At 41.4% G+C, this 40,541-nt stretch carries 38 protein-coding genes and 1 pseudogene (1 of these 39 cut by a window edge); 25 read left to right on the forward strand and 14 right to left on the reverse strand.

The features are described 5' to 3' along the window. Both RMY63_RS04705 and RMY63_RS04710 read left to right on the forward strand, forming a co-directional pair. On the forward strand, positions 1-113 hold the 3' end of the coding sequence (locus tag RMY63_RS04705; RefSeq protein ID WP_322727581.1) for a hypothetical protein. 634 nt of this gene lie to the left of the window's left edge; only the last 113 of its 747 coding nucleotides appear in the window; the start codon falls outside the window, past its left edge; its stop codon occupies positions 111-113. 6 nt (positions 114-119) lie between these two features. Then, the gene (locus RMY63_RS04710; protein ID WP_322727582.1) at positions 120-2,861 is read left to right on the forward strand and encodes a protein kinase domain-containing protein; all 2,742 of its coding nucleotides are present in this window, start codon (positions 120-122) and stop codon (positions 2,859-2,861) included. 103 nt (positions 2,862-2,964) lie between these two features. Here RMY63_RS04710 and RMY63_RS04715 read toward each other — a convergent pair whose 3' ends face one another. Beyond that, positions 2,965-4,320: a GAF domain-containing sensor histidine kinase gene (locus RMY63_RS04715; protein ID WP_322727583.1), complete on the reverse strand. Its 1,356-nt coding sequence runs from the start codon at positions 4,318-4,320 to the stop codon at positions 2,965-2,967. Positions 4,321-4,606: 286 nt separating this feature from the next. On the opposite strand from RMY63_RS04715, the gene RMY63_RS04720 reads away from it, so the two are divergent. Beyond that, entirely contained in the window at positions 4,607-4,924 is a 318-nt protein-coding gene (locus RMY63_RS04720; RefSeq protein WP_041566316.1) for a DUF3155 domain-containing protein, read from the forward strand. A gap of 452 nt (positions 4,925-5,376) precedes the next feature. On the opposite strand, the gene RMY63_RS04725 is transcribed toward RMY63_RS04720, so the two are convergent. Beyond that, positions 5,377-5,907, reverse strand: coding sequence for a cofactor assembly of complex C subunit B (locus tag RMY63_RS04725; protein WP_322727584.1), 531 nt, complete (start codon positions 5,905-5,907; stop codon positions 5,377-5,379). 52 nt (positions 5,908-5,959) lie between these two features. Then, positions 5,960-6,307: a PadR family transcriptional regulator gene (locus tag RMY63_RS04730; RefSeq protein WP_322727585.1), complete on the reverse strand. Its 348-nt coding sequence runs from the start codon at positions 6,305-6,307 to the stop codon at positions 5,960-5,962. Positions 6,308-6,961: 654 nt separating this feature from the next. Between RMY63_RS04730 and RMY63_RS04735 the strand changes: the two genes are divergently transcribed. The 6 genes from RMY63_RS04735 (at position 6,962) to rpsN (ending at position 12,123) form a co-directional block, all read left to right on the forward strand. Continuing rightward, positions 6,962-7,540: a DUF3611 family protein gene (locus RMY63_RS04735; RefSeq protein ID WP_322727586.1), complete on the forward strand. Its 579-nt coding sequence runs from the start codon at positions 6,962-6,964 to the stop codon at positions 7,538-7,540. 516 nt (positions 7,541-8,056) lie between these two features. Then, positions 8,057-8,257, forward strand: coding sequence for a hypothetical protein (locus tag RMY63_RS04740; RefSeq protein WP_099100211.1), 201 nt, complete (start codon positions 8,057-8,059; stop codon positions 8,255-8,257). Positions 8,258-8,505: 248 nt separating this feature from the next. Beyond that, positions 8,506-9,786, forward strand: coding sequence for a serine--tRNA ligase (serS, locus tag RMY63_RS04745; protein ID WP_322727587.1), 1,281 nt, complete (start codon positions 8,506-8,508; stop codon positions 9,784-9,786). 162 nt (positions 9,787-9,948) lie between these two features. After that, a complete protein-coding gene (gene rseP / locus RMY63_RS04750; protein WP_322727588.1) occupies positions 9,949-11,049 on the forward strand; it encodes an RIP metalloprotease RseP in 1,101 nt (366 codons plus the stop codon). Positions 11,050-11,072: 23 nt separating this feature from the next. Beyond that, on the forward strand, positions 11,073-11,744 hold the full coding sequence (nth, locus tag RMY63_RS04755) for an endonuclease III (protein ID WP_322727589.1): 672 nt from the start codon (positions 11,073-11,075) through the stop codon (positions 11,742-11,744). Between the two features lie 76 nt (positions 11,745-11,820). After that, positions 11,821-12,123, forward strand: coding sequence for a 30S ribosomal protein S14 (gene rpsN / locus RMY63_RS04760; RefSeq protein ID WP_322727590.1), 303 nt, complete (start codon positions 11,821-11,823; stop codon positions 12,121-12,123). A 146-nt stretch (positions 12,124-12,269) separates the two neighbouring features. On the opposite strand, the gene RMY63_RS04765 is transcribed toward rpsN, so the two are convergent. Then, positions 12,270-12,599, reverse strand: coding sequence for a hypothetical protein (locus RMY63_RS04765; protein WP_196518776.1), 330 nt, complete (start codon positions 12,597-12,599; stop codon positions 12,270-12,272). 102 nt (positions 12,600-12,701) lie between these two features. Between RMY63_RS04765 and aat the strand changes: the two genes are divergently transcribed. Then, complete coding sequence (gene aat, locus RMY63_RS04770; protein WP_322727591.1) at positions 12,702-13,277, forward strand: leucyl/phenylalanyl-tRNA--protein transferase; 576 nt, start codon at positions 12,702-12,704, stop codon at positions 13,275-13,277. A gap of 76 nt (positions 13,278-13,353) precedes the next feature. Here the strand turns inward: aat and RMY63_RS04775 are convergent, their stop codons facing one another. The 3 genes from RMY63_RS04775 to RMY63_RS04785 are packed head-to-tail and all read right to left on the reverse strand — an operon-like array spanning position 13,354 to position 18,364. Continuing rightward, complete coding sequence (locus tag RMY63_RS04775; RefSeq protein ID WP_322727592.1) at positions 13,354-14,721, reverse strand: diguanylate cyclase domain-containing protein; 1,368 nt, start codon at positions 14,719-14,721, stop codon at positions 13,354-13,356. Continuing rightward, entirely contained in the window at positions 14,711-17,374 is a 2,664-nt protein-coding gene (locus RMY63_RS04780; RefSeq protein WP_322727593.1) for a hybrid sensor histidine kinase/response regulator, read from the reverse strand. The genes RMY63_RS04775 and RMY63_RS04780 overlap by 11 nt, the downstream gene beginning before the upstream one ends. 9 nt (positions 17,375-17,383) lie before the next feature. Next, positions 17,384-18,364 (reverse strand): ABC transporter substrate-binding protein, encoded by a 981-nt coding sequence (locus tag RMY63_RS04785; protein ID WP_322727594.1) that lies wholly within the window; start codon positions 18,362-18,364, stop codon positions 17,384-17,386. A gap of 415 nt (positions 18,365-18,779) precedes the next feature. On the opposite strand from RMY63_RS04785, the pseudogene RMY63_RS04790 reads away from it, so the two are divergent. The 4 genes and pseudogenes from RMY63_RS04790 to RMY63_RS04805 all read left to right on the forward strand — a co-directional run. Further along, positions 18,780-18,878: pseudogene (locus tag RMY63_RS04790) on the forward strand (DNA-binding response regulator); the annotation flags it as partial. 121 nt (positions 18,879-18,999) lie between these two features. After that, the gene (locus RMY63_RS04795; protein WP_322727595.1) at positions 19,000-19,530 is read left to right on the forward strand and encodes a hypothetical protein; all 531 of its coding nucleotides are present in this window, start codon (positions 19,000-19,002) and stop codon (positions 19,528-19,530) included. Positions 19,531-19,734: 204 nt separating this feature from the next. Then, positions 19,735-20,049, forward strand: a complete 315-nt coding sequence (locus RMY63_RS04800) for a hypothetical protein (protein WP_322727596.1) — start codon at positions 19,735-19,737, stop codon at positions 20,047-20,049. Beyond that, entirely contained in the window at positions 20,039-20,407 is a 369-nt protein-coding gene (locus RMY63_RS04805; protein WP_322727597.1) for a pentapeptide repeat-containing protein, read from the forward strand. The genes RMY63_RS04800 and RMY63_RS04805 overlap by 11 nt, the downstream gene beginning before the upstream one ends. Before the next feature lie 151 nt (positions 20,408-20,558). Here RMY63_RS04805 and RMY63_RS04810 read toward each other — a convergent pair whose 3' ends face one another. Then, positions 20,559-21,545 carry a LysR substrate-binding domain-containing protein gene (locus RMY63_RS04810; RefSeq protein ID WP_322727598.1) on the reverse strand — a complete coding sequence of 329 codons (987 nt, stop codon included), beginning with the start codon at positions 21,543-21,545 and terminating at the stop codon, positions 20,559-20,561. A 225-nt stretch (positions 21,546-21,770) separates the two neighbouring features. On the opposite strand from RMY63_RS04810, the gene RMY63_RS04815 reads away from it, so the two are divergent. The 3 genes from RMY63_RS04815 to RMY63_RS04825 all read left to right on the forward strand — a co-directional run bounded on the left by RMY63_RS04815 (position 21,771) and on the right by RMY63_RS04825 (position 24,020). Further along, complete coding sequence (locus tag RMY63_RS04815) at positions 21,771-22,481, forward strand: cadmium resistance transporter (protein ID WP_322727599.1); 711 nt, start codon at positions 21,771-21,773, stop codon at positions 22,479-22,481. A gap of 60 nt (positions 22,482-22,541) precedes the next feature. Next, positions 22,542-23,198, forward strand: coding sequence for a hypothetical protein (locus tag RMY63_RS04820; RefSeq protein ID WP_322727627.1), 657 nt, complete (start codon positions 22,542-22,544; stop codon positions 23,196-23,198). Between the two features lie 123 nt (positions 23,199-23,321). Next, positions 23,322-24,020 carry a DUF202 domain-containing protein gene (locus tag RMY63_RS04825; protein ID WP_322727600.1) on the forward strand — a complete coding sequence of 233 codons (699 nt, stop codon included), beginning with the start codon at positions 23,322-23,324 and terminating at the stop codon, positions 24,018-24,020. 8 nt (positions 24,021-24,028) lie between these two features. On the opposite strand, the gene RMY63_RS04830 is transcribed toward RMY63_RS04825, so the two are convergent. The 3 genes from RMY63_RS04830 to RMY63_RS04840 are packed head-to-tail and all read right to left on the reverse strand — an operon-like array spanning position 24,029 to position 25,645. Continuing rightward, positions 24,029-24,751, reverse strand: a complete 723-nt coding sequence (locus RMY63_RS04830) for a class I SAM-dependent methyltransferase (protein WP_322727601.1) — start codon at positions 24,749-24,751, stop codon at positions 24,029-24,031. A 20-nt stretch (positions 24,752-24,771) separates the two neighbouring features. Then, on the reverse strand, positions 24,772-24,927 hold the full coding sequence (locus tag RMY63_RS04835; RefSeq protein ID WP_322727602.1) for a hypothetical protein: 156 nt from the start codon (positions 24,925-24,927) through the stop codon (positions 24,772-24,774). Positions 24,928-24,940: 13 nt separating this feature from the next. Beyond that, positions 24,941-25,645: a mobilization protein gene (locus RMY63_RS04840; protein WP_322727603.1), complete on the reverse strand. Its 705-nt coding sequence runs from the start codon at positions 25,643-25,645 to the stop codon at positions 24,941-24,943. 371 nt (positions 25,646-26,016) lie between these two features. On the opposite strand from RMY63_RS04840, the gene RMY63_RS04845 reads away from it, so the two are divergent. Then, complete coding sequence (locus RMY63_RS04845) at positions 26,017-26,343, forward strand: hypothetical protein (protein WP_322727604.1); 327 nt, start codon at positions 26,017-26,019, stop codon at positions 26,341-26,343. A gap of 57 nt (positions 26,344-26,400) precedes the next feature. Next, positions 26,401-27,879 carry a CHAT domain-containing protein gene (locus RMY63_RS04850; protein WP_322727605.1) on the forward strand — a complete coding sequence of 493 codons (1,479 nt, stop codon included), beginning with the start codon at positions 26,401-26,403 and terminating at the stop codon, positions 27,877-27,879. Between the two features lie 423 nt (positions 27,880-28,302). On the opposite strand, the gene RMY63_RS04855 is transcribed toward RMY63_RS04850, so the two are convergent. The 3 genes from RMY63_RS04855 to RMY63_RS04865 form a co-directional block, all read right to left on the reverse strand. Next, positions 28,303-29,019: a pirin family protein gene (locus RMY63_RS04855; protein WP_322727606.1), complete on the reverse strand. Its 717-nt coding sequence runs from the start codon at positions 29,017-29,019 to the stop codon at positions 28,303-28,305. Between the two features lie 796 nt (positions 29,020-29,815). Further along, complete coding sequence (dps, locus tag RMY63_RS04860) at positions 29,816-30,388, reverse strand: DNA starvation/stationary phase protection protein Dps (RefSeq protein ID WP_322727607.1); 573 nt, start codon at positions 30,386-30,388, stop codon at positions 29,816-29,818. 114 nt (positions 30,389-30,502) lie between these two features. Then, a complete protein-coding gene (locus RMY63_RS04865) occupies positions 30,503-31,552 on the reverse strand; it encodes an aldo/keto reductase (RefSeq protein ID WP_322727608.1) in 1,050 nt (349 codons plus the stop codon). Positions 31,553-31,787: 235 nt separating this feature from the next. On the opposite strand from RMY63_RS04865, the gene RMY63_RS04870 reads away from it, so the two are divergent. The 6 genes from RMY63_RS04870 (at position 31,788) to RMY63_RS04895 (ending at position 40,373) form a co-directional block, all read left to right on the forward strand. After that, entirely contained in the window at positions 31,788-32,393 is a 606-nt protein-coding gene (locus RMY63_RS04870; RefSeq protein ID WP_322727609.1) for a Uma2 family endonuclease, read from the forward strand. Between the two features lie 126 nt (positions 32,394-32,519). Next, the gene (locus RMY63_RS04875; RefSeq protein ID WP_322727610.1) at positions 32,520-32,924 is read left to right on the forward strand and encodes a thiol-disulfide oxidoreductase DCC family protein; all 405 of its coding nucleotides are present in this window, start codon (positions 32,520-32,522) and stop codon (positions 32,922-32,924) included. A 297-nt stretch (positions 32,925-33,221) separates the two neighbouring features. Continuing rightward, entirely contained in the window at positions 33,222-35,069 is a 1,848-nt protein-coding gene (treZ, locus tag RMY63_RS04880; RefSeq protein ID WP_322727611.1) for a malto-oligosyltrehalose trehalohydrolase, read from the forward strand. Between the two features lie 256 nt (positions 35,070-35,325). After that, positions 35,326-35,493 carry a hypothetical protein gene (locus RMY63_RS04885; RefSeq protein ID WP_322727612.1) on the forward strand — a complete coding sequence of 56 codons (168 nt, stop codon included), beginning with the start codon at positions 35,326-35,328 and terminating at the stop codon, positions 35,491-35,493. Positions 35,494-35,667: 174 nt separating this feature from the next. Continuing rightward, positions 35,668-38,484, forward strand: a complete 2,817-nt coding sequence (gene treY / locus RMY63_RS04890) for a malto-oligosyltrehalose synthase (protein ID WP_322727613.1) — start codon at positions 35,668-35,670, stop codon at positions 38,482-38,484. Between the two features lie 353 nt (positions 38,485-38,837). Then, positions 38,838-40,373: a trehalase family glycosidase gene (locus RMY63_RS04895; protein ID WP_322727614.1), complete on the forward strand. Its 1,536-nt coding sequence runs from the start codon at positions 38,838-38,840 to the stop codon at positions 40,371-40,373. Positions 40,374-40,541 lie beyond the last annotated feature (168 nt).

Below are 40,541 nucleotides of genomic sequence, written 5' to 3' on the forward strand. Positions count from 1 at the left end.
CTGAGTTAGTATTATCATTAGAAAAAAACATAGTGAAAAAAACAATTTTAATTGAATATAAACCCAAAACCTCTCGTAAAGAATATTTTCTCTTTATTTTAGCTCAGGAGTAAATTTCTATGTTCTTAGAAAAAGAAGATAATCTACAACAAGAAGATGAAAATTATTCGTTTAAAACCTTAGGGGGTAACAGCCAAACTTTTTATTTGACACTGGATGAAAAAGGGCAGCCTATTAAACTTGGTGACGGCACTTTTGGCATAGTATTTGCAGTCCATAATAGTAATATAGAAGACAAATTCGCTGTTAAACTTCTTTACGATCATAAGATCGATCAGTCACGTTTTGACAATGAAATTAAATCAACACAAGAAATTACACGAGCCAAGGGAGAAAGAAAGATTTTTGGTGTTATCAGGACAGTCGGTTGGACTGATTTGTTTCAACAATCAAATGTATATAATACACTAAAGGTATTTTTTGAGAAATCAAGAATCTCAAACTATGCTTTAGTAACTGAGAGGTATGATGCAACACTGAAAGACATTTTGGAAAGAGACGGTACACAAAATACAGAAGAGGAAAAATCTGAATACACTACTGCTGGTAACCTTACAGGATATGACATTCTTAGACAGATGAGCTTTGAAGATCGTATAGCTAATATACTTCCATATTTGAAAGATATTGCTCAAGGTCTTGTAACTCTTCATAAAGCTAATCTGTTACACCTCGATATGAAACCTGCAAATATTTTCGTAAACGAAGAGGGGTCTGAGGTTAAGGCTGTGATTGGCGATCTTGGTTTTCTCTTACCAAAAAGAGATCCAATAACTTCATCTTTGCCAATAGCTAATGCAGATTTACCTCTGGGAACACGTCACTACCGTTCGCCCGAACAAAAAGACTATTTTGATATTTGTGATGCAGACATTCAAGTAGATAGCGAAAACCAAAAAGTTGAGCTGATTAGTACCGATCCTAAACTTCGTGATTCAATTATTGGAGATAAAGATTTTGTAGTTTTTAGTAAGAATCAAGAAGAGTATGAAATTGATTCAATTTATATTGATAAAAACTTACCAATACGTATTGTTCTTCATGTAAATGATGAGGCTATTAAAAATATCAATAACGATCATAAAACACAGATTCTATTGTACAAACGGCAAGGCATACAAACCGATCTATTTGGTTTGGGAGCTATTTTATTTGATCTACTTACTTGTGGAGAATCGCCAGAGCGTTTTTATGATAATATTCGAGTAATTTATGACAAAAAGGAGAAAAAAGTTGATGAAATAATGGAAGACTATGAAAAGGTTTTTAGTCTTCAATCTAGTGAACCAAGTTTAGTTCAGGTATTTGAGCCTTTTAAACTTCATAAAGATTCAACAACTTATGCTCCTCGCGAAATTGTTGAGATTATTCTAAAGTGCATACTTTACAAAGCAGGAAATACTTTTTATACCCTGAGCAATGACAGTTCTGATCTAATAGCTGTGCAGCTTGTGCTTGATAAAATACTGGAGTTGGAGGTGAGTAGACGTTTCGACTTTAGAAGAACAAATAATAGTCTTTATCGCCGCAATTGGGAAAAGGAAAATAATTCATCTACTACAAGTTTTTTAGAAGCACTCAAAGAACTACAGAACTTGGATAAGGATAAATTACCTGCTCGTTTGGTAAGAGGATTTTGGTATTTGGATAAAATATGTGAGTTAGTTAATCGCTCCCTGCAATCTTTATCCTCGCAGAATTCATTCTCATTTAGTGAGTTACATCCTAGCAATTTGATTATTAGAGAGACAAATCGTGAACCAGAAAACCTGAATATCAGATTTCAGGCATACAAGACGGAAGAGTCTTATCACAAAGATTTAAGAGGTGACTCTGTATATACAAAAATTACTCGCGATCTGGGAAATCCTTTTGTTCCAAACTATTTAGCGTTTCTGCGTCGGAAAATTAAAATTAAAGAATTAGAAAATAAAGAATATGAATATGAATTTTTAGATTCATCTTATTATAGAAATAATATTGAAAAGGGAGATTGGGTTATATTAAAGCCTCAAAATAATACTACAAACATCTTGTTGCAAGTTGAATCTTCTCAAGGCTTTAATTTAACTTTTAAACCCATCTCGTTTAAAGAAGATAATAAAGATGAAGATGAAGTATTGAGAATGATCAACAATATTACTAATAGTGAAATAGTCAGAGAAATTGTCTACTACCAAAATATAGATCCTTGTGTTTATTATTTAAATATGATCGCAATTTATATATACAATATATTTTTTGTAGGCATTAAAAATAATACTTCCAATAAACCAGGAATAAATGATATAGTTAATAGTCTTTTGACTATGAATAATTCTCTTAATAATAAGAAAATAAAGATCAGAGAAGCATATAGTGAACAAAGAACTAATGAACAAAAAAAGAGTTTTTTTACTAAGATTGATTGGAGCAAGCAGCCAAAAAATGTAAAAACGTCTAAAATTCAAGAAATTCTTGATAGAATTGCTTCTATCTATCTAAAACTGACTGTTAAAGAAAGTGATAATTCCTATTATAATCGTAAAGGAAATAAGCAGCGAATTAATTTACTTCTTGAGGACATTGAGAAACTCAAGCATAATATTACTGATTTTCTCAATAGCCATGACGGCGAAATTGTTCTTCTTAGATCGTATCCTAGTGATGAGGTGCTTGAAGAAATACCAACACTGTCTAAATTAATAAATAATAGCCAGATAGGTGTATCTCTAGAGTTTGATAAGCTAACTTCTTCGCTGGTAGAAGTACAGTCAGGTAATAGTACAAAACGCTTGGATGAAATGCTAACTATAATGTGAATAAATACTTAGCTATTTGATTGTTAAAAATCATAAATTTTAGGTGATGATTTCGAGCAGCGTTCAAGGTGAAGGTAAAACGGGATAACCCCTTCTCAATAGACTAATTCTCAACTTCCGGTAACCAAATAATAAATGTGGTTCCTGGTCTATCAGGTGAAGTTAATTTAGAGTTGATTGCAGGGCTGAAAATCTCGATTTCGCCCTGCATTTGCTCTATTAATTGTTTAGCGATCGCTAACCCCAAACCTGTACCGGGGATTTCTGTTTGCGCTTGTACACCTCGATAATGGCGTTCTCCAAGATGTTCTAAATCTTGAGGTGGAATGCCAGGCCCGTTATCACTAATGACTATTCCCTGAAAATGAGCTTTTTCTTGCCCAGCCTGAATCAAAATTTTACCACCACTGGGAGTATATTTCAAAGCATTATCAATAATATTAGTCAATACCTCTCGCAATGCTTTGACATTGGCACGTACTAAGGATGAATTCTGTTGAATTTCAGTTATTAGTTTTAGCTTTCGCTCTTGGGCGATCGCTTTGGCTGATATTAATAATGGTTCTAATATATCTGCTAGGGAGCAGTCAACTGCTTTATCTCCCGTTCCCGGTAATAATAACGGCGGTTTAGCGGATTTTTGGATAGTTGCTTCTACAAATACTCCATCTTCCGGTAGATGTAGTGGTGCTAAATCTGCCTCTGTCAAGTCAATTACTTGCTCAAACTGTTGTAGTAATTCTTTAAGGCGATCGCTTTCTCTGACAATACTATTTGCCACATCTCGGTTAGCATCTGCTGGTCGTAGTCGCTTCAATAACAGTTTGCCAAAAGTCCGCAATGCTGTTAATGGGTTACGAAACTGATGCAACAGGTTATCTAGCAAATCCCGTTGTTTTTCTTGGATAATTTGTTGTTCATGCAACTGTTGCTCAAACCATGCTCGGCGCTGATCTAAAATACAAGCGATCGCTAATGTTTGGGCTATCCGTTGAATCTGACTTTGCTCGTGTTCATTCCATACCCGGTCTTTCCTACCTGTCACTAGTAACCCCATCATCACACCCTCATAAATCAAAGGTAAAACAATTTGGTTGCCACTAAGTAGGTATTCTTCTTTGAAATCGGGTTGAGACGCATCTGGTATCTCAGACTCCCGTGACGAAGTTGGAGATTCTGAACCTGCTGTCAATAACCTTCTCTGATGATTGGGTAATATAAACGCATTTCCAACTTGAAGTTGCTTGTATGCCGTCGCTTCAATAGTTTCCTCACCTTGGGGTAATAATGCTGTTTCCGGGTAAATCACCATAGGAATCAGTTTGGCATCGCCAGAAGGAGTATCTACCAATTCTTGTGTTAGGTATACAATACTTAAAGTTGCTCCTAGCCCTTGGGTTAGTAGCGCTATTTGCTCTCGACACAGAGCAAGAAAATCGGAACTGGCAGACATTAACATTTTTTAGCTTTTGCTCAAGATTATAGATTTTGAGGCATGATGTAAGAGAGGATACTTAATTTTTACCTCAGTTATTTCATAAAGCTTAACTAAAATTTTCTTAGAGATGGTTTGTACTAGGGGATTATATTCTTAGGTAATTTTATTTTCTCTATCTTCCAAAAATATTAACTTTCTTATATTAAAACGTTAAAAACTATTGATATTCTGAACTAGAACCTATATAATGACGACGGATTTTGTAGCTATCACTACAATCTATAGCTTGAAAGAGGAGGACAATAGGTTGGCAAGGAGACGCAAAAGAAAAAGTCGTCGTCGTCAGGAAGGACGGCGCATTCTGGAACATGTGCCTCAATATAGCATCGAAAGTGGCGAAGAAAAACCTGTGACAGCAGCGAGAAGGTTCATTCAAGCTGAAGGGATATTGCCACCAGCATTGCTACTCGTAAAGCGAAACGAACACACCACAGACCGTTATTTTTGGGCAGAAAAGGGACTGTTTGGTGCTCAATACGTAGAGGAAAACCATTTCTTGTTTCCTAGTTTGAGGGTGTTAGAACCTTCGCCAGGTCAAGAACCTCTTGCTTTAGCTAGTCGGTGAACCCATAGATGGTCATCTTGAGCGTTGAATGTGGCTCCTGACTACTATCTAACTGGCAAAATTGCTAAGTTTATGCAAAATTTAATTTTTTTTTAGTTTGTAGCTGATTTGCCAGTAAATCTAATCCAGGTAGTTGGAAAGTGAACCTGTTTCAAACCACGCTAGATTGCATGGGTTGATACTACTTTGATGATGCAGAAGGGAGTGCGTATAGAGCCAAGTGCGTCTAAAAGTGCTAGTGAAGTTGTGCTCTGATGCCGTAGATGGTTAAGTAAGCTCTGTCAATGAATTTGAGTTAATGAATTTAAATTTTTTCCCCATGACCAAAGTCGTGGGGAAAACTGACAAAGCAGCAGTCTTGATTTTCTCCTTCCTACTTTCCATAGCCTAAAGAGTAGGTCAGGTCAGAAGTCTGCATATCATAGTTAAGAGATGGTCGCAAAAATCAACAATTATTTCCCAGGCTTGAGCTGTAGAGTCCTCTGCAACTCGCTGAGTTCATCTCGATGGGCGACTACAGTGACTTTACTTGAGGAGGTTTGTTCGCTCTGAGTTGTTTCTACTTTGAGCGACACCTTCTCAAGTCTTCCAGATTTTTTCCAATAAAATAGACCACTTAAAGGCGACAGCAGTACCATCGCCAGAACAAGGGTACTGAGGCTAGGAAAAAGCAGGGATACAACCAGAGATAGACAAATAATCCCAGTAGCTGCCAGTAAAGTTAGAAATATAGCTAAGAACCAGCTGGGACGAACATTACCTTCAAAAGTTACCTGATTTTGTTCTCGGTCTACCACTGCCACTTGGTAAGACCGCGATCGAAAATACTCTTTTAATTGAGACATTAAAACAGCTTCATCTTGCTCAGATACTAGTTGGGCCATCTCTGTACGGTCTTTAGTCGAGGCACGAATAAAGAAAAACAGCCCAACCGATAACAACAAGGTTAGCAGGAACGTAGATGGCAGAATAGCAGTATCCATAACTAATTGTTAGTGTTTGACTGGAGGAGACTTATTCATTATCAATTATTTGTTACTTTTTCCTCCCGTTGATGTAGTCTTGCCAAAGAAAAGCTAAATCCTGAGCTTGAACTTGCCATTCGGGAGAAACTTGGTACATCCGCCTGGGGCGTCCACGTCCTTCGAGTTTCTTCCAATATCCAGTGATTGCCCTTTGGTCTTCCAGAAATTTGATTGCACTATAAAGTACGGTATCTGAAAGCCGATAGACGGGATACTTAGTTTCTAATTGCTCGATCAACTCGGTTCCGTAGGATTCACCTTGTAATAAAACAGACAGTATGTAACAAACTGCTAGTTCCTGACAAAGGTAAGTTGGCGGAGGATTCTCAAAAAATTGATATATATCCTCAAGTTTCATGGTTAGTGAATGGCTAAAAAAATGCCTTAGGGTAAGGTCTACAATCCTCGTAGTCAGTATATAGTGCTACTCTTAGATGAGTAATATATAAAGCTACTTAAGCTAAATTTCCAAAGCGAAAACACCAAATGATTGCCCACGCCTTTGAAGTTGTGGAACTAGTTTGTGAGTTTCAGGGTATAGGATAGTATTCTCCTACCCAAGCTAAATCAGGTATGGTGAGGAGGGAACAGACAGTGGGGAAGTCACTGTTTTGGTGTTAAGCGATGCCGAGTTTATTAGAACTGCTTAAGCAATAAGATGCCATCGAAGAAATTTTACAGGTAAAATGCTATTTTGTCTGTAAAACTTAATAAACACTTTGTTTTACAGTGATTTTCCCAATGCAAATTCTAAAATCTTAAGCTATGGGATATATCTGGGATCAAGCTGCTGCGTCAGTATACACACTTAAGCAGTAAACATTTCTGATTTCCTCGATCGCAGAATTTCTTGTCTTATTTGGCAAGTGTGATAGTAAATTTATCAAAGAAGGCTCTAAAGACTAGGAGAAAGAAGACAAAAGAGGGGAGACGTAGGGAAAGAACTCTCCCGTGTCCCATTGTCCCCTCGTCTTCGCGTCCTTTAATCAAGCACCCAGCACATTGGCTCGCTATGTCACAAACTCCCGATGCCCCATCATCTTCCTCTTCTCTTAGGGCAATTGCCCAAACTTTTCGCCTTACAGGTTGGATTAGCTTCTGGATTCAGCTAGTATTAGGCGTTGTTTCTAGCATAATTGTGCTGCTGTTCGCCATCTTTAATCAAAGAACTGGCAGTCCTAGTAATAATCCTGGGACTGGTTTTGGCGTATTTTTAGCAATTTGTGGACTGGTTGTTTTAGGTGGGGGGATTTATTTAGCTTACCGTTACACTAGGATTGGCAAGCAATTGGAATCCTCCAATCCCAGCAACCGGCCTCGGAAAAGCGAGACTGTGCAAGTATTACGCTTAGGGGTGTGGGTGAATTTAGGAGGAACGCTGGTGACTCTTTTAGGGGCGCAAGCGATCGTTGGAACACTGGTAGCACGATCCATATCTCCGCAAGCGATAACTACCCAATTTTTTGACCCTACCCGGATTATTAGCGGTCTAGATATGCTTGTAGTACAGGCAAACACCAACACTGTCTCAGCCCACTTTGCAGGGCTGGTGGCGTCACTTTGGTTACTCAACCGCATTAACCGACCTTAGAAAAGGGAGTCGGAAGAAAAGTTCAGTAGTGCTGAGTGCTGTTAGCGGAAGCGGGGCGTTTAGCCCGTGCTGAGTACAACTCCTAAGCGTTGCGGGGGGATTGAAACAAGGACATATTGTCTTGAAAAATCGCTCCACTTGGGGCTTTGCCCAAGACCGCGTTTTTCGCTTTTTTTCAGCATGAGTGTCCCCCTTAAAAAATATTTTTATTTTTTCACAAATAAATTTAGGGGCTTTAGACCCTATATGCCTAGTCTGTTGATTTTACTTTTGACTCTAAGCCGAGTTACTCAGCACTGTTTTGGTAATAGTCAAAAATCAGCAATTCTTTTGACTTCTTTTCTCCTCTTTTTCAGAGGTAGTATGGCAATAATTCAAATATGTTGATTTTACTTTTCCGAAATTATCAAAATACAGTGTGAAGACTAATACCAGTTACTTATATTAGCACCCATCTAAAGAGTGATATTAGAAGCGTTATTAGGGTGAATTAATTTTTATTGGAGGTCTTACACTATGAAAAAACTAGAGATATGGAAGTTTGGTATACAAGTAATTTTTAGCACATTGATGATTGGATTATGTAGTTCCCTAATCTTTATGGAACGCGATAATAGCCAAAACCAGGCAGTCTACTGGAGTGGTTTATCAGGTGTACTTGCCTACTGGCTACCCTCACCTGCAAACACTCAAGAGTCCAGAAAATCGGAAGATTAATACCAATAGGACTTACGCAAAACATAACGAAAGTAGCGGTAATTCATGAATTACCGCTACGCAATAATCAGGTTTTCAGCCACATCTTGCGTAAGTCCTGACCACATTTTGGATTTGAAATTTTTCTAGCCCTGGCTAGATTGGCAGGACAAAATTTTTATGGTTGCTTTTATGCTCATAGCAAGCCAAAATCAGTATATGCTGATGTGTTGGCAGGTAGATAATAGGCTAAAAACTGAGAAAAATCTGTGCTGGATATCAAGCAAATACGGGAAAATCCCCAATTAGTTCAAGAACGATTGAATAGTCGTAGTGGTAAATACGACATCGAGCCGATATTACTGTTAGATCGGCAACAACGGGAACTTGAGGGGACGCGTAGTCAACTCCAAGCCCGTAGCAACGAAATTGGTAAAATTGTCGGTCAGAAGATAAAATCTGGGATCAATCCTCAAGACCCAGAAATTCAAGCTTTGCGGGATGAAGGTAACTCTGTCAAAGCTACTTTGAGTCAACTGGAACCCCAAGAAAAAGACCTCAAAGCTGAAATTACTCAACTTGTGTTGGCACTTCCCAACTTGCCAAGCGACTCTACACCCTTTGGAAAGAATGAGGAAGATAACGTAGAAGTGCGCCGTTGGGGTGATGAGTACATTCCCCAAAATCCGAATATTCTCCCTCACTGGGAAATTGGCGAAAAGCTGGGTATTCTCAATGTTGAACGAGCTGTAAAAGTTGCTCAAAGTCGCTTTGTGACATTGATAGGTGCTGGTGCGGCATTGGAAAGGGCATTAATTCAATTTATGCTGACTTTCCATACTCAAGCTGGGTATGTGGAAGTCAGTCCGCCGCTGTTAGTTAATACCGAGTCATTGACGGCGACCGGTCAATTGCCCAAGTTTGCTGAAGAAAGCTTTAAATGTGCTGATGATGACTTATGGCTGATTCCTACAGCTGAAGTTCCAGTTACAAATCTCTACCGGGGTGAAATTCTCGCTGCTGAAGATTTGCCTATTTACCACTGCGCTTTTACTCCCTGTTTTCGCCGCGAAGCTGGTAGCTATGGGCGCGATATGCGGGGATTAATTCGCCTGCATCAATTTAACAAGGTGGAAATGGTGAAGTTTGTCGAACCCAGTACCTCTTTTGATGAATTGGAGAAGTTGGTAGGGAATGCAGAAGCAATTTTACAGGCGTTGCAGTTGCCTTACCGAGTAGTAAATTTAAGTACTGGAGATTTGGGATTTGCCTCTAGCAAAACTTATGATTTAGAGGTTTGGTTGCCTTCTTCTGGCAAATACCGCGAAATTTCTAGCTGTTCCAATACTATAGATTTCCAAGCGCGACGGGCTGATATTCGTTTCAAAGAGGCGGGGAAGAAAGGAACTCAGTTCGTACATACCCTGAATGGTTCGGGTTTGGCTGTGGGACGGACGATGGCAGCAATTTTGGAGAATTATCAACAATCTGATGGGACGGTGAGAATACCAGAAGCGCTGCAACCTTATTTTGGACGTGAAGTATTGTAATTAGTCATTTGTCATTTGTCTTTTACCAATGCCCAATGCCCCATGCCCAATGACGCCACTTGCTCCACTTGGGGAGACCCCAAGACCGCAGTGGCTCCCCAATACCCAATGCCCAATTAGAATGGAGATAACTATAGCTTAATATCTTCACTAATTTACTCTATGTCAGTTTTAGCAGCGATCGCAGTCTTGGCTGTTTTAATCTTGGTACACGAGTTGGGACATTTTGTTGCAGCACGTTCTCAAGGCATTCTCGTTAACCGTTTTTCTTTGGGTTTTGGCCCAGTTCTTTTTAAGTACCAAGGTTCACAAACCGAATATGCTGTCCGCGCCTTTCCCTTGGGCGGCTTTGTGGGCTTTCCTGATGATGACCCCGATAGCGATATTCCACCCAATGACCCGAATCTGCTGCGTAACCGTCCAGTTTTAGACCGGGCGATTGTCATCAGTGCCGGAGTAATCGCCAATTTAATATTTGCTTACTTGGTGTTGGCTTTGCAATTGGGTATTGTTGGCATTCCCAAGGAATTAACCTATCAAGCTGGTGTCCTTGTACAGCCTGTTAATCAAGAATCTGTTGCCTACCAAGCAGGAATTCGGGAAGGAGATATTATTCTGGCTGTTAACGGTCAAGAACTCCCGGCTTCTGATAAATCAACTCCTTTGCTGACTAAAGAAATTCAAACTCATCCCAATCAGCAAATCGAACTGAAAATTCTGCGTGAAAATCAACAACAAACCCTGAAATTAACACCAAAACTAGGAGCCGATGGCAAAGGTGTAGTTGGTGTGGCACTCAGTCCAAATGCTACAGCAGTTTATCGTCGTCCTAATAGTCCTTTTGAAATTTTCGGCATTGCTGCTAACAGATTTCAACAATTATTTGTAGGGACACTTAGCGGTTTTGGGCAGTTAATTACCAACTTTCAACAAACTGCTGGACAAGTCTCTGGGCCAGTTAATATTGTCAAAATAGGTGCAAAATTAGCTGAGGACAATAGCGCAAACTTGTTGTCTTTTGCGGCAATTATCAGCATTAACTTGGCTATTATCAATATTTTGCCTTTACCAGCTTTGGATGGCGGACAACTGGCTTTTCTACTAATTGAAGGTTTACGCGGTAAGCCTGTACCCGCACGGATTCAAGAAAGTGTAATGCAAACCGGTTTGGTGTTACTCTTAGGGTTAGGAATTTTTTTGATAGTCAAAGAAACCACCCAATTAACTAGCCAATTGGAATGGGTACAAAAATTATTTCAGTGAAAATAGGGAGTGGGGAGTAGGGAGTGGGGAATAGGGAAAAGAAACTTTTACTTTTAAAGCAACGGGCGATAGAAATTTTAGCTCGGCTGAAGCGTCTTTATCCAGATGCTACTTGCTCTTTGAACTACTCAACGCCAGTACAATTGTTGGTGGCAACGATTCTCTCTGCTCAATGTACTGATGAGCGAGTGAATAAGGTGACACCAGCTTTATTTGCTCGGTTTCCTGATGCTGAAAGTTTAGCGATCGCTGATTTGGTAGAATTAGAAAGCTTGGTGCGTTCAACAGGGTTTTATCGCAATAAAGCCAAGAACATTCAAGCCGCCTGTCGGATGATTGTTAGCGAATTTGACTCTGTTGTGCCCAACCGAATGGAGCAATTATTAAAGCTTCCAGGTGTGGCGCGGAAGACAGCAAATGTAGTCTTGGCTCATGGTTATGGCATTAATGTTGGGGTGACGGTAGATACTCACGTCAAGCGCCTTAGCGAACGTTTGGGTTTAACTGAAGCAAAAGACCCCGTTCGGATTGAGCAAGATTTAATGAGTTTATTGCCTCAGCCGGATTGGGAAAATTGGTCAATTCGGCTAATTTATCACGGTCGTGCTATTTGTAAAGCCCGCTCTCCCGTCTGCGTTGCTTGTGAACTTGCCGATTTATGTCCGGCTGCAAATAAGCCAGTAGTTGTAGGATAAGCGACACAAGTAACCCCAGAATTGATGGAGAGACTGTAGAATGGAAAACGGTGTCTTAAAATAAGTTAGAGAATATATGGCAAAAAAGAGCTTGATTGAGCGCGAGAAAAAGCGCACCAAGTTGATCGAAAAGTATGCTGACAAGCGGGAAACTCTTTTGGAAGAGTTCAGAAGTGCAGCATCTCCTTTGGATAAGCTAGAAATCCACCGGAAGATTCAACAGCTACCCCGGAATAGTGCGCCCACCCGCCACCGCAATCGTTGCTGGTTGACTGGTCGTTCTAGAGGTGTTTACCGCGATTTTGGGTTGTCTCGGAACGTGCTGAGAGAATGGGCGCATGAAGGTCTTTTACCTGGAGTTGTTAAGTCTAGTTGGTAAAAAGTTATGAGTGATGAGTTATGAGTGATGAGTTATTAATTGAGACAAACCTAACTCCTAACTATTATTTAGTAAAAAGTTATGAGTGATGAGTTACTAATTGAGACAAACCTAACTTCTAACTCTTAACTCCTAACTCCTAACTATTATTGACCACAACACTTATCAATTCCCAGACTTTCTAAGAGTAGATCGCTGACGGCGTTGGCGATCGCAAACTCTCCATAAAAGCTATTGGAAAAATCATAGGACTGCATCTCTGTGACAATGGCAATTACCAGAGAACCAAGGTCGTTTTCTCCTTCCATCCGTTGACGCACAAAAATCTGTGCGGCTCGTTGGGCAATATTTTGGTTGACTGCTTCGGGGATAAATTCTGTATCTAGCCACCGTTGTAAGCCTTCTCGTAACCATTCACCTTCGAGCAGGGGGTTTTCAGGGGGTGGTAGGGTGATGGGTGGAATTGGTTGAGTCATTTTTTTTAACACAGAGGGACGTGGGGGGAAACGCAGAGGAACGCTGAGGTTGATTTTTTAGCATCAAATTGCGTTTCTAAGAGTGTTTTTTTATATTTATTTATGCAATATGATATCGCGGCTATTATTGAGGGCTATGCACAAGGCTATTTTCTCATGGCTGATGATAGCGATCGCTTGAGTTGGTACGGAAGTCGCGATCGGACTTTGATTCCTTTGGATGAGAGGTTTCGCTATCCCAAGTCTTTACAGCGGGTTCTGAATCAAGAGCGGTTTACTGTGGCGATTAATCGAGACTTTCAGGCTGTGGTGGCTGGCTGTGCTGACAGAGAGACAACCTGGATTTCACCGGAATTAAAAAAGATTTACTGGCTGCTTTACCAGAAGGGTTACGCTTATAGTTTTGAAACTTGGCAAGGTGACGAATTAGCCGGGGGAATTTTAGGGATTGTGATTGGTGGGGCTTTTATTGGCGAGTCGATGTTTTACCGCATTCCCGAAGGTTCAAAGGTGGCGATGGTAAAGTTGGTAGAAAGATTGCGTCAAAGGCAATTTGTGTTTTTTGATGGCCAAATGATGAATCCCCATTTGGAAAGATTTGGTGCTTATCGGGTTGGGGATGAAGAATATCAATCTTTACTTCAGCAAGCGTTGCAACGTACTTATAACTTAGTGTAATTTTGCCAGAAAAGCCGGATGTAATTGTTACTGATGTAATAGTGCCGGGAATGAAGGTATTGCCATAAAAAATGTTTTAATCATTACAATAGCGATCGCGCCCATTTTGTTTGGCACAGTAGAGTGCTTTATCGGCTGAGGCAATGAGTGTATCTGGCCTAATGTCCCAAGTGGGTATGCAACAGGTAATTCCTAAACTAACGGTGATGATATTCTTGACATCAGACTGTATATGGGGAATAGCCAGAGCATGAATTGCTTGCTGAATACTTTGCGCTACTTTAATCGCTCCCGCTAAGTCAGTATTGGGCAAGAGTACCAAAAATTCTTCTCCACCATAACGGGCTACTAAATCGGCAGGACGATGAATTGTCTGTTGCACTGTCTGGGCTATCCTCATTAGACAATCATCGCCTGCAAGATGACCATAGTAATCGTTGTAAAGTTTGAATTTATCAACGTCAAACATAATCAGTGACAGAGGTTGTTGTTCTCGTGCAAGGCGTTTCCATTCTGCTTGCAGTCGTGCATCAAAGCAACGACGGTTAGCCACCTGAGTCAAGCTATCTAAATTTGCCAGTTGTTTTAGTTTCTGATTTGCATCTTGGAGAGCCAATTCAATTTGTTTTCGTCCAGTGATGTCGCGTATGGTAATAGCAAAACCATCATTTAGTTTGACTGCGACAAAGTGATACCAGCAATAATTGCCTAATGGATGGTAAAAATCTCGTTTTAAAGCTTCCCCTGTTTCGACAAGATTAACGAAGTGATTAAAAAGTTCTGGTTCTAGATGGGCTAAAAGTTTTTTGAGTACTAATTTGCCGATTATCTCTTCACATTTACTTCCGAAGGCTCTAGCAATAACAGGATTGATAACTAAGCAACGGAAATCCTCGATGTCCCCAGTTGCAGGGTTGCGGACAGCTTGCATAGCGGCAATACCATCAAGCGAACTATTCAAAATGCTGGCTAGCATTGCCTTGGACTGATACAGTATCTCTTCTGTTTCCCTACGCTTAATATTTTCTTGTTCTAGAAGCCGTTGCTGACGTTGAATGGTTAACTGATTTTCTAGACGCGCTACAACTTCTTCCATCTGAAAGGGTTTGGTGATGTAGTCTATACCCCCTGACTCAAAGGCCATCACTTTATCAAAAACATCATCTAAAGCACTAATAAAAATAACGGGAATGGTGCATAGAACTTCATCTGCTTTCAGAGATCTACAAACTTGATAGCCATCCATTTCTGGCATCTTGATATCTAAAAGAATGATATCTGGTTGCTTCACTTTTACTGTTTTTAGTGCCATTCGTCCGCTTGTGACGCTGCGAACAGTATAGCCAAGTTTAACCAGAAAATCACTTAATAAATGTAAATTTTTGGGACTATCGTCTACTAGGAGAATATTACCTTTATTTTCCTTATCAGAATCAAGATTCATTGCTTCTCAGGGGTTCGGCTAAATCAACCAATTCCTCAAATTCAAATTGACGAGCAAGTTTTGTTAAAGATTGAATTAAAAAAGTTTCTGTTTTAGGAATATCTCTAATTAATTTTATGACCCGATTAGTATTTGCTTCTAAAGCAGCTTCGTAGAATTGATTAATCCATTCTTGAGACATACAAATGAGATTGTTGGATGTTAAAGGATTTTTTTCTGTTGATTCCAAGTTGGAATAATTATTTTCAGCAAATATATATTTGACACCAAGATGTTTGGCTAGTGTATCAAAAATTGTCTGTTCTGCAAAAGGTTTGCGGAGAAAGTCATCACACCCGGCTGAAAGGACGATCGCTTTTTCTTCTTCTAAAACACTCGCCGTCAGAGCAATTATAGCTGTAGCATTCCCCTTGGTAGTGGACTTGATATATTTTGTAGCTTCGTAACCGTCCATCACAGGCATTCGCATATCCATCCAAATCAGGTGGGGTTCCCATTCATTCCAAATAGCGATCGCCTCTTTGCCATTACTAGCTTCTTTCATCTCAAACCCTAACGGTTGTAAAAGTTTAATTAATAATTGACGATTAATCGGTTTATCATCTACTATTAATAGTTTATATATAGGTTGTCCTGGTGCAAGTTCTAATACTTTGGGATGTACTTCTAAAGTATTGCTATTAGTTTTTTGACCTAATTTTGCTTGAATATAAAATTTAAAAGTTGTTCCTACTCCTAATTTACTTTCAACAGAAATATCTCCTCCCATTAATTGAATAAACTTGTGACTAATTGCTAAACCTAAACCCGTTCCTTCTTGGGATTCTTTTCCAGCTTGTGCTTGAGAAAAAGCATTAAATAGTTTGGGTAATTCTGCAGCTGCAATCCCTACTCCTGTATCACAGACTTGAAAACCAAGAGTTAAAATATCTGTGATTTCTTCACTAGTATTATTTACTGTTAAACTAATTGTTCCTTTTTGAGTAAATTTAATGGCATTACTAATCAAATTAATTAATACTTGCCGGAGTTTTAATTCATCTGTGCAAATATAACATGGGACATTTTCACTACGTTGAAATATTAAGTTTAAGCCTTGATTACTTCCCTGTAAATATAGCATATCTTCTAAATCATCCAGCAAACGATACAGGTCAAAGTCTCTGGGATTAAGAGTAGTTTTACCCGCTTCTATTTTTGATAAATCGAGAATATTATTAATGAGCGTGAGTAAATAATCACCACTATGATAAATGATCCCGGCATTTTCATAATGCTCAGTAGGTAAGTTGTTAGCGCGTAACATTAATTGAGAAAAACCTAGAACAGCATTGAGGGGCGATCGCAACTCATGACTCATATTAGCAATAAATAAACTTTTAGCTTGATTTGCTACTTCGGCTTTTTCTTTAGCAATGGCTAACTCTGCTGTTCTCTCCTGTACCCGTTGTTCCAAAGTTTCAAAAGATGTTTGTAACTGAAGTGCCATATTATTAAACGATTTTGCCAGTTGACCTATTTCATCTTTTGATTTATTTTTGGCGCGGATATCTAAGTTACCTGCGGTAAACTGGAAAACTATATTGGTAAGGTAAATTATTGGCTTTGTTAACAGTTGCCCAATGGCAAAAGCGATAATTGTTACTACTCCTGCAATAAATGCAAATAGAAAAATTGCATCACGAATTTGCTTTTCTACAGGTGCTAGGGCAACAGCAAGGGGTCGTGCAAACAATACAGACCAAGGTTTATATTGCAAACGAGCGATCGCAATCAGATTAACCTGATTACCTGTTGCTGACAAAGATGCAATTAAATACGATTGTTTATTATCCAATGCTTGTTTAAGTTTTAACTCATTAGTTGCCAATTGTTTGACAGAATAATTAGGCAAACGACCTTCCTGTTGCAGTTGATTTACAACATCGTCAGGCAGAGGTACAATTGATTTAAAAAGCAGTTTTGGTGCAGTGCTATGTGCCAGATAAATATTATTTTCATCTAAAAGAATAGCAAAAGATTTTGCCCCAGCCCGTTCACTTTGTCGAGTTACTAACTGCTGAACAACAGTCGCATTATATGAAACACGCAATATACCTAATATATCTCCCTTGGCATTGCGAACCGGACTGCTAAAAAAGAGGGTAATCAGATCGGGAATTGTCGGCGATCGCTTCATACTAGAAACAAAGGAGAAACCAGTTTGTAGTGGTTTTTTAAAATAATCTTGAACTGATTCATCTTTGCCAATATTTAGTGTGCGTGTATCCAATACATTTTTACCGTTTAAGTCGAGCAAAGCATAAGAGAGAACATTGAGCATATCTTTGCGACTGAGACGGATTAATGTTTCTGTCGCCAATTGCATTTCGGGGCTGTCATCTCGCTGTTTTGGATTTAAGCTGAGATAGCGTGCCAAACCTGGTAAAATCGCCTCTACGCGCACCGCATTGAGATTTCCATCAATAAAGGCATCTATTCTGTTAGCAGTTTCGTTAGCCGCCGCAGATAGGGCTTGTCGGGCGTTGTCAGTTAGTGCTTTTTCGGTTGTCTGTTTGTTGACAAATGCCAATAACAGTAATGGAATCAAAGCAACAACCAGAAACCAAGCGATTAACTTTGTACGGATGCCGCCCAAAAAGGAGTGCTGCATAGTTTCAAACTAGGGGGGAGAGTTCAAGAAGGAAGAATTGAACAAACTTTTTAGCTCAGGAATACGCGTAATGTTTCCAGAGCGAATAAAAAACTCTGCATATATCTTGGCAGTTTTATAAATGGAGTTAGGGTTGCTATATTGAAAATATTTTTGATTTTCACCTAAATCAGTTAAGTTTATTCCCTCTAGAGAGAGAGTATTAATCGGAATTTTTAACACTTTGCTGATGATAGCTTTTCCTTCCTCAACATTTGCTTTCCAGTAGGTTGAGGCTTGCAGCCATCCTTGCACAAAAGCACGAATTTCTTCGGGGCGATCGCGGATTGTCTCACCACGAAAGATAATCAAATCTAAAATCAAGCCAGGGTTTTTTTTGCTAGTAAATAGGATATTTCCCCCTAATTTCATTGCTTCAGAGAGATAGGGCTGCCAAGTGTGTCCGGCTTGAATCGTATTATTTTTCAGGCGTTGAGGAATTTCTAAAGCCTCCAATTGAACCAAGTTCACATCATCACTGGTTAAGTTAGCAGTTTTCAACATTTCAGTCACGAAAACTTCGCTAAAACCGCCTAGATTTGCACCCAGTTTTTTCCCTTTCAAATCAGCGACAGTTTTAATTTTTGATTGGGCGACTACCACATCTGCTCCTATTGATTCATCTATAACGATCGCGCTTTGTATATCTGGATTTGTGGCACTCAAGATGATCAAATTTCCCAAGGACGATGTAATCCCATCATACTTACCTGCATTGAAGTTTGCTTGTTCCAATTGAGCGTATTGTTTATGAATTAGTTCCACATCTACCCCTTGGGCTTTGAAGAATCCTTTTTCTTGAGCAATGATACCTGGAAGCTCTCCCACAAAAGATGCAAATACCACTTTCAATGGAGGGCGTTTTACTTCAGTTGGTACTGAAGTATTACAAGCAAGTAGTAAACAGGCGGTAATGAGGAAAATACTAATGTATCTGAGTAGTTTAAGCATAGGATTTTTGATATTTTTTAATTATTGTTAATCAAAGATTTAGCTAAATAAACTCATTGATCAAATTTAGATTGTGGTGCAAATTTCGTCAGGGATTGTATTAAAAGAGTTTTGGTTGTTGGAATTGCTTCAAGATTTAGAGATTCTGACCGCAAGAGCAGCTTGAGAATTTTATTCACAGGTATTGTTTTGCAACCGTCCCAACAATGGATTATGGTTCAAATCAATGAAAAAGGCTGTAATTGCAAACAGAGCGATCGCTCTTTTCCAGTGTTATACCAGTGTTATATTAGTCTTTAAATAATCCCGCACCCAATCACAGCTGTATGCCACACTGTCCCGCTCGTGAAGTGTCTTGTAGAATAAGACGGTGAAGAATGGCTATGCAGTAAATGCGATGCCTACGGGGGGCTACGCCTACGCAGATGGAGAAACGACGGCACAATGGTTTGCCTTTCGCAAAGACTATGATTTACTGATTTTAGATTGGTTGTTGACCAAAGTCAGTGGGTTGATTAAATCCGCTAAATTTCTCAAAGCAATTTCGTCTTTGTCTAACCATCGCTAACCTTGACCCGGAAAACATGGCAGATTACTTGAATAAGTACCAAAAGTCTGACAGGAAAACCATACTAATGAGAATTTGGACTACTACTGCTGTGCTAGCTGCTTTTTGGCTAATATCTGGGGTCATCGGTTCTGAGCCAATCAACGCTACTTCTGTTTTGGTAGAAAATGCCATATCATCTCCGGCGCCAACGAATGCAAAACAGATTACTGTCAGTAACACCGAGTTTGGTCTGAAGAGAGTTGACTCCAAAGGAAACGTTACCATTTTCCAGACAACAAGAGTGCCACTTCAGGAGGGAAATACTTACGGGTGGCGGATTAAACTCAAAAACTACCAAGGTGAAGTGAAATGGCGTGAAGTCTTGCATTTACCAAAACCTCCAGAAACTTGGGGAACAGATAATGGTGAAGATTTCTCAATATCAGCAGACGGTAAGACATCTGTAACACGGCGCACACAGTCGGCTCCAGAAGGTATAATTGAAAATTTTTGGACGATCGCTCCTGGCGATCCAGTTGGTAAGCATAGAATAGAAGTCTATATTGATAACCGTTTGATCGGTACTTTTCAGTTTGAAGTTATTCCAGTTAAGTAGAGATGAAGGGCATTGGGCATGGGGAAGAGGACAAGGGGACAAGGAGAATTGGGGACAAGGGGAAAAACTTGTTGCAAATTCTCACACCTTGTCTCCCTTGCTCCTCTGCTCCTCTGCTCCCTGCTCCCTGCTCCCTGCTCCCTGCTCCCCTAAAACTGAGGAGTATCTTAGAGATAGAAGTTTGATACTTGTTAGGTGGCGATCGTGAATACAGAGCAATTCCTGCGATTGATGGAAAAGCAGCGCTCATGCGCTCAGACACTATCAAAAGGGCTGCAAGCAATGTGGTATGACAACAAGGGTGATTGGAACAAAGCTCATGAAATAGTTACAGATGCCAGCGATGCTGATAGTGCCTGGGTTCATGCTTACCTGCACCGCAAAGAAGGCGATTTGAACAATGCCCATTTCTGGTATCAACGCAGTGGTCAGCCAGAATTTTCAGGAGAATTAAGCCAGGAATGGGAACAAATAACTTCTCTATTGCTAAAGAAGGTCAACGTGACGCATGAATGCTGAAGAATTAAAAAGACGTTTTGCCGCAGGAGAAAGATATTTTCCAGCCGTCAACTTGAGTCGGGACAAGCTGATTGGAGCCGATTTACCTGGAATTAATTTATGGGGATCTGACTTGAGTGGAGTTAACTTAGCTAAAGCTAAACTCTGGGGAGCAGATTTGAGTAGAACTAACTTAGCCAAAGCGAATTTGACTAGAGCTAATTTGAGCGGTGCCAATCTGAATGAAGCAAATCTCCGAGGAGCAAAACTCAACTATGCCAAGTTGTATGGAGCGAATCTGACTGGCGCTTACTACGATGAAAGTACGCGCTTTTCTAGAGGTTTTGACCCCATTAGTAGAAATATGCAGAAGGTGTGAAGGGGATTGGGGACTGGGGACTGGGGGAGATGAGGGAGCAGAGGAGCAGGGAAGCAGTTGCAGTAAGTTTTTCCTTTCTGCCCCCGTGCACCTCTGCCTCTTGTGCCCAATGCCCAATCCCCAATGCCCAATCCCCAATGCCCAATCTCCTTTAAATAACTGACACATGTTGATGTGAACCATCCAACATAGACGATATCAACATTTGTTCAAAGACTTTGGAAAGAGCAGTTTGAAAACGCTGACGATGCTTGATTTTGAAAAAAGGCCGAACTATTTCTGCGTAGGCGTAGCCCGTCGTAGACATCGCACTGTTGCCTTCTCGGTTATCAATAACTCGAATTGCCCGCAGAGTCCCCAACTGGATTTCTTTTTTTACCATCAACTCAGAAATTCCAGTTGCGCCTACGCCATTTTCAATCGCGGCTTTTGCCATCTCACCACTAGCAAACACTAAAATTACATTCAGTTCGCTGAGGTTGATCCCCCAATTTTGCAACGCTTCCTCAAACCTTTGCTGTGTACCAGATTCCCGCACCCGCATCACCCAAGGAGTCTGAGTTAGTTGGCTTAAATCAATTTCTCCCCACTCAAACCAAGGGTGTTTTTGACCAACCACAATTTGCAAGCGATCGCTCGCCACTATTTCGTATTCTAGAGTATTCTGAAGTGCTGGCTTCACATCTCCTTCTACCAAACCTAAATCAAACTGTCCCATCGCTGTGCCGACACAAATCGTTTCTGCATTGGCAAGGGTACAGTCAATCTGGATATCAGGATATTGGCTCTTAAACTCACTGATCTTACTTGGTAGCCAGTAGTTGCCAATTGTCAGACTCGACCCTAATTTCAATTCACCCCGTTGCAGATTGTTCAATTCTCGCAATCCCCTTTCTGTCAAGGAAACTTGATCGAGAATTTTTTGCGCTTCCACTTGCAGTAATTTACCCGCTTCAGCAATCTCGATATGGCGACCAATCCGATGGAACAGTTTCACTCCGTATTCTTGCTCTAGGTTGTGGATTGCTGCACTGACGGCAGGTTGTGTAATATAAAGCTCCTCTGCTGCGCGAGTAAAGTGTAAGTTCTCTGCCACAGCCAGAAATATTTTTAGCTGCTCAAGCGTCATTCCTGCCATTTATCGTATCCCTAAAACTTGGTGTCAAAATTTTAATCACTTTCATTTATCATTTTGACAAATAAAAGCATTTGATTCTATCGGTTAGTTTGACTAAAGTATAAATCAAAGCTTCGGCACGGACTCAAACGGCCAAGTAGAGAGCGGAAGAAGCAGGGAAAGCAGAGGGAAAATAACCAATGCCCTATGCCCTATGCCCAAGCATGAACATAAGGACATCAACAAATGAACGATTTAGTAACTGCAATTACCACAGGAATTACCGCATTCACTGCTACCAACATTGATGATATTGTCATTCTGACGTTGTTTTTTTCACAAATAAGTAAAACGTTTCGCAGTCGTCACATCCTTGCTGGTCAGTATCTCGGTTTTGCGGCATTGATCGTTGCTAGCCTTCCCGGTTTCTTCGGTGGACTAATCATACCGCAGGACTGGATTAGACTACTTGGTTTTATGCCAATAATCATTGGTGTGAGCAGTTTACTAAAACGCGAAGAGGATTCACCAGAGGAAGCCGAAGAAGAAACCGAGCCATCTTGTCCCTCTATAGTTAGTAGTTTTCTCTCTCCGCAAACTTGTAATGTCGCTGCGATCGCCTTTGCCAATGGCAGTGATAATATCAGTGTCTATGTACCCCTGTTTGCCAACTCAGAATTAGATAGTCTGCTGGTAATACTAAGTGTATTTTTTACTCTAGTGGGTGTATGGTGTTATACCGCTTACAAGTTAACCTACTTGCCTGCGATCGCCAACTTTTTAACTGAAAATGGCAATACTTTTGTACCTTGTATTTTGATTGGTTTGGGCGTGTTTATTGTCACAGAAAATGTTACTTGGACTCTTTTATCTGTAGTTTCTAGTTATATATTCTCATTAATTTTAGGTTTCAATACTCAGCCATCAAGTGAAGAACAAGAAAAATTAATTGTCTAAAAGAAGTACATCATGAATTCACAACCGCAAAATATTTCACCCATCAACAGGAATCAAAACATGAAAATCTGGAAATCTCTGCTAATTCTCTTCATGATTGTCGCTAATTTGGCCTTTGCTCAACCTTCTTTTGCTGATAGACCAAAATTTAGCAAAAACCCTGATTACGTCGAAGTTACTAAAGCACTTAATGAACTAACTAAGGCCAAAGAAGCCCAAACTCAAGTAGAAGGTAGCACACCAGAGGAAATTCAGCAGAAAATCGATGAGTTAACATTCCAAAAATATGCTTTAGAGACGGGAATCAATTGGGGTCAATGCGAAAACAAAACAGGTAAGACCATAGCAGTATATGGCAAAAGACCAAATGAGGAAGAGGATGAAGATGCCATGTACGAGAACGGTCTATATTTTCTAGCTGATGGTCAGTCTACTAAAAATAACTGGGATTGTGATGGCTTCTATTTGCCAAATGATGCCACAATTACAGGTTTAACCGCAGACGGACAAGCTCAAGAATTTGCAGAGGCAGTAGCTATTAAGATACCTGATGGCAGTAAGTTAGCAATTAAGAGTAATCCTGATACTGCTGCAATTGAAATCAACATTCCTAATGCTCAAATTGTCAAAGCTAATGAGGTTAACTGGTTTATTCCGAATGTCTCACAGGCTACAATAAATACACGTGTCCCCAATGCGCCTACCATGAAGTCTTAAATCATTGAACTTTAAACAGTTACTAGGTATATGGTAAGAAATTTGGACTTGTAACTGTTTATAGATTTTTCTCAATTTCAACAGGGTAACAGCCAATTTCAGAGAAAAACAGGACAAACACTGGTGAAAATCTCTCTGAAATTGGCTGTTTTCGTTATGAATCCTTATTACTTACATTTGCTCTATAAAATCAATTACGAATTCCGAATTATTTGGTCAGGCTTGTTTTATTTCGATATCTGCATTAAAATAAATTTTGGAAAAATGTACAATCACAACAAGCATATTTCAGTAGCGCAACTATTGCGCTCGCTGCAAGTTATTTGGAAAGAGATTTCCTACTACCTGCGCATTTTTTTGACAAAAGCTGCTTTGGGGATAAGGGTGTTATTGATGCAGTTAAAATTGAAACCTACAGAAGAAGATAAAGATAAAAAAAAGCCAGGACGATTAAATCCGTCCAGAATCCGAGATCACTTGGCAAATGAGCGTACCTACCTCGCTTGGATGCGGACAGGGATTGCTCTTTTAGGTTTTGGTGTCGTCATCGTGCGTTTGCGTGCCTTCCAAGTACCTTTGATACCCCGTCCTGGTAACGGCTGGAAGTTAGGTTTAGTCTTCTCGCTGGTGGGTTTAATTACGGTATGGCTCTCAACAGGACACTATTTTGCTGTCCGTCGTGATATCGAAGAAGATACTTACGAACCAACAGACCGATGGGTGTTACTGTTCAGTCTCGCTGTGATGATTCTCGGCGCTGGAGTAATCTATTTTGTTTTTACAACTTCTTTAGATCCATCAAGTCCACTTATCCCTGAGTAATAAGATTTTTAAAATCGCACCTTATACAACTCGAATAATTCCCCTGATTTATGCGTTACAACTTTAGCACCAGCGGCCTTAATCGTTTTTTCCCACTTAGCCAAAGGCTCTAAAAAGACTTCAGCCCCTAAATAGGTTTCCAGAACTGCCCAATCTTCCGATAAAGGCTGTTCTGGATTGAGAACGTCAAATACAAAATGTCCACCTGGTTTTAACACCCGCTTGACTTCTGCTAGTACAGCATCCCAATATTCCAGGGGAAAATAGCAGCTAAATCCTGTGGCGATCGCCAGGTCAAACTGCTCTGATGAATAGTTTAACTGATGAGCTGCTCCCAACTCAACACCTTTGAACAACTTAGAATTCAACTGTGGCCCACGAGAATTTAGGGTATCGCGTGCCACATTACTGATTTCTTGCCCATGAAAAAAAGCTTGCCAATCCCGCCAAGGATAGATTAAAAAGCTGATACCACAGCCAATATCTATACAGTGTTGGTTTTTTTGAGGTTTAGCAATTTCCCAAAAAGGTGAAGCAATTCTCCCTGAGAAACTTCCAGCAATCCACTCGTGGAATATCGGCATCGCCTGTACTTCTGCTGGGAGTTCAAAGGTTTCACGTTGATATTCTCGGTTAAAGCGATAGGCTATTTGGGCTAATCTTTCGTCCCAGTTGGTTGATTTGGGTGAACTAAAAAGATTTTGAAACTGAGAATCGGGCTTTTTAGACATTTAGATTTTTGCTACTCTTTCTAAGGATTGTAGTCAAATTCGCAAAGCGATCGCCTACGGCGGGCGGGTACACTATCGCACCCCCATCCAATCTCCTCTAAGGTTTGTCCGAAGTCATTGGTACTAATCACCAATGACCAATGACCAATGACCAATGACCAATGACCAATGACCAATGACTAATGACTACTACTCAACTTTTTCATACCAGATACCTACTTTCTCAAAAGCACCATAAGCAAGCTTCAGAAAATTCACTATTCTCTGTTTCCCAATTATCCCAAATTCTTTATACTCTCTAGCCTCTGCAAAAGTCAGGCGATTTTGGTCAATTATGTTTCTTTCTCTGTATGCTAACTTTGGAAAATCTATAACTTTTATGTGATATTTATTGACTATGTTTTGATAGTTAGAGTCTAAGTCTAGATGCTCCCAATCATCACACAGCCCTAAATTCCTCACCAGAATATGAGGGATTCTCTCACCGTAAGTATTCACTGACTGAGCAAATAGGTTGATACTGTCGTATCCTCCTGTTGATACAAACCATTTGCAAAATATCACTCCCTGCGAACTTCCTAGTTCAAGTAATTGATTAGATTCAATCCACTCTTGTACTGCTCTATGCGATTGTGCGGCTAAATTCACAATTACTGGCTTCTCTATCGCCCACTCAAATATTCTATCTGCCTTATTTGCCTGTCGTTCATTCTCGCTAAACACAGCATATTTACATATCTCCTTATATACCCCTGCTACATCTGGATTCGATCTATCTGTCTCCACTGGTACAAATGGGATTCTCTTATCCAGACAATACTGAATCATTGTCCTGGCAAAGAGAGACTTTCCTACCCCGCCTTTTTCACCATCCACAAAATGAATCGTCGGCATTACAGCCACCTCTAATAGTTATTAAAGTCTGATATATCTTTCCCAAACTAAGAACTTTTTGGCCATTGTCCCCAAGTATTTTGGTGGTTTTATGAGAAAGTATAACCGTGATTTGGATATAGTTTTCCAACAGTCTCATTTTACACATGCAAAGTCCGTCTGCGCGGATTAATACCAATCTTAAAAAAGAATGCGACAAATAGACCATTTAGTAGAGACACGATTCATCGCGTCTTTACCCAAGGATGTGTTGTAATTTGGTATAAAAACCGTTTTCAGACATTATTTACGACAAGAATAAGGAATTTTTAGAAGAAACTGCTTTGGGATGTTGTTTAAAATAAGCCTGGAGTTACTTGCAAATTAACACTATGGCAGAAATTCAGTTGGCGATCGCGGGAGAAGATGCGATCGCAGCGACAGAGGCGCTTTTGGCAATTCCTGGTATATCTGGTAACTATGCAGTGAGTTCAGATGCACCGGAAAGAGAAGGAGTAACAGCAACAGTTGCTACTATCGTTGGTATTGTTGGGGGTGCGATCGCCATTGCTGAACAAATCCGCAAGTGGTATCAAGAGTATAAAGCCAAACAGTCTGGTAAAAGAATTGAAAAGGTGTTGATTGTCGGGCGCAATGGTAGGCGACTTCTTTTAGAGGATGCAACCCTGGAAGAGATTCGCCAAATTTTAGAATCGTAGAGACGAAATTGGGGGTGGTAGACTTGGGGTAAATACTAAAGTCTCAAGATTGAGAACGTGCAAACCCTCCACCTCGACCTCAAACCAGTTGATGAGAATTACGTAGAGTTACGTTACTTTATTGATAATCCAAACCAGTATGAAAAGCGATCGCTTCCTCTATCAGAAATCGCCGACTTGATTAAGTTGGCGGAACGAGATTATTACGTTGCAGATTTACCAGAGGATTATACGGTAACTGGGCGGCGGTTGTATAACTGGTTGGATGGGAGCGATCGCTGGCTGCAACCCTTGTTAGATAAGCATCGAGGGGAGGGGATTGTTTTGGCGATCGCAACCGCAGGAAAACTTGCTTATCTCCCTTGGGAAGTGCTGCACGATGGCACTAACTTTTTGGTTGAGCAGGCTATTGTCCCCGTGCGCTGGGTGTCCAATAGCGCGGTAAAAAAATTAACTATTGACGGGGAACCTGAAAACCGGGCGCTGCAAGTTTTGTTTATGGCAACTTCGCCCCTGGATGTCAAACCTGTGCTGGATTTTGAGGGAGAAGAAGCACGGATTTTGGAGGCGACAAAGCGGCAACCTTTAGCGCTGACGGTGGAAGAAAGCGGCTGTTTGTCGGAGTTGGGTTATTTAGTCGATGGTTACGACAGGGAATATTTTGATGTTTTACACCTGACGGGTCATGCTACTTTTCAGGATGGGCAACCTCGCTTCATTACAGAAACCGAAATCGGTGAAGCTTTTTATGCGAGTGCTGGGGATATCGCTCAAGAATTACAATTTCGACTGCCTAAACTCATCTTCCTGTCTGGGTGTCGCACTGGGCAAGCTGGCAATTCGGGATCTGTGCCGTCAATGGCTGAAGAATTGCTGAAATCTGGTGCAAAAGCGGTTTTGGGTTGGGGTCAAAAGGTTTTAGATCCTGATGCTACAGCCGCAGCTGCCGCACTATATCAAGAATTGTCAGCCGGAAAGCAAATCACCGAGGCTGTTGCTAGTACCTACCAAGCATTAATCAAGAACAAGGCGCGGGATTGGCATTTGTTGCGGCTGTATGCAGCAGGTAATTTACCAAGTTCATTAGTTACACCTTTGCGGACTCGTGGACGGAAACCAGCACCACTGCCTTCTGTTACTACCCGGTTTTTGGACTCTGCGGGTAAGGTGAAAGTCGCGACGCGGGAGAGTTTTGTTGGTCGTCGCCGTCAATTGCAAAGTTGTTTGCGAGTGCTGACACAATCAAGCGATGAAGTGGGGGTGTTGATTTATGGTATGGGCGGTTTGGGTAAAAGTAGTTTAGCAGCTAGGCTGTGCGACAGACTGCCGAATTTTGAGCGCGTTGTCTGGGTGGGAAGAATCGATGAAGGTAGTTTAGTAAGTTGCTTGGCGGAAAAGTTGGATGACAACGAACAACGCAAAAGCCTACAAAATTACGAAGAAGAATTGAGATTTCGGCTGCGGCGAGTTTTCCAGCAGTTACATGAAGAAGCAAAGCCGTTTTTGTTGGTGCTGGATGACTTTGAACTCCATTAAAGAGTCTTTGAACTCCATTAAAGAGTCTTTGATACTCATTAAAGAGTCTTTGAACTCCATTAAAGAGTCTTTGATACTCATTAATGAGCCTTTGAACTCCATTAAAGAGTCTTTGATACTCATTAATGAGCCTTTGAGCTTCATTAAAGAGTCTTTGAACTCCATTAAAGAGTCTTTGATACTCGTTCACCAGTTTTTTAGGCTTGTGCCTTGGTTGTCGGAGATTGCGATCGCCATAATTCACCCCAAAGCACATCCTAAATCAAAGAATCTGGATCTGCACTAAGCGCTCTGAGACATTCTGCTAGCATTTCCAGTGATTTTCTTTACCTTCATGGAAGCAGCAAACATACTTAATTAGTAAACGTAATATTCTGAGTAAAAGGCTCATCTAAATGAGCCTTTTAACAGAGAAAGGAGATATTAGCCTAAATCGAAAAGCAAGATTTCGCCGCCGATATTAGTACTAATTTCTAGCTGTTCTTCGCCGTTGATTTGTACACCATCACCGGCTCTGAGTTCTTCACCATTTAAGTTGACTATGCCTTGGGCTATTTGTAACCAGGCATAGCGACCGGGTTTGACTTGATAATTAACAACATCACCTGACTCTAAAACAGATGTGTATAAATCAACATCTTGGTAAATTGTCACAGCACCATCACGTCCATCTTTTGCAGCGATTAAGCGAAGTTTGCCGCGCTTTTCTTCTAAAGGAAAAGCTTTTTGTTCATATCTTGGTGCTAACCCTTCTCGCTCAGGAAGAATCCAGATTTGTAGCAAGTGTAATGGTTCTGTTGGTGAGGGATTAAATTCACTGTGGCTGATTCCAGTTCCAGCACTCATAATTTGGGCATCACCAGGGCGAATCACCGAGCCAGTACCCAAGCTGTCTTTATGCTCTACAGCACCTTCTAAGACATAAGTGAGGATTTCCATGTCACGATGGCTGTGGGTAGGGAATCCAGCACCGGGGGCGATGCGATCGTCGTTAATTACCCGCAGAGAGCGAAATCCCATGCGGTTGGGATCGTAAAAACTACCGAAAGAAAATGTGTGATAACTATCGAGCCAGCCCATTTTAGCGTGACCACGGGCATTGCGATCGTGAATTAAGTGAGTAATTGTATTTTGAGACATAAATTTACCTCGTTGTTAATTGTTTTTAGAAGATTTTAGAATTCAAAACTTAGACTTCTGATTGATTAGACCTAATTTGTAACTATTTAAATAGTAAAGTATATACATATAAAATGAAAAGTACGCACTTAAAAGTGGCGTACTTACCAAAAAGATACTGTGAAATTTGACAGATATTTTGAAGTGAATAAAATACACTTTTTGAAAACTAAATTACTGCATTTTCAAGTTTTGCACAACAAGATTAGCTGCTAGTGGTGTGGCAAGGATAATAATTGTGCATTAAACCAATTCGCAATTCGCAATTACGTGTTGTAACGGGGATTTAGACCCCGCCACAACACTTGCGGCTTGATAGAAGCCGGGGATTTAAACCCCTACACTTTGTTAAATGTCAATACGGTTCAGTTAAGGCTAAAACCCTTTATGAAATCAATTTTTTAACGTAGACGCATTCGCGGAGCGTCTCGTAGAGAAGCGGCTTGGCGAAGGCTACCACAGAGGCGCAGAGAACACAGAGAGAAGTCTGAGCGGCGGCTTCCGCCGTTGGCGCAGCCCGCCGCAGGCATCAGAACTTCGGCAGAGAGAAGGAAGAAATGCTTAACTGAACTGTATTGCATTAAATGTAGGTTGGGTTGAGCAACGCGAAACCCAACATCAATCGGAGTGTTGGCTTTCGTTCCTCAACACAACCTATAAATTTTTTTGCAACTTTTTAGCTGTGTCACACTAATAAGGTGCATTAAACTTTAGTCTAATGCACCCTATTAGTAAATCAAGTATCTCTCAAAAGTGCTTATTTGACAGCAGCAGGGATCTTTTGAGTTTTAGTAGTACCCGCTTTGCCATTCTCTGCCTTAATTTCTGCTACTTGCAGATGAGCTTCTAAGAACCAGAGTCGTTTGTCAATGGTGCGAGAAATTTCGGTGTAAAGGTCAGCGGTATCAAGATCGCCTAATTCATCAGTTTTATCGATCGCATCCCGGAGATGTTTAGCATAGGATGCAAAGCGATCTGCCAAGGCTGTCACATGGTCTTTACCATCCAAAATATCTAAGGGGTATTCTGGCAGGATCGAATTACTAGCTGCGGCGCGGACTGTTCCAAAAGCGTATCCGCCTAAAGCTGTGACGCGTTCAGCTATCAAATCGATGAACTCTTCTAATTCCCCGGCAATTTCATCAAATAATAGGTGTAGCTGATAGAAGTCAGTTCCTTTTACATTCCAGTGGGCTTGCTTTGCTTGGGTTTTTAGATCCGAAGTGGCTGCCAAGCTTTGGTTGAGAAGTACCACGATTTGCACTCGCGCTTCAGCGGGAATGTCAATACGAGTGGGGTACAAACGTGATGTAATAGTGTTGTCGCTCATAGTTCTACGTTAATGCCTTTTGCATCTAACTTTACAGATTTTCGTTGCCTGTGCGAAACTCTCTGACGACAGATTATATTAACGGCTGAATGTGTTACTGTTTATGACTATTGGTCATATACGATGGTTTTCTATGGTATTGAATGTACCACCAAAAAGGCGATCGCGAATGACATCATTGTGCAAAAAGTCATGGGGAAAACCTAGTTCAATTTGACTGACTTCATCTAACCGTTGCAGATGTTCTGGCGAGAGGCTGACATCTAAGGAAGCTAAGTTATCTTGAAACTGAGTTAATTTACGTGCCCCAACAATCGGAATAATCACACCACTTTGAGCGCGTAACCAAGCTAATGCTACCTGTGAAGGTGTATGGCCAATTTCTGCTGCAACTTCACTGACAACTTGCGCAATCGCTAAATTCTTTTCAGAAACTTCTCCCCCTAAACTCGCTACTCGCCCTTGTTCGCCGCCTTCTTGACTGGGTTTGTTATACTTTCCTGTCAGCACTCCACCACCCAAGGGCGACCACGGTGTTACTGCTAAATCGAAGGCTTTAGCCATCGGAATCAAGTCCCGTTCTGGTGTTCGCTGAATCAAACTATACTCAATTTGCAGGGCGACAAACTGCGTCCATCCTTGGTAATGGGCGATGGTATTTGCTTGGGAAACGATCCAAGCGGGTGTGTCAGAAATGCCGATGTAAAGTACTTTACCTTGACGCACGACATCATCGAGCGATCGCAAGACTTCTTCAAGCGGTGTTGTGAAATCCCAAGCGTGCAACCAGAATAAATCAATGTAATCAGTATTCAGCCGTTTCAGGCTACCTTCCAAAGACTGAATTAAATTCTTGCGATGGTTTCCACTGGCGTTAGGATCGCCCTTCTTCTCATTCATCTGCAAGGGAAAGGAATATTTTGTCGCAACTACAAAGCGTTCCCGTTCTTTAGCAATCAACTCGCCGACAATTTTTTCACTGCTACCATCGGTATAACCGTTGGCGGTGTCAATGAAATTTCCCCCTGCTTCTACATAGCTATCAAAAATTTTCCGACTTTCGTCAACAGATGCACCCCAACCCCAATCTTCACCAAAGGTCATGGTTCCCAAGGAGAGTTCAGAGACTCTTAACCCGCTTTTGCCCAAGAGTTTATATCTCATGAATATTTTCTCATTAATGAAAAAACTAAGCAAATACCATTCCAAAGGCATGATACTTCAGATCCCCGACTTCTTAAAGAAATCGGGGATCTGGCTTCGCTACAATAAGCCTACATCAAGTCAAAACAAGACCTATGGTTGATAAAGGCTCATGATACAGAGCAACTAAATTTATTAATGGGAATTATTAATTTTGAATTTGGAGCGTTCGCGTAGCGTCTCGCAGAGAAGCGACGTGACCTACACCTCACCTAAATTACTTACCTTTGAGGAATTTATCGCTCAATATGGTGATAATACACGCTACGAATTAATCGATGGACAACTAAGAGACATGGAACCTACAGGCCCACACGAAGCTGTTGCAGGTAGTATTGCTGGTAGAATCTATGTCGAAATTTTTAATTCTAATTTCAACTGGCTAGTTCCAAAAACTTGTCTGATTAAACCACCTGCATCTGAAGCCACAGCACTGCGTCCTGATGTAATTGTTTTAGATAAAGCAGAACTTAGTAAAGAACCACTCTGGCAAAAAGAACCGATTATTTGTAACGGCAATACAATTAAACTTGTTGCTGAAGTTGTGAGTACTAATTGGCAAGACGATTATGCAAGAATTGTGGAAGAATACGCTTTTCTTAACATTCCAGAATATTGGATTGTAGACTTTCGAGGTTTGGGTGGTTTGCAGTTTATCGGCAATCCCAAACAACCCACATTTACTGTTTGTCAGTTAGTTAACGGTGTATACCAGCAGCAACAATATCGCTTAGGAGATACTATTTCTTCTGATGTCTTGCCAAATTTACAACTTAAGCTAGACGACATTATGCATATTTAAATTGGGGATTGAGGCTAGGAATGAATCGGTGAGGTAAGAGCGATCGCTATCATTTTCTAAGCTAGAATACCAAAGTTGTGTTTTAGACACATCCAACAATTCAATTGCTAAAGAGCGATTATTTTTATGAATTACTACGTAATCTACGACGGAAATTGTAATCTCTGCGTTTCCTTAGTGCGATCGCTAGAAACCTTAGACCAAGGAAAGTTGTTTCGCTACAGTCCGATGCAAGATGAGCAGACACTTTTACAGTGGGGAATTACAGCCCAAGATTGCGAACAAGGGATGATTTTAATTGATGGCAATCACCCTCAAAGACGTTGGCAAGGCAGTAATGCAGCAGAAGAAATTGGGCGGTTGTTGCCAGCAGGAAGTATATTTGTAGACGCTTATCGAGCATTACCGGGGATAAAATGGGCAGGCGATCGCTTTTACGAACAAATCCGCGATAACCGCTATGCAATCTTTGGTAAACGTTCTAATACCTATGAATCATCGTACTGTGTTGATGGTAGCTGCAAGCCGTAGGTAGTACGGCATGGGGCATTGGGCATGGGGCATTGGTTATTCTCCTAGTACCCACTCCCCACTCCCCACTCCCCTGCCTCCCCTGCTCCCCTGCCTCCCCACTCCCTCTGCTCCCCTGCCTCTTTGGTCATTAGATAGAATTTTTTCTGGTCAAAAATCCGCCTCCAGATGCTAGCGAAAAGTCTGGTAGACCAACCATTATGCTATCTGGCGTGTTTGTAAACATTGTGCAATCAATGACATTTGCGATCGCGCCCTAATTTGGCACAACAAACTGAACTGATGGGAGGATACTGCGTGAAAATTGGTGCTCAATACTTGGGTAATGGAGAGTGTGAATTTACAGTTTGGTCTCCGCTATTAGATAGCGTCACGGTAAAAATTTTGACGCCAGAACAGCAGTTAATTCCCCTCAAGCCTCAGTCTGAGGGATACTGGCACACGAAAGTCAACGATGTGTATCCGGGTACGCTTTATCGCTATGTCTTGAATGGCCAAGACAACTTTGCCGATCCGGCGTCGCAGTATCAACCGGAAGGGGTGCATGGGCCATCGCAAATTATCGATCGTCATTTTGAGTGGACTGATGAAGGATGGGCGGGTATTCCCGTCGAGTCGATGATTTTCTATGAAGTTCACGTTGGGACATTCACGCCGGAAGGAACTTTCACCGCCATCATTCCCCGTTTACCGGAACTGAGGGAACTGGGAATTAACGCTATTGAAATCATGCCCATTTCCCAGGTTCCGGGAGACACTCATATTGAGGCTTCTTTGGCATATCGCAACTGGGGTTATGATGGCGTTTATCCTTTTGCTGTCCAAAATTCCTATGGTACTCCAGCCGAACTCAAGCAACTGGTAAATGCTTGCCACCAAAATAATATCGCCGTTGTGCTGGATGTGGTATATAACCACTTTGGGCCAGAAGGCAACTATATGAGTCAGTTCGCGCCTTACTTTACTAAAACCTATAAAACGCCGTGGGGCGAAGCGCTGAATTTCGATGACGCCCATAGTCAGGGTGTGCGAAATTATTTTATTGAAAATGCGCTTTACTGGTTGGGCGAGTTCCATATTGATGCATTGCGGCTGGATGCGATTCAAGCAATTTACGACTTGGGCGCGAAGCATTTTTTATGGGAATTGGCGGAAGCAGTTCATCATTTCTCACAACAAGGGCAAAGATGGAAACGCCATCTAATTGCCGAAAGTGACTTGAATAATCCGCGAATAATTAGTCCAGTAGAATTGGGTGGATATGGACTCGATGCTCAGTGGAGTGATGATTTTCACCATTCATTGCACGCACTGTTGACAGGCGATCGCCAAGGATATTATCACGATTTTGGGAAATGTGCTGATTTAGCAAAAGCTTATAGCGATACTTTTGTCTACGATTGGAAATACTCCCCCGATCGCAAACGATTTCATGGCGTATCTTGCCGCGATCGCCCTTTATCACAGTTTACAGTCTGCATTCAGAATCACGATCAAATCGGCAATCAAATGAAAGGAGAACGCCTCAGTCAGCGGATCTCTTTTGAAGGATTAAAGTTAGCTGCTGGCGCTGTGCTGCTGTCGCCCAACTTACCCCTGTTATTTATGGGAGAAGAATACGGCGAAACAGCACCCTTCATTTACTTTGTCAGTCACTCCGATCCCGATTTAATTCAAGCAGTTCGAGCCGGACGCAAACAAGAATTTGAAGCATTTCACTTTGCAGACGATCCCCCAGACCCGGAATCGGCAGAAACTTTCTTAAAGTCTAAACTTAATTGGGAATTACGCAATGAAGGTAAGCACAAAGTTCTGTGGGATTGGTATCGTCAGTTAATTAATTTGCGGAAGACACATCCAGCCCTTCTCAACCAAGACCGCAATTTCATCGAAGCGACTAGCGATGAAGAGAAGGAGTTGGTCATTGTGCGGCGTTGGTGTGAATCGAGTGAAATAATATTTGTGATGAATTTCAATTCGTCGGCGGTGACAGTAACTTTGCCGTTTGAGCAAAATGCTAATAAATTGTTAGACTCGGCTGATACCTCATGGTCTGGACATGGTTCCCAAGCCCCTGAACATCTGTCTGTGAGCCAAGAAGTGAAATTGCAACCTACTAGTTTAGTACTCTATGAAAAAGGATGAGGGGGAGAGTTATAGCAAAGTGCTGAGTGCTGAGTGCTGAGTGCTGAGTGCTGAGTAAAAAGCCAGTAATTTCAGGGTTTTGAGCAATCACCAATGTCCTAACTGCCTTGGCGGTTGCTATAGAATTTAAAGTTTCAGCCTAATAAGCTTAACGTTCGAGCAAAAAGGCTTAACGTTTAAGCAAAAAGGCTTAACGTTCGAGCAAAAAGGCTTAACGTTTAAGCAAAAAGGCTTAACGTTCGAGCAAGAAGGCTTAATGTTCAAGCAAGAAGGCTTAATGTTCAAGCAAGAAGGCTTAACGTTCAAGCAAGAAGGCTTAACGTTCGAGCAAGAAAGCTTAACGTTCAAGCAAGAAGGCTTAACGTTCGAGCAAGAAGGCTTAATGTTCGAGTCAAAAGGCTTAACGTTCGAGTCAAAAGCTTGAAACTCCTCCACCTCGCAATAGGTTTCAGATAAGATCCCCCCGCCTGCGGCGACCCCCTTAAAAAAGGGGTAAAAATCAAAAAAAGCCCCCCTTTTTAAGGGGGGTTGGGGGGATCTTTGAGAGACAAACATGTTAACCGAACCGTATCGCCCCATCTCTCATTAGAACAAACTCATGCGAATTCCCACCGCCACTTATCGAATTCAGTTTACACCTCAGTTTGGCTTTGACAACGCTAAAGCGATCGCAGCTTATTTAGCAGATTTAGGTATTTCTGATTTATATGCCTCCCCCATTTTCAAGGCACGATCCGGGAGTACACACGGCTACGATATAGTAGATGCCACTCAACTTAACCCAGAATTGGGAACTAATGAATCCTTTGATGCATTAGTTGATGAAATCCAATCCCTTGGTATGGGCTGGTTACAAGATATTGTGCCCAACCACATGGCCTATAGTAGCGAAAACGATTACTTGATGGACATATTGGAACATGGCCCAGATTCCAGCTATACCGACTACTTCGACCTTTCTTGGAATACTCCCTTCGGCGATCGCCAAGAGCGAATTCTCGCGCCACTACTGGGAGATTTCTATGGTACATCCCTGGAAAACGGACACATTCAACTGCAATATGAACAAAACGGTTTAACTGTCAACTATTACAGCTTAAAACTGCCGTTGCGGTTAGAGTCTTACACAAAAGTTATCACTCAGAATTTGGGTAGACTCACGCGCACACTGGGACGCAATCACCCCGATTTTATTAAGCTATTGGGGATTCTCTACATTCTTAAAAATGTGCCCTCAGAGGTTGCGGGAAAACAGCGACAAGACCAAATCGCATTTATTAAAGGATTAGTTTGGGAACTCTACACCACAAACGATACTATCCGCGAGTTCATTGACGAAAATATCCAAACTTTCAACGGAGAACCGGGCAATTCCGAAAGCTTTAACCTCCTAGATGATTTACTGAATGACCAATTTTTCCGTCTCGCCTTCTGGAAGGTTGGTGCAGAGGAAATGAATTACCGCCGTTTCTTTACTGTTAACGAACTAATTTCCGTTAAAGTTGAAGAAGTGCGGGTTTTTAATAATACTCATAGCCTCATTCAAAAGCTGGTTGAGGAAGGCAAGTTTACAGGTTTACGCATCGATCATATTGATGGACTTTATAACCCAATCCAGTATCTCGAAAGGCTGCGAGAAAAAATGGGTGATGTTTATATCACTGTTGAGAAGATTTTAGAACTTAGCGAAGAACTACCAGAGAATTGGAGAATTGAAGGAACATCTGGATATGACTTTCTCAACTATGTAAATGGCGTATTTTGTCAAACAGAAAATCAATCGCAGTTTGATAAAATATACCAGAACTTTATCGGTTCAAGAGCAGATTATGCCTCAGTAGTCAAGGATAAAAAGCACCTAATACTAGAAAAGAATTTAGCAGGTGACATTGACAGTTTGGCTCTTTTATTAAAAAATATCTCCAGCAAATATCGCTATGGCAATGATTTTACGCTGAATGGATTAAAAAGAGCGATCGCTGAAGTATTGACACTGTTCCCGATTTACCGTACCTATATTACGCCCGATGGAATTGGAGATAGCGATCGCGCTACCATTCAAGAAGTAATTAGCCAAGCCAAAGAACAAACGCCCCTGTTACAGCACGAACTGACCTTTATTGAAAAGTTAATGCTGCTAGAGTTTGATAATTCTCTGACTCAAACAGAACGCGAACAATGGATATATTTCGTCTTGCGAATGCAGCAATACAGCGGCCCACTAATGGCCAAAGGCGTAGAAGACACCTCTTTATATGTTTACAATCGCTTGCTGTCGTTGAATGAAGTAGGAGGTAATCCTGGTCATTTTGGGATAGACTTAAGTAAATTTCACGCCTTTAACCAAAAGCACCAAGCAACCTGGCCCCACACAATGAACACCACCGCCACCCACGACACCAAACGCGGCGAAGATGTGCGGGCCAGATTGAATGTCCTCTCAGAAATTCCCAATGAGTGGGATCAGCAGGTAAATACTTGGAGCGCCATGAATCAAGGATATCGTAGCGAAGGCTTTACTAACCCCTACGGTGTACGCCACGGATTTGCTATGCCCGATCGCAACGATGAGTATTTTATCTATCAAACCCTAGTAGGGGCGTTTCCCTTTGCAGAAGATGAATATGCATCCTTCATAGAACGGGTGAAAGACTATATAATTAAGGCAATTAGAGAAGCGAAAGTCCATACAGCATGGTTACGACCTGATAGCAGGTATGAAGAAGCTTGTACCTCCTTTATTGACAAGGTACTCGACCCTTCGATCTCCGGGGAATTTCTAGAAGCCTTTCGTCCCTTTCAACAGCGAATTGCATACTATGGTATATTCAATTCCCTTTCCCAAACTCTGCTAAAGATTACTGTACCCGGCGTACCCGATTTATACCAAGGAACAGAACTTTGGGAACTGAGTTTAGTCGATCCAGACAATCGCCGTCCCGTGGATTTTGAACAGCTACGTACTTACTTAAGCGCCATCCGCGAACAGGTAAAAACAGACGTTCTTGGATTAATTCAGGAGTTACTAAACGACAAAACAGACGGCAGAATCAAACTGTTTTTAACGGCTCAATTACTCCAAGCCAGAACAAACTATGTCTCATTATTCCAGGATGGCGACTATCTGCCATTAGAAGTTAAGGGAACCTACGCCAATCACATTATCGCCTTTGCGCGGCGGGAGGGGAATCAAACAGCGATCGCGATCGCACCCCGCTTTTTAACTAGCCTCATCCAGCCAGGAGATAATCCTTTGGGCGAGTCAGTTTGGCAAGATACGCACCTGCAATTACCATCTGGAACTTCCTTCTCTGGCAAAAACGTCCTGACTCAGCAATCCTTAAAGGCTAAAGAAACATTATCTATCGCAGCAGCCCTCGCCCATTTTCCAGTTGCGCTGTTAGTCAGTGATTAAGGGGGACTGGGGACTGGGGAGGCAGGGGAGGCAGGGGAGGCAGGGGAGGCAGGGGAGGCAGGGGAGGCAGGGGAGCAGGGGAGCAGGGGGGACAAGGAGGAATTATTGAAAATCTCTCTTTTGTCTCCCCCTTCTTCCTTGTCTCCTTTGTCTCTTCTCCATGCCCAATCCCCAATCCCCAATCCCCAATCCCTTTTTCCGAGTACTGATACTGATCTCGAAATTGCGAGTTGTGAGCTAGTAATGAAATAGGAGTTGCAGTCTCATCCAGACTTACCTTGATAGAGCTACTCCCTGTTTTTAGTTCTTAGTCTCTATTCCTCAGCCCCTCATTTTAAATTTTGAGATGAATTATGACTACTCCAGTTTACACCGACACTCCACCAGCACTTACCACCACGCAGATTGAAGCTGTGCGCCTTCATATCAAAAAAACGTGGATAACCTTAATGCGATCGCACAAACACTTATTACAATCTGCAAAGGATACCAAACTAGACCACAAAAAAGACACTCCCTGGATTATCTACATTTCCCCCTCAGAAGATTGTCCCAATATTCAGAGTGTGTTAGAGCGATCGCTATCTCCAAAAGATATGCAACAGCTAGAAATTCGCACTTTGCCGACGGAAGTCGAAGCGATTAAAGAGCATGGGTTACTATACCTACCAGGGCCTTATGTCGTACCAGGTGGCCGCTTCAACGAAATGTATGGCTGGGACAGCTACTTTATATTACTGGGACTATTGCATGATGGGGAATTGGAGCTAGCGCAAAGCCAAGTTGAACAACTGCTGTACCAGGTGCAGCATTACGGCATCGTCCTCAATTCCAACCGGACTTATATGCTGTCGCGATCGCAGCCCCCTGTCCTGAGTATGATGGTTTTGGCGTTATTCCAGCACACCCAAGATGAGGAGTGGTTGAGGGCAACCGTACCCTTGTTAGAGCAGTTTTACTATTATTGGGTAGTACCGCCCCATTTGAATGCTGCAACCGGCTTATCCAGATTTTATGCCTTTGGGGAAGGCCCCGCGCCAGAAGTTTTGTTTTCCGAGCGAGATGAGCAGGGAAAAAGCCACTACGATCGCGTCAAGGAATATTACCAAAGCTTTGAGGTTGAGGATTACGATGTCAGTCTTTACTACAATCGCGAAAAAGACGAACTGACCAATCTATTTTACAAGAGCGATCACACCATGCGCGAGTCCGGTTTTGATATCACCAACCGATTTGGCCCCTTCAGTGCTGATATCCTCCACTACGCTCCTGTGTGCTTAAACAGTTTCCTGTATCAGGTAGAACAAGATTTAGCGAAAATTAACTATATATTGGGGAACGAACAACTGCAACAACAATGGAGCGATCGTGCAGATATTCGCCGCGATCGCATCGATCAATTTCTCTGGGATGAAGAACAAGGATTATATTTCGACTATCATTTCCAGAGTGGAAAACGCCGCCGCTACGAATTTGCCACCACGTTTTATCCTCTCTGGTTGGGAATTGCTTCTCCAACTCAAGCCAAACGTGTCGTCAAAAATCTTTCTTTATTTGAAGCCCCAGGTGGAATTTTTACCAGTACTCGTGTCACCGGCAACCAGTGGGATGCTCCCTTAGGTTGGGCACCATTGACATTAGTTGCCGTCCAGGGACTTCACCGCTATGGGTATCATACAGAAGGCGATCGCATTGCCAACAAATTTCTCGCTATGGTAATTAAAGAATTCGAGCGTCACAATACCCTAGTTGAGAAATATGATGTTGAACGCTGTTCTGCCAACGTTTCCGACGAAATCTGCTTTGGGTATAGCTCTAACGAAGTTGGTTTCGGCTGGACAAATGGAGCCATTCTGGAACTTTTAGCAATTGCAGAGAAAAAAGTTTAACAAAGTTTGGGGGTTTAAGTCCCCTGTCTCTATAGACACTTTTGTTTTGTGTCGGGGTTAAATCCCCGTTACAAAACGTAATTGCGAATTGCGAATTGCGAATTGCGAATTGGTTTAACGTGAGTTCGACGGATAGGAAAGCACAAAAAGCTTGCTATGTATGAATTT

The organism is Nostoc sp. ChiQUE01b (genome assembly GCF_034531255.1).
Classification (GTDB): Bacteria; Cyanobacteriota; Cyanobacteriia; order Cyanobacteriales; family Nostocaceae; genus Nostoc.

Bases quoted from the DNA above. Each gene is read 5' to 3' on its own strand.
- RMY63_RS04785 (WP_322727594.1), bottom strand. From the start codon at position 18,364: ATGCTTAAACTACTCAGATACATTAGTATTTTCCTCATTACCGCCTGT.
- RMY63_RS04775 (WP_322727592.1), bottom strand. From the start codon at position 14,721: ATGAATCTTGATTCTGATAAGGAAAATAAAGGTAATATTCTCCTAGTA.
- RMY63_RS04885 (WP_322727612.1), top strand. From the start codon at position 35,326: ATGTTCAAGCAAGAAGGCTTAATGTTCAAGCAAGAAGGCTTAACGTTC.
- RMY63_RS04740 (WP_099100211.1), top strand. From the start codon at position 8,057: ATGAAAAAACTAGAGATATGGAAGTTTGGTATACAAGTAATTTTTAGC.
- RMY63_RS04855 (WP_322727606.1), bottom strand. From the start codon at position 29,019: ATGTCTCAAAATACAATTACTCACTTAATTCACGATCGCAATGCCCGT.
- RMY63_RS04845 (WP_322727604.1), top strand. From the start codon at position 26,017: ATGGCAGAAATTCAGTTGGCGATCGCGGGAGAAGATGCGATCGCAGCG.
- rpsN (WP_322727590.1), top strand. From the start codon at position 11,821: ATGGCAAAAAAGAGCTTGATTGAGCGCGAGAAAAAGCGCACCAAGTTG.
- RMY63_RS04735 (WP_322727586.1), top strand. From the start codon at position 6,962: ATGTCACAAACTCCCGATGCCCCATCATCTTCCTCTTCTCTTAGGGCA.
- RMY63_RS04875 (WP_322727610.1), top strand. From the start codon at position 32,520: ATGAATTACTACGTAATCTACGACGGAAATTGTAATCTCTGCGTTTCC.
- aat (WP_322727591.1), top strand. From the start codon at position 12,702: ATGCAATATGATATCGCGGCTATTATTGAGGGCTATGCACAAGGCTAT.
- RMY63_RS04815 (WP_322727599.1), top strand. From the start codon at position 21,771: ATGAACGATTTAGTAACTGCAATTACCACAGGAATTACCGCATTCACT.
- RMY63_RS04840 (WP_322727603.1), bottom strand. From the start codon at position 25,645: ATGCCGACGATTCATTTTGTGGATGGTGAAAAAGGCGGGGTAGGAAAG.
- RMY63_RS04865 (WP_322727608.1), bottom strand. From the start codon at position 31,552: ATGAGATATAAACTCTTGGGCAAAAGCGGGTTAAGAGTCTCTGAACTC.
- RMY63_RS04795 (WP_322727595.1), top strand. From the start codon at position 19,000: ATGAGAATTTGGACTACTACTGCTGTGCTAGCTGCTTTTTGGCTAATA.
- RMY63_RS04725 (WP_322727584.1), bottom strand. From the start codon at position 5,907: ATGGATACTGCTATTCTGCCATCTACGTTCCTGCTAACCTTGTTGTTA.
- RMY63_RS04730 (WP_322727585.1), bottom strand. From the start codon at position 6,307: ATGAAACTTGAGGATATATATCAATTTTTTGAGAATCCTCCGCCAACT.
- RMY63_RS04710 (WP_322727582.1), top strand. From the start codon at position 120: ATGTTCTTAGAAAAAGAAGATAATCTACAACAAGAAGATGAAAATTAT.
- RMY63_RS04765 (WP_196518776.1), bottom strand. From the start codon at position 12,599: ATGACTCAACCAATTCCACCCATCACCCTACCACCCCCTGAAAACCCC.
- RMY63_RS04810 (WP_322727598.1), bottom strand. From the start codon at position 21,545: ATGGCAGGAATGACGCTTGAGCAGCTAAAAATATTTCTGGCTGTGGCA.
- RMY63_RS04830 (WP_322727601.1), bottom strand. From the start codon at position 24,751: ATGTCTAAAAAGCCCGATTCTCAGTTTCAAAATCTTTTTAGTTCACCC.
- RMY63_RS04895 (WP_322727614.1), top strand. From the start codon at position 38,838: ATGACTACTCCAGTTTACACCGACACTCCACCAGCACTTACCACCACG.
- rseP (WP_322727588.1), top strand. From the start codon at position 9,949: ATGTCAGTTTTAGCAGCGATCGCAGTCTTGGCTGTTTTAATCTTGGTA.
- RMY63_RS04805 (WP_322727597.1), top strand. From the start codon at position 20,039: ATGAATGCTGAAGAATTAAAAAGACGTTTTGCCGCAGGAGAAAGATAT.
- RMY63_RS04780 (WP_322727593.1), bottom strand. From the start codon at position 17,374: ATGCAGCACTCCTTTTTGGGCGGCATCCGTACAAAGTTAATCGCTTGG.
- dps (WP_322727607.1), bottom strand. From the start codon at position 30,388: ATGAGCGACAACACTATTACATCACGTTTGTACCCCACTCGTATTGAC.
- RMY63_RS04820 (WP_322727627.1), top strand. From the start codon at position 22,542: ATGAAAATCTGGAAATCTCTGCTAATTCTCTTCATGATTGTCGCTAAT.
- treY (WP_322727613.1), top strand. From the start codon at position 35,668: ATGCGAATTCCCACCGCCACTTATCGAATTCAGTTTACACCTCAGTTT.
- RMY63_RS04715 (WP_322727583.1), bottom strand. From the start codon at position 4,320: ATGTTAATGTCTGCCAGTTCCGATTTTCTTGCTCTGTGTCGAGAGCAA.